The 48,092-nt window shown below is 41.4% G+C and carries 44 protein-coding genes and 2 tRNA genes (1 of these 46 only partly in view); 21 read left to right on the top strand and 25 right to left on the bottom strand.

All coding sequences use genetic code 11. From position 1 onward, the window contains the following. The 3 genes from HMO_RS0110510 to HMO_RS16870 form a co-directional block, all read left to right on the top strand. The coding region (locus tag HMO_RS0110510) for an HNH endonuclease (RefSeq protein WP_010302607.1) at positions 1 to 1,364 on the top strand (1,364 nt) is incomplete at its 5' end. Positions 1,365 to 1,376: 12 nt separating this feature from the next. Then, positions 1,377 to 1,859: an SMI1/KNR4 family protein gene (locus tag HMO_RS14735; RefSeq protein ID WP_010302603.1), complete on the top strand. Its 483-nt coding sequence runs from the start codon at positions 1,377 to 1,379 to the stop codon at positions 1,857 to 1,859. Between the two features lie 97 nt (positions 1,860 to 1,956). Continuing rightward, positions 1,957 to 2,289: a hypothetical protein gene (locus HMO_RS16870; protein ID WP_139016876.1), complete on the top strand. Its 333-nt coding sequence runs from the start codon at positions 1,957 to 1,959 to the stop codon at positions 2,287 to 2,289. A 144-nt stretch (positions 2,290 to 2,433) separates the two neighbouring features. Here the strand turns inward: HMO_RS16870 and HMO_RS0110495 are convergent, their stop codons facing one another. From HMO_RS0110495 to HMO_RS0110485, 3 genes are all read right to left on the bottom strand, one after another. Continuing rightward, on the bottom strand, positions 2,434 to 2,709 hold the full coding sequence (locus HMO_RS0110495; RefSeq protein WP_010302601.1) for a hypothetical protein: 276 nt from the start codon (positions 2,707 to 2,709) through the stop codon (positions 2,434 to 2,436). Positions 2,710 to 2,925: 216 nt separating this feature from the next. After that, entirely contained in the window at positions 2,926 to 4,119 is a 1,194-nt protein-coding gene (locus HMO_RS0110490) for a PAS domain-containing sensor histidine kinase (protein ID WP_083821296.1), read from the bottom strand. Between the two features lie 75 nt (positions 4,120 to 4,194). Next, complete coding sequence (locus tag HMO_RS0110485; RefSeq protein WP_010302596.1) at positions 4,195 to 4,866, bottom strand: tRNA-dependent cyclodipeptide synthase; 672 nt, start codon at positions 4,864 to 4,866, stop codon at positions 4,195 to 4,197. Positions 4,867 to 5,275: 409 nt separating this feature from the next. Here HMO_RS0110485 and HMO_RS0110480 point away from each other — a divergent pair, with 409 nt between their 5' ends. After that, a complete protein-coding gene (locus HMO_RS0110480) occupies positions 5,276 to 5,527 on the top strand; it encodes a hypothetical protein (protein WP_010302594.1) in 252 nt (83 codons plus the stop codon). Between the two features lie 146 nt (positions 5,528 to 5,673). Next, positions 5,674 to 5,928: an HGGxSTG domain-containing protein gene (locus HMO_RS0110475; RefSeq protein WP_010302591.1), complete on the top strand. Its 255-nt coding sequence runs from the start codon at positions 5,674 to 5,676 to the stop codon at positions 5,926 to 5,928. Here the strand turns inward: HMO_RS0110475 and HMO_RS15760 are convergent. The 7 genes from HMO_RS15760 to HMO_RS0110435 all read right to left on the bottom strand — a co-directional run bounded on the left by HMO_RS15760 (position 5,925) and on the right by HMO_RS0110435 (position 11,851). Then, a complete protein-coding gene (locus HMO_RS15760; RefSeq protein WP_010302589.1) occupies positions 5,925 to 6,416 on the bottom strand; it encodes a hypothetical protein in 492 nt (163 codons plus the stop codon). The two genes, HMO_RS0110475 and HMO_RS15760, sit on opposite strands and share 4 nt — an antisense overlap. After that, complete coding sequence (locus tag HMO_RS0110465) at positions 6,403 to 6,846, bottom strand: hypothetical protein (protein WP_010302587.1); 444 nt, start codon at positions 6,844 to 6,846, stop codon at positions 6,403 to 6,405. Before HMO_RS0110465 ends, HMO_RS15760 begins: the two co-directional genes overlap by 14 nt. Beyond that, positions 6,846 to 9,404, bottom strand: coding sequence for a DUF927 domain-containing protein (locus tag HMO_RS0110460; RefSeq protein WP_010302584.1), 2,559 nt, complete (start codon positions 9,402 to 9,404; stop codon positions 6,846 to 6,848). Before HMO_RS0110460 ends, HMO_RS0110465 begins: the two co-directional genes overlap by 1 nt. Positions 9,405 to 9,553: 149 nt before the next feature. Further along, complete coding sequence (locus tag HMO_RS14725) at positions 9,554 to 9,772, bottom strand: helix-turn-helix domain-containing protein (protein WP_010302578.1); 219 nt, start codon at positions 9,770 to 9,772, stop codon at positions 9,554 to 9,556. Between the two features lie 307 nt (positions 9,773 to 10,079). Next, the gene (locus HMO_RS0110445; protein ID WP_010302574.1) at positions 10,080 to 11,132 is read right to left on the bottom strand and encodes a hypothetical protein; all 1,053 of its coding nucleotides are present in this window, start codon (positions 11,130 to 11,132) and stop codon (positions 10,080 to 10,082) included. A 217-nt stretch (positions 11,133 to 11,349) separates the two neighbouring features. Then, a tRNA-Thr gene (locus HMO_RS0110440) sits at positions 11,350 to 11,425 on the bottom strand. A 72-nt stretch (positions 11,426 to 11,497) separates the two neighbouring features. Beyond that, positions 11,498 to 11,851 (bottom strand): hypothetical protein, encoded by a 354-nt coding sequence (locus tag HMO_RS0110435; RefSeq protein WP_010302571.1) that lies wholly within the window; start codon positions 11,849 to 11,851, stop codon positions 11,498 to 11,500. A 215-nt stretch (positions 11,852 to 12,066) separates the two neighbouring features. On the opposite strand from HMO_RS0110435, the gene trxB reads away from it, so the two are divergent. Continuing rightward, positions 12,067 to 13,005 carry a thioredoxin-disulfide reductase gene (gene trxB, locus HMO_RS0110430; RefSeq protein ID WP_033444712.1) on the top strand — a complete coding sequence of 313 codons (939 nt, stop codon included), beginning with the start codon at positions 12,067 to 12,069 and terminating at the stop codon, positions 13,003 to 13,005. 165 nt (positions 13,006 to 13,170) lie between these two features. Here the strand turns inward: trxB and HMO_RS0110425 are convergent, their stop codons facing one another. The 4 genes from HMO_RS0110425 to HMO_RS0110410 all read right to left on the bottom strand — a co-directional run bounded on the left by HMO_RS0110425 (position 13,171) and on the right by HMO_RS0110410 (position 18,989). After that, positions 13,171 to 14,913, bottom strand: a complete 1,743-nt coding sequence (locus HMO_RS0110425) for a hypothetical protein (RefSeq protein ID WP_010302565.1) — start codon at positions 14,911 to 14,913, stop codon at positions 13,171 to 13,173. Between the two features lie 17 nt (positions 14,914 to 14,930). After that, positions 14,931 to 15,212, bottom strand: a complete 282-nt coding sequence (locus tag HMO_RS0110420) for a hypothetical protein (RefSeq protein ID WP_010302561.1) — start codon at positions 15,210 to 15,212, stop codon at positions 14,931 to 14,933. 486 nt (positions 15,213 to 15,698) lie between these two features. After that, entirely contained in the window at positions 15,699 to 17,492 is a 1,794-nt protein-coding gene (gene lepA / locus HMO_RS0110415; protein ID WP_010302555.1) for a translation elongation factor 4, read from the bottom strand. Positions 17,493 to 17,783: 291 nt separating this feature from the next. Then, positions 17,784 to 18,989, bottom strand: a complete 1,206-nt coding sequence (locus tag HMO_RS0110410; RefSeq protein ID WP_010302553.1) for a hypothetical protein — start codon at positions 18,987 to 18,989, stop codon at positions 17,784 to 17,786. Between the two features lie 1,737 nt (positions 18,990 to 20,726). Here HMO_RS0110410 and HMO_RS14720 point away from each other — a divergent pair. Together HMO_RS14720 and HMO_RS0110390 are read left to right on the top strand one after the other, a co-directional pair. Next, on the top strand, positions 20,727 to 21,785 hold the full coding sequence (locus tag HMO_RS14720; protein ID WP_010302543.1) for a SagB/ThcOx family dehydrogenase: 1,059 nt from the start codon (positions 20,727 to 20,729) through the stop codon (positions 21,783 to 21,785). Between the two features lie 729 nt (positions 21,786 to 22,514). After that, positions 22,515 to 23,516 carry a S1 family serine peptidase gene (locus HMO_RS0110390; RefSeq protein ID WP_010302540.1) on the top strand — a complete coding sequence of 334 codons (1,002 nt, stop codon included), beginning with the start codon at positions 22,515 to 22,517 and terminating at the stop codon, positions 23,514 to 23,516. 191 nt (positions 23,517 to 23,707) lie between these two features. On the opposite strand, the gene HMO_RS17105 is transcribed toward HMO_RS0110390, so the two are convergent. Continuing rightward, positions 23,708 to 24,844: a hypothetical protein gene (locus tag HMO_RS17105; protein ID WP_029448885.1), complete on the bottom strand. Its 1,137-nt coding sequence runs from the start codon at positions 24,842 to 24,844 to the stop codon at positions 23,708 to 23,710. Between the two features lie 263 nt (positions 24,845 to 25,107). Here HMO_RS17105 and HMO_RS0110380 point away from each other — a divergent pair, with 263 nt between their 5' ends. Next, the gene (locus tag HMO_RS0110380) at positions 25,108 to 25,797 is read left to right on the top strand and encodes an outer membrane protein (protein WP_010302535.1); all 690 of its coding nucleotides are present in this window, start codon (positions 25,108 to 25,110) and stop codon (positions 25,795 to 25,797) included. 184 nt (positions 25,798 to 25,981) lie between these two features. Here the strand turns inward: HMO_RS0110380 and prfH are convergent, their stop codons facing one another. Both prfH and HMO_RS0110370 read right to left on the bottom strand, forming a co-directional pair. After that, entirely contained in the window at positions 25,982 to 26,611 is a 630-nt protein-coding gene (gene prfH, locus HMO_RS0110375) for a peptide chain release factor H (protein WP_010302533.1), read from the bottom strand. After that, entirely contained in the window at positions 26,608 to 27,738 is a 1,131-nt protein-coding gene (locus HMO_RS0110370; protein ID WP_010302531.1) for an RNA ligase RtcB family protein, read from the bottom strand. The genes prfH and HMO_RS0110370 overlap by 4 nt, the downstream gene beginning before the upstream one ends. A 495-nt stretch (positions 27,739 to 28,233) precedes the next feature. Between HMO_RS0110370 and HMO_RS0110365 the strand changes: the two genes are divergently transcribed. The 3 genes from HMO_RS0110365 to HMO_RS0110355 all read left to right on the top strand — a co-directional run bounded on the left by HMO_RS0110365 (position 28,234) and on the right by HMO_RS0110355 (position 30,360). Continuing rightward, positions 28,234 to 29,199 (top strand): aminoglycoside phosphotransferase family protein, encoded by a 966-nt coding sequence (locus HMO_RS0110365; protein WP_010302529.1) that lies wholly within the window; start codon positions 28,234 to 28,236, stop codon positions 29,197 to 29,199. A 64-nt stretch (positions 29,200 to 29,263) separates the two neighbouring features. Further along, the gene (locus tag HMO_RS0110360) at positions 29,264 to 29,797 is read left to right on the top strand and encodes an ATP-binding protein (protein ID WP_010302527.1); all 534 of its coding nucleotides are present in this window, start codon (positions 29,264 to 29,266) and stop codon (positions 29,795 to 29,797) included. Then, on the top strand, positions 29,794 to 30,360 hold the full coding sequence (locus HMO_RS0110355; RefSeq protein ID WP_010302525.1) for a nucleoside/nucleotide kinase family protein: 567 nt from the start codon (positions 29,794 to 29,796) through the stop codon (positions 30,358 to 30,360). Before HMO_RS0110360 ends, HMO_RS0110355 begins: the two co-directional genes overlap by 4 nt. 8 nt (positions 30,361 to 30,368) lie before the next feature. Here HMO_RS0110355 and HMO_RS0110350 read toward each other — a convergent pair whose 3' ends face one another. Beyond that, positions 30,369 to 31,466: a hypothetical protein gene (locus HMO_RS0110350; RefSeq protein WP_010302523.1), complete on the bottom strand. Its 1,098-nt coding sequence runs from the start codon at positions 31,464 to 31,466 to the stop codon at positions 30,369 to 30,371. 878 nt (positions 31,467 to 32,344) lie between these two features. On the opposite strand from HMO_RS0110350, the gene HMO_RS0110340 reads away from it, so the two are divergent. From HMO_RS0110340 to HMO_RS0110310, 7 genes are all read left to right on the top strand, one after another. Then, positions 32,345 to 34,006, top strand: coding sequence for a hypothetical protein (locus HMO_RS0110340; RefSeq protein WP_010302517.1), 1,662 nt, complete (start codon positions 32,345 to 32,347; stop codon positions 34,004 to 34,006). 404 nt (positions 34,007 to 34,410) lie between these two features. Then, positions 34,411 to 34,989 (top strand): xanthine phosphoribosyltransferase, encoded by a 579-nt coding sequence (gene gpt / locus HMO_RS0110335; RefSeq protein WP_010302515.1) that lies wholly within the window; start codon positions 34,411 to 34,413, stop codon positions 34,987 to 34,989. A 128-nt stretch (positions 34,990 to 35,117) separates the two neighbouring features. Continuing rightward, the gene (locus tag HMO_RS0110330) at positions 35,118 to 35,834 is read left to right on the top strand and encodes a cell division ATP-binding protein FtsE (protein WP_010302512.1); all 717 of its coding nucleotides are present in this window, start codon (positions 35,118 to 35,120) and stop codon (positions 35,832 to 35,834) included. Continuing rightward, positions 35,827 to 36,708 carry a cell division protein FtsX gene (locus tag HMO_RS0110325; protein WP_010302510.1) on the top strand — a complete coding sequence of 294 codons (882 nt, stop codon included), beginning with the start codon at positions 35,827 to 35,829 and terminating at the stop codon, positions 36,706 to 36,708. The genes HMO_RS0110330 and HMO_RS0110325 overlap by 8 nt, the downstream gene beginning before the upstream one ends. 20 nt (positions 36,709 to 36,728) lie before the next feature. Then, positions 36,729 to 37,319 (top strand): YdcF family protein, encoded by a 591-nt coding sequence (locus HMO_RS14715; protein WP_010302506.1) that lies wholly within the window; start codon positions 36,729 to 36,731, stop codon positions 37,317 to 37,319. A gap of 138 nt (positions 37,320 to 37,457) precedes the next feature. After that, on the top strand, positions 37,458 to 38,165 hold the full coding sequence (locus HMO_RS0110315; protein WP_010302501.1) for a lysophospholipid acyltransferase family protein: 708 nt from the start codon (positions 37,458 to 37,460) through the stop codon (positions 38,163 to 38,165). Between the two features lie 4 nt (positions 38,166 to 38,169). Then, positions 38,170 to 38,997, top strand: a complete 828-nt coding sequence (locus HMO_RS0110310; protein ID WP_010302496.1) for a DUF2125 domain-containing protein — start codon at positions 38,170 to 38,172, stop codon at positions 38,995 to 38,997. On the opposite strand, the gene HMO_RS16205 is transcribed toward HMO_RS0110310, so the two are convergent. After that, the gene (locus HMO_RS16205; RefSeq protein WP_083821295.1) at positions 38,904 to 39,638 is read right to left on the bottom strand and encodes a class I SAM-dependent methyltransferase; all 735 of its coding nucleotides are present in this window, start codon (positions 39,636 to 39,638) and stop codon (positions 38,904 to 38,906) included. The genes HMO_RS0110310 and HMO_RS16205 overlap by 94 nt on opposite strands. A gap of 112 nt (positions 39,639 to 39,750) precedes the next feature. Here HMO_RS16205 and HMO_RS0110300 point away from each other — a divergent pair, with 112 nt between their 5' ends. Further along, positions 39,751 to 41,271, top strand: coding sequence for a PstS family phosphate ABC transporter substrate-binding protein (locus HMO_RS0110300; protein WP_010302491.1), 1,521 nt, complete (start codon positions 39,751 to 39,753; stop codon positions 41,269 to 41,271). A gap of 489 nt (positions 41,272 to 41,760) precedes the next feature. Here the strand turns inward: HMO_RS0110300 and HMO_RS0110290 are convergent, their stop codons facing one another. The 5 genes from HMO_RS0110290 to HMO_RS0110270 form a co-directional block, all read right to left on the bottom strand. Next, entirely contained in the window at positions 41,761 to 42,531 is a 771-nt protein-coding gene (locus HMO_RS0110290; RefSeq protein ID WP_029448869.1) for a hypothetical protein, read from the bottom strand. Between the two features lie 198 nt (positions 42,532 to 42,729). Continuing rightward, a complete protein-coding gene (locus HMO_RS0110285; protein WP_139016875.1) occupies positions 42,730 to 43,296 on the bottom strand; it encodes a hypothetical protein in 567 nt (188 codons plus the stop codon). A 347-nt stretch (positions 43,297 to 43,643) separates the two neighbouring features. Continuing rightward, positions 43,644 to 44,201: an SPFH domain-containing protein gene (locus HMO_RS0110280; protein ID WP_010302477.1), complete on the bottom strand. Its 558-nt coding sequence runs from the start codon at positions 44,199 to 44,201 to the stop codon at positions 43,644 to 43,646. Continuing rightward, positions 44,189 to 44,893, bottom strand: coding sequence for an SPFH domain-containing protein (locus HMO_RS0110275; RefSeq protein WP_010302474.1), 705 nt, complete (start codon positions 44,891 to 44,893; stop codon positions 44,189 to 44,191). Before HMO_RS0110275 ends, HMO_RS0110280 begins: the two co-directional genes overlap by 13 nt. Positions 44,894 to 45,260: 367 nt before the next feature. Next, positions 45,261 to 45,337: transfer RNA gene (locus HMO_RS0110270), tRNA-Met, on the bottom strand. A 423-nt stretch (positions 45,338 to 45,760) separates the two neighbouring features. Between HMO_RS0110270 and HMO_RS0110265 the strand changes: the two genes are divergently transcribed. Further along, entirely contained in the window at positions 45,761 to 46,129 is a 369-nt protein-coding gene (locus tag HMO_RS0110265) for a hypothetical protein (protein WP_010302467.1), read from the top strand. A 361-nt stretch (positions 46,130 to 46,490) separates the two neighbouring features. Here the strand turns inward: HMO_RS0110265 and rpsA are convergent, their stop codons facing one another. After that, positions 46,491 to 48,092: the 3' portion of a 30S ribosomal protein S1 gene (gene rpsA / locus HMO_RS0110260; RefSeq protein WP_010302464.1), read on the bottom strand. Its footprint extends 126 nt past the window's final position; only the last 1,602 of its 1,728 coding nucleotides appear in the window; the start codon falls outside the window, past its right edge; it ends in the stop codon at positions 46,491 to 46,493.

The following is a 48,092-nucleotide window of genomic DNA, read 5'->3' as shown; positions in this document are numbered from 1 at the left end:
CCGCCCAAGAAGCCGCCATCAATGCCATGACCTTCAACACCACTCAAGTGTATGAAGGCCTCGCCACCCACCTTTCTGCTGCCACGGAAGATCCGTTCACGGAAGTTTTTGAGCAGAATGTTAAGGATAAAAGGGGCGAGCAAGGAAAACAAAATACTAATGATGAAGAGAGTGAGCAAACAAACCAAAATGCTGAGGACGAAGGGAGTCAGCAAGCAGAACAAAAACCCAGAAATTTTGGCGAATTCTTGGAGAAGCAAGTAGCTATAGCCCGAGAATGGCAGAAGGAACAACAGGCCATTAGAGATGCACAGCCCCATCGAGCAATCAGGGTTCTCCATGATATCAGGAATTATAGTCAAGGAGTTGATGACTTTAATGGGGTAGCAACCATCGGAATGGTTGCCGACTTGCATGAGGTAGTTGTAGACTTTCCTGCGCGCTCGAAGGATGCGTGCGATCTGGTGAAGCAGAAGTTTGCCGGCCAACCCTTAGATGAAGCAAAGGTGCAGGCTTTGACAGAGTACGCCATTAATACAGGAGCAGCGCTGAGCAGCTGTGTAGGTCCTATGGGCAAAGGCGGAGGGAAGGGAGGCAAAGCCAAAGGCCCAATGGCAAGCAATCAGAACCGCCAGACAAGATCCTCTCAAGGGAGCAAAGGCCCTCAAGCCTATAAGGCTGCTAACCGCAATGGACTATCGTCTCAAAGCCAACGCTCAGAGGCAGCTAACCGTCTGTATGAAGATATGAGAGCCGTTGCGAATGGCGGTAATACCCATACAGCTTTCTCAGACTTGGGGGCTAGAACTGTAGGCACAAAGTTTGGCGCGCCCGAACGCATGTCCGGCGAACAATGGATAAACAGAAGCACTCCTGCACCAAGTATGTCCTCAGGTTCGAGCGGAAGCAGTACCTCTACAAGAGTCGGGGCCGGTTCTATTTCTGCTAATTCTACTAGTGTGAATAGTACGGCTAAACAGGGGACTACTAAAGCATCTTCCACTCACCCTAGGGTTCGCCCTATTAATAATCGTAAACCAATTAATTCAGAGTATGCTGGTAAAGTGTATCCTCTTGAGAAATTACCTGAGAATCTCAGGCGTGAGTATCCTCATAGCGTTCCTTTTACAGGCACTGGACATCCAGATTTTTCACGGTATGCTATTAAAAAAGTCGAAATAAAAATTACGGGAGATCATGGTGCTGATTTTGCTCTAGCTGATAAAGCTGCAGGGATTAAGGTGCGTCCCGCAGGATACACATGGCACCATCATCATGATGGCAAAAGCATGTATCTGGTACCAAAGGATCTACATAAAGCTGTACGCCATACAGGGGGAGTAGCTGTAAATAAAAACACTTAAATGGAGAAATGAATGGAAATACTGAATACATTAGGTCCAATGGATCAGAGGTTATTGGAAGCATTGGAAGAAGTTTGGCGATGCAGCTTACCTAAACCTTATCGAGATTTTATTCTTAAGCATAATGGTGGCCTTCCGCAGCCTTGCCGTTTTTACTTTAAAGAATTAAAAGATAATGGTTCCTATGTAGACTTCCTATTTGGCATTAGAAGAGGATTTAATGAAAATCTTTTAATGAATATAGAGTTATACCGTGACAGAGTACCTAATAATATGATCCCTATTGGAGATGATCCAGGTGGTAATTTGATCTTGATATCATTGAAGGGTCCTGATAGAGGGAAAGTTTATTTCTGGGATCATGAGATGGAGGCGGATTCTGCGCAGGGTGAAGTGCCTGATTACTCTAATCTAACTTTAATTGCCGATAGCTTCGATGAGTTTATCAATAATCTCCGTAATGATGAAGAAGTGCCTGATAACGATGAATCATAATACTCCGTCTCTCTAATAATTAATAGCATAAAGCGGTATACTCTTCACCACTCTCTGAAGCCAATGCTCAGAGGCCGCTAACCGTCTATATAGTGACATGAGAGCTGTTGCGAATGGTGGTAGTACTCATAAGTCAGCTTTCTCAGATTTAGGAGCTAGAACTGCAGGCACAAAGTTTGGCGCGCCCGAGCGCATGTCTGGTGAACAGTGGATAAATAGAAGCACTCATGCACCGAGTATGTCAGCGAGCTCAAGTGGAAGCAGTACCTCTACAAGAGTCGGGGCCGGTTCTACATCAACTGATTCTTCGACAAGCACGAGTGCTGCTACAAGCTTTGGAAGTTGTAACCCTACAAGTGACAAGAGGGTGAATGGCCATAGAAGCAAGCTAGGGCGCACCCTAGACGGTAAAGTGTCAACACCGGTTTAAAAATGATACAGATTTGAAGAGATCACCGATTTAAAAATGATACAAGAGGGGTGGATTTGAAGGTAATTATTTATAGGCTATCCCATACTGTTACCTCCTCTTCTTTCAACCTTGAAGGTATAAGTCGAGCTTTCCTTTTGTCCTTCAGGCGCAACCTGGGGTGAATGTCTGCAGCAGACCGTGATGGAGAACATTCATAAGAGTTTGTCTGACCTTAGCCTTCCTAAAAAACACCGGCATCTTAACAATCAAGAAGCACAGTATGCTAGGTGCCGCGTCTTGTAGCCTTGTCGGTGCTTTATCTTTTTTCTTTTCACGGCCTATCACTTTTTCTATCGGCTGAGTTATCTCAACAGGTATAAGAGAAACCATCATTTCAATGTCAGAGGTTTGCGTATCTGTTATTTCAACGCCATGCATATTCCTCTCTAGATCCATGGATAAATGAATTTTACGTCAAGGTCTTTGAGGGCATGGTTTCCCGTATTTGCGCCCATTCTTCTGTGAGCTGCAAAAAAGAAGCTATCTCCAGACTTTTTTAAATTCTGATGATAATCCTACGCACAAATTCTGGGCTAAACCTATTAAGGGATGATTGTTAACTTGTTTACAGAAAATATGGAAAAATCACAAAACTTACGTGTTAATTTTGGGAAAAGTTAGAGTAAATTCGATATAGTCTCCCTCTTGAGATTGGCAAGTGATAGTTCCACCAAAGCTCTCCATTGTTAATTTACAAAAAGCCAATCCAACACCTGTTCCCTGTTCTTTTGTAGTTATGTATCCATCAAAAATATGATCAACGATATGTGGTGGGGCACCCCCTGCGGTATCACGAAAACGAATAATATTTGTTTCAGATTGCTCTTCTGAATATATTAATATTTTTCCTTTGTTATTTTTATGGATTTGGTAGAGAGAATTGCTTAGGAGGTTGAAGATGATTCTCATGAAAAGTAATGGGTTTCCCATCAAGTCAAAATAATAACGTCTATCCCATTCAATTAAGTCTTTTTCACCAGGTTGAAAGGGGTAAGAGTCTATGGCATTTTGAATCATTTTGTAGCTTTTACATTCGACAAGATCGTCTTCTTTCAAATTTTCAGAAGTGCTACGCTTTATGGCTTTCAAGTTATCGTCAATAAACGAATGCATCCAAGCTATCTGATCGTCTATTTCTTGCGGAAGATTTAAAATGTCTTCTATTGCAGCTATTTCCTTGCGGCTGAGTTCTCTTTCTGAGGTTAAGCCTGCCTTTTTGGCTAAATGATAATATTCCACTAAAATAGGAAGAGAGTTTTTCAGACTATAACTAATCGAATCTAGGCAGAATAAAGGAGTACGTAAATCATGAGTAATGCTCCCGGCTAACACCATTAATAATCGTTTCGCTGTTGCTTCAATTTCTCTTTTAGCTTCTAATGCAAGTTTTTCTCTTTCTTCGGCTTGTGTGCGTGCAGTAATATCAAGAGAAGTTCCTACAATGCCAATAACTTTGCCAGTGTCATCGTGAAAAGGGGCTTTGATACTGAGCATCGTGAGTTCAGTGCCGTTGTGGAGAGTTGCGTGTTCTAACACTTCTTCTGCAATACCGGTTTGCATAATTCTTTTATCGGTCGCTCTGATATTATTAGCATCCTTTTTCCAAGGGAGCTCGTAATCCGTTTTCCCTATAATATGTTCAGGAGAATCAAACCCTGCCATTTTAGCTTGGAATTCGTTGCATCCTAAATAAAATCCATTGCTATCCTTTAAGTATATACTTCCAGGGAGAAGTTTTAGGACCTCATTAAGATGAACTAGGATTTCTTTCATTGTTAGGCTTTTCATAGAACTTTTCGGTTGATAATAAGGTTAGGGATGGTTCTCAATTCTACATTATTCCTATAGATAATTAAGATTTCATTAAAAATACATCTGTTTGATAAGAATTTTCTGGTTAGGAGAAATTAAGCCATAGTTGTAACACACGTTCCGCCAGAACAGTGGTAAGTCTTTATAGACGAACACAGATGAATTAATTCCTAAAATATAGGGAGTATTAAACCATATAGGAATTTCTTGTAAGAGATAATTAACAGCTAAATATGCAGATTCATCAGTTACTTCTGCAATTTTTTGTGAAAGAATGGATTTTGAGGCGTTTAGACAATCACTCCTGAAGGAAGTATTATTTTTGAAGAGGTTTAAATATTCTTTATAAAGTTCAAGATATCTTTCATTTTGATACAAATGACTTATAAACACTATTTTCTTTTGAGCTTCTTCTTTTGTAAGTCCTATGTTGGTTAGACACCTAACAATCTTATTTTGTAAATGTTGATCTTGTTTCTTTGTCTTTTTGATAGCATCCCCCTCGGTATAGCCTATGGCCATTAAGTTATATTTTGAAGCACTGTCCATCGTAAAAATGTCAAAATCCTTAAAATTATTAGAAGCCCAACGAATTAAATTTTCTATATTTTGAGTTGAAAAATACCCATTAAAAGGGCTAATGCCAATTAGTGCATGTTCGTTTGAATCAACAAGATGATTGTATTCAAAGTCTTGAGGGTCAATTTTTTGTTGAGGAATCATTTTTAATCATTTCTATTTTTTTGTTTTTTATATCGCAGCTTGAAAAGCCATTATTATTGCTCGTTATTAGATTTTTTGAAATGGATCGAGGATGCTTTTAATTAATGCTATACCCATTCTTGACTCTGCTCGTCAATAACTGTAGTTGAAAAAATCAACTTTAGATTGAAAGTAAAAATACTAAAAAGTTTGATGATTAGGAGATTTCATGCCTCTTGAGGACCTGTTGCAAAAAATACAAGACTTTTCCATTCTCTATATAGGCTTGGTGTGTACGTTTCCACTGTTTTCGGACAATATCCAAAAAATCTATATAAATTAATAAGTTATGTGATTATTTTTATACCTAATAAATTTAACTAAACCCTTAGATTTCTAATGCTTAGAGGGAATAATCAGATAATCTCATGTGGGCCTAAATGTAGCAGCGCGCACTTATAAAGCCGCCAACGCGACCGTCCATGGTAAAGCAGATAAGGATCTGAAGAATGCGGCCTGCGCTGCCTTTGCCGCTGGAAGAGACGTCGATATTGCGATCCGCTCAGCCACCAATGCCGTCAATGCCGTAGAAAATAATTTCTTGACCAGCACGAGCCCCGGCGATCTTTTTGCTGAGGTGTTAAAGAAAAATCTTCAGGTCCTCTGCCTTCTATGTTTCTAAATCATTTATGACAATTTAGCACCGATGTAATATATACGCCTATTTGGTATGCTTTTGATTGTGAACTATTTATATTTCCTATTTCATCGATATCTCATAGACGCTTAAAATTCTTGAGATAACCCCATGCACCCAGAGGAGGGTATATGTTGTTGCAATGGCAAATAGCCTTGATGAAGGCTCAAGAGACTCCCCGATGCGGAGCAAAGACCCGAGCTGAGATATCCTGCCAATCTCCAGCGATGAAGAATGGCAGATGTCGAATGCATGGTGGTAAATCTCCTGGAGCGCCAACTGGCCATCGTCATGGAATGTATAAGCATGGGCGCTATACAAGAAATAATCTCGATACTCTTGCTGTAATTAAGCAACAACTCGAGAAAGTATATTCGGTGCTTTAGGAGGATGGTTGAGTAATATTACCCACAATGGCTTGACCACCATCATTGACTTGGACATGCTGAACGGTAATTTTTTGTTCCGATTGTCCCTGATTTCGATGCTTATGCAACCCCTCAACCAAAGTGGCATAAGTTCTCATAAACTTGTTGGCATAATTAAAGTAATCCTTCTGCTGCTCAAGACTTAAAGAAGCTGTGTTAGCGAGACAGTACATAGATGTATTGTGAGCAGCAATCAGTTGAGTAAGAAGCATGGCTTCAATCTCATCTTGGGGATTAAAAGCTTCCATCACATCCAGGGCGGCATCTACTGCTACATCCAGGTCTTTTTGATTATGCTGGAGGGGGCTTGTGGCATAGACAATCTGAGAGACCAGATTCTCTCGAAAGGTATCGAACCTTGTCCCTAACATTCTATTATTTTGGCCCTTTGGTTGAAGCAGAATGTTAGTATTATCCTCCTGTGCCATTACATTAATTTGTGTCATGAGTATTCTCCGTAGGTAAATAATTGATAAGCCGATAAAACTCTGTTAGCAATTGCGAATGGTATATCTTTAGAAAAATGAGCACTGTTTCTGCTGAAGCTAAATATTCTGCTTGGCTTCGGGTTTGATAGCTATCATACTCAAGGATAGAGGCTCTTTCTTCAAAGAAATAACGTAGATCGTTATTTTCAGGGGTTACGAGGTGTACTTGGTTTTCCATGGCTCCTTCCCTTGCTTTCAGCGGAACACTTTGAAAAATAGCAGGTGTTCTAGAGTGTTCTATGGAACACCAGGAACACATAGCATTGTTTATAGGTGTTCTTATGCCATCATCCTTGAAGTCCGCAGTATTCCTAAGTTCTTGGGTCTGAGAACACCTAGGAACACCTAAAACACCAGGTTTTAATATATCTGAAAAATATGATTTCATTATTTAACCTCACAGAATATTTGAGGGGCTAAATGTATCATTCTCTTCTTGCCTTTTGGAAGGCTGATGGGCTTTGTATACTTTCCTGTGCCATCCTTTAAGAGGAATCCCTGCTCGGCTAACGCGTGTTTAACAAATCTGGGGTTTAATCCTTTACAAACTTCTGCATCGAAGACCTTGGGAAAAATAAAGAACTCATATTCGTTCTCCCAAGTCAGGCGTTTATATCCTGCTTGATGAGTTATCCTCTGTTCATCGATGTAACCATCTTGCAATATAGCAAACCGGCTTGATTGATTAGCCTCAATAAAAGTTTTAACTTGGGTGATGGCTTCTTCTGTTTCATAGTTACCCAACCCCCCTCTACTCTCAATCCAAGCATTAAAGCACACTCTGATAGCCTCTAGGGCGGTGCCACCCTCGTAGGGAAGAACGCCTAAATCTATGGCTAGCTCGCCGGCAGCAGCAACAATAACGAAGCGTTCGGCAACACGCTTGATCTGGCCATCGGCGTCTGGAGAAATGTTACGGGCAAAAAAGTCTAACCTAACTTTTTCAATCGTTTGAGGTAGTGCTTGTTTTATGGTTGGCAAGACTTCCAGAAAGGGCCGAATTGCTGTGCCATAATATTGACCTGTTTTATCCTTTAGATGTTGAGCTAAACCTCTTCCGTCCTGGAATTCATGAATCGTGTCAAAAAGGCGATGGCCTGTTCCCGCATCGGCTGGAATATCAACCATACGGATCAGCATGCCCGCCTGGAACCTTTTGGCAGCTTCTTTGAGTTTATCGGCAATGGAGATTTCTCCTGTGCTTAAAAACAGCGTTTTCCATTCAAATTTCCGACGGAGGCCACCTTTGGCCTTTAATCGGCTTTTGCCCGACCCATTGGCGAGCATATAAGCAATCTCCCCAGCTTCTTTGCCATCGACTTGGCCTAACTCATCAAGGCATAGCAAGGTATTATTGTGGGCTTCTGCGATGGCTTCTAGAGCATTACCTGTAGCTTTCCATTGTTGAATATATTTAGGGCTACCCCACACTGAGGCTGCAACAGATAAGGCTGTGCTCTTGCCAATAGAACTGGATCCAATGAAATTGAATCCACCGCTTTCACTCCCTACAAGAGAGAGCAAGGGAGCTGCAAAAGCGCAGCATAAAGCAAAGATAAGACGGCTATTGCCTTGGCATGGGATAGCTATATGCTCTTGCCATTGTCCTAAAGTTCCCCCCATCCGATAACCGATAAAATTGCTGTTGTCGCTTTGCAGGTAAATGCCATCCGTTGCGGGGATTGCCCCATCCGGCAGGATAAAGTGATCTCCATGCCAACCTATATGTGAGGTACATAGGGCGCGCTTGTCTGTTTTGAAGCTTTGCAGATAATCTGTTAGCTTAGATCTTAATCGTCGAATGGTGGTAATCCTTAAACCGGCAGCAAGTAATAGACAGTAAAGATCAATGCAGTCTCCACTTAAAAATTTCATAGGCAAAGCGTGAGTATGAACGTGATTGTCTAAGTCAGAGAATCTGACTAATCGCCCCCAGTTTTCACTGTTTTCATCTCTAGTATAAGCGAGTATTTCTAGGGGAGAACAAACCCAGTCTTCTTCATAGTATAACCCGTCTTTCTTTAAGAGAAATCCTGAGGGCATCGGCAGTCTCTTTTCTTTGGGAGTTTGAAAAAGCTGATTCTTGACCTCTTCAAGACCACATAAAACATGTAAGTCATTAAAGTCCGTTGGCTTTGTTGCGACATACTCATCTGAGAATTTTGGTAAAATAACCTGACAACCATATTTTTGTGCTGCTTCTTCGGCTTTATCTCTTCCGACATTAACCTCTTTCCACTGGTCATTATCCGCAGCTATGGTAAGTGCTATAGTTGGATACTTGCTCCTAATGCTATCAATAACTGGGGTCAAGTTCCCCGCGTCAAAGGCTATGATGGTGGTTATCCCAGTTGCTTGATAAATACTGGCACCAGTCGCATATCCTTCGCAAACGTAGATGCTCGGACTGGACTGTATATCTCCAATTGAATGAAAGCAGCCTTGCTTCTTTCCACCAGATTGAAAGCGTTTAGTGCCATCGGCTATCACTGTTTGAAGGCTCCATAGCTTGCCATCGATATCTTTAAGAGGAATAACTAAGTTATTCTGATCAAAACGCACGTTAAATGGTTGCGCCTGCTTTTTTGACAGGTATAGAGATGTACCCGTATCACTTAGCCTTTGCCATTGTTCTAAAACTTTCTGTGCCGTCTCTTCGTAACTGGCAGTCTTTTCTGCATAGTATTTTTGACGAGCGACCAGAATCTGCTTGTTAAGTTTATCCTTATCTTTGTCAGAAAGCCTGGCATTATGTGGAGTCCAAGTTTCATTTAATCCAGATGACCAATCGCCAAAAACGCCCCCACCATTATCAAAACAGATATACCAACAATCTTTGTCTCCTTTGCCATGGTTAGCAAAGCGCCTCAGTACCCCATCCTCAATAATTTCGATCGGACAGACAAGATTATATGAACGCATAGCGTCGTAAAATTTATTGTCCATCACAAGCCTCCTTTTCGTATTGGTCAATACGATAGGGTAGATCAGATTGTGCGAACACTTTTGGGTATATCTTACCTATTTTGATTAAAGTTTCTTGTTCGTCCTCAAGTGATTCGTCAGTTTTTAAATCATAGAATAGTACTGAGCCTTTATTTGACATCATAACCTCCCTCTGGGTTTGGAAGGTTGGTTATCCTACTCTCAATAAAGTTTTCGAGATCTGACAAACGATATTTTACCAGCCGTCCTATTTTGACCATGGGTAATTGATAACGCTTTGTACATGCCCATACAGCTAGTGTTGACTCTGTCGTCCCAAGATATTTTGCGGCTTCTTTGCGCGTTAAAAGCTCAGACTTTTTATTCATCATTCCTCCTAATATTAAACGCAGTCAAAATTCCTAAAATTTGAGAAAATTTGGTGCTATAGGAGAAGTATGGAAAAGAACTCAGCTTAAAGTATAGATATTGATACAGTTCGATACCTACGGAACTGTTTCGTAGCTATTATTTTTTTTGAATTGTGGTATTATATTCCTCTTAACCATTTTTTGATTAAGTCAGAGAGAGTGCTTGGCTCTAATCCATATTGTTCCTTAATATCTCTTTCCTTGGTAAGTTGGTCTGCTCTTTCACGAGCATATTTAGCTTTAGATTTAACTTTGGCTTTGTTATTTATGTAATCTTTTTTATTTCGTCTCTAAGTTGGTTTGATCTTCTTGCTTCTGCTATTTGACGAGCATATATGCTGGAATTTTGTATTGTGTAGCCTTCAGGAATCTCTTGATAGTTAGTTATATCTGTTTGGTGCCTTTCACTTTGAGATATAATATCAAGCTTCCCCTTAAGAGCTTTTCGTACTTCAATTCCTAAGATTTCTTCCTCATAAATATTAGCGCTTGATTTAAGGAAATCAACTTTCTCACTTTCTATCATAACCGTTATATCGTCAGGATGAATAATCTCTCTGCTACCTCCTTTTAGGGCATAGGTCATTTCAAGCCTCCCCTCCTTGAAATGGTTAATAAATTTATTCAGCACTCTCTTTAGAACACAGTTATAATATGTGATTAAGGTATTTTCCTTCTGCCTTTTTCTTATTTTATATTCATCTTCATTCTCTTGTTTTTCCTTTTCTTTGATAGGTAAGAAGTTAAAATTCCTGTCGGCTGTATCTCTGTATTCTGGGATGCGAATATAAGCGTTTCTTAGATCTGTAAAGTCCTGGATACAAGATAAATAATACAGAGCATCATACAAGGAGTATTGTTGTGCTTCCTTAGATGAATCCCAAGAAATAGGATATCCTTCCCATGGGGCGCCCCAAAAATATACTATCCCCCCAAGTCTTTCTAACTCTGGTGTTCCATCTTTCCATCTAAGTATGCTGAAAAGTACTTCTTTAGGGATAAATACATGGGAAGAAATGATGTTCAGTGACTTGATATCTGTTATCAACTTCTCTCTTTCTTCATTGCCTAGTTCATCATTCCACCAATAATTAAACGAAGTATTCTTTTGGGTACGGAACACAAATCCTGAAAGAGAAACAGTATCCACATGCTCATAAAAAGCTTGTTGTAAAATACTTTTAAAAATAAACTGTTTAACCTGATCTGGATTAACGCATTTTTCATTTGCCCAAGCGCTAGCAATTTCTATAATTGACGCTTCACCCTTACTTTGAAAGTCGAATGATTCTGATTGAATAACTTGATCCTGCAACATGTACTCTCCATGTGAATTATTAATTAAGCTTAAAATTTCTGAGGAAGTGGTTACGGCGGAAGTTTTGTAAGAAGTGCGGTTGCAAAACGACTAAAGGAATAAAAAAACAAGTAAAAAGTAACTTTAAAACGCAGTATGGATTTCTCCGAAGGTAGCACCAAGGTAGCACCGAGATTCTTGAAGTTAAGTTAGGAAGTCTTGAAACCCGCGGAAACTATGGTGCCGGTTGTCGGACTTGAACCAACGACCTACTGATTACAAATCAGTTGCTCTACCAGCTGAGCTAAACCGGCTAATAAGGTAATTTTATTTCTAACAGAACTACTGTAGGTATTGCAACAGAAAATCTTTGCAGCAGTAAAAGTTTATTTTCCAGCTTCCTCATCCAAGCGGACACTATAATCCTGTTCCTTTTCTGTTTCTTCAAAGTTAGTTAAGGCCTCAGTTAATAATGTATAAAGCGGTACCTGAGCCATCACAGGCAGAGCCTTTGAACGGCTTGAGCGCAGCTGCTGTCGCAATTCTTTATAATCGACAGCTGTAGTAGTGGGGTGTGATAGAGCATCAAGCCAGCAATTAACCGCGCTAAAGTGGATAGCCTGGCGTTGATTTTGATCGGTTTGGCTGCCATCTGCTAGCGTAAGGTGTGGCGTGTTGACGAGGTCCTGACTTATGGCTAGGCTTATTAAGCTGCTCAATAGAAAGAAATAGCTCTGCATTCGTGCTGTTGTTAAAAGGCTTTTGAGATTAGACTAACACCAGCAGCATTAATTTTCAATTTGTGGGAGGTATTAACGCTGCTCTCTTCAGTCTGAGCGACGGGCGAGCCACCATGAAAGTAGATAAAATAGAAGTGATAAATCTTATAATTTTCTAGCCGATTGAAATGAGAGTAGTTAATATAGGCGCATATACTTTATTTTTAGAGGTCTTGATGACAAAAACAACGAAAGTCCTGATCATTGGATCAGGCCCAGCTGGATATACAGCAGCAATTTATGCGGCTCGCGCTAATTTGCAGCCTATCCAAGCGCTAGGCATTCAACCGGGCGGACAATTAACAATTACCACTGATGTTGAAAACTTTCCCGGTTTTGCTGATGTTATTCAGGGGCCATGGTTGATGGAGCAGATGCGACTGCAAGCTCAGCATGTCGGTACTGAGATGATTGAAGATATGATCGACTCTGTGGATTTTTCTAAGCGTCCTTTTGTGTGTAAAACTGATTCCGGCCAGGTCATTGAAGCCGAAACTGTGATCATTTCTACGGGCGCCCAGGCCCGCTGGCTTGGCCTCGAGAGCGAGCAAAAATTTCGGGGCTTTGGGGTGTCCGCCTGTGCAACCTGTGATGGCTTTTTCTATAAAGGTAAAAAAGTTATGGTCGTAGGCGGTGGTAACTCTGCCGTGGAAGAAGCTATGTATCTGACGAATTTTGCCAGCGAAGTGATCTTAGTCCACCGCCGTGATAGCTTGCGCGCTGAGAAAATTGCTCAAGACCGCTTATTTGCTAACCCAAAAATTAGGGTTATCTGGGACTCGGTGGTGGAAGAAATTGCGGGTGAAGAAAATCCATTATCTGTAACGGGGGTCAAGCTTCGTAATCTTAAAACAGATCAGGTTAATGAGCTCGCGGTTGATGGCGTATTCGTAGCCATCGGTCATACGCCGATGAGTGAAATCTTCAAAGGACAAGTTGAGTTGGATGAGGAAGGGTATATCAAGGTTACCCCAGGCAGTACTGCAACTAATATCCCTGGGGTTTTTGCCGCAGGGGATGTGGCTGATAAAGTTTTCCGGCAAGCAGTAACAGCTGCAGGTCTAGGATGCATGGCTGCTCTTGAAGCTGAGAGATTCCTAACCCATCAGGTTTAAGCGTGAATAGTTAAGCTGAGGCTTATTAAGGATCCAGGAGAGTAACCGGAGTGTCCGAGGAATTATCCAGGACATCCTTTACCCCTAGCAGGTTTCTCTTTTTTATCTTTGATGCACAGACGTCCTAACCTATTCCTCTATTTGATGAAGCCTACCTTTGTACTCTTATAAGGGGAGATCGGGCAGGGCTGGTTCAGTCATAGTAAAGGCAGACGCTGTTGTCACTTCAGATGCCTCAAGGCGTCGCCTTTTCGATGGGCTCGGCGAAAGCTCTTCTGCTGGCTTAGCAAGGCTGGCCTCAGTTTGAGGTAAACCACTGTTTCCTTCCATGAGAGCCATATTGTTATATAGGTGGCCGTGAGAAGAGTAAATGCATCCTTCAGCAAGAATTTCATCTTCCAAAACTTCCTCATAATTCCTCTTGAAGGAGCTAGCACCAGCGTGAGAACTATCTGGAATCTGGAAATCGCCAGCGGCTGTTTCCATCCTTTTAGAAGAAGCTCCGATAGCGTTCGCGATATCTTCTTCTCTTTGGGCTTTATGTGCGCTTGCCTTCGTTTCCTGCTCCTGTGCAGATGCTTTAGACTCCTCATACTGTAGGCTTGAGTCTTCACCTTCTGGAACAAGTTCAATCTCTTCCTGATCTGATGCGTTCTCATCTTGGCCGTTAGACAAGTCCAGCATTCCTGCTATTTCTTCAGAGACTTCCTCAAGCATGACGTCAACACTCGCTTGAATCCTTTCGGGGGCCTGCTCGCTAAGAGGAGCATGCTGTTGAATCTCATTCATGACGATTGCATAGGCTTCAAGGGCACTATCCATGGCGTCGACGATGTCATCAATATCTTCTATGGTGAACTTTTCTCCCACCAATTTGTACTCTTTGAGATGTTGGTCAAACTGAAACTGAAATAAATACTTAAAATAGCCAATAGCTTGCTCTAGATTCTCAAGAGTTGGTCGAATGTTTCGTTCTTTTAAATGGTGATGGGCAAATCCGACAACATCTTCTAATTTATAGAGTAAGGAGATCACTTCTTGTAAGGTTGGTTTAGAATCAAGCTGTTCTACAACGCTTCCGACAAAAGGAATCAAGCTTTCTAAGACCGTTATTAATCCTAAAGTCGGTATTTGGTCGCACGAGTCAGCTTTGGAATAGGCTGAATAGCTCTTTAAAATGCTTTCCGCAAATCTAAATAGATCTTGCCACTTAGATAACTGTGACGCAGCCAGGCTGTCTTCCAGATTTTCGCCCTCATAAACTGTCCTGTGTAAGTGACGCATAAAATTAACAAGCTGATCTTGCTTATCCATTTCAATAAGGCGAGCTGTTTTAAAGGTAGGGGAGGTGAAAGGGATCTCCTTAAGAGTAGGATGCACAATCTTATAAGAGAGTCGATTGATTTTCCGGTTTAAGAGCACCATATCCCGAAGTTCCGCGTTGCGAGCTATCGACGTTAGCTTCTTCCTTTCCTCCGTAGAGGTGTCAAGCGAAAACGTAAGATGTTTACCCTCTGTCTTGTGTGTATCCAGGGGTTCGCTGCTGCTTTGTGAATCCGCGTGAGGCTGCATTAACTGTTGTGCCTCTAAAGTTCTAATAGTTTGAGGTAAGTTTTTTAAGAAGGCTTGCAGTTGCGGTGTATGGGGGGAGGGATTGTCAAATCTGTTCTTAATATAAGGATGCCTGAAGGTGGTATTTTTTTGCCATAAAGCTTCAAAAGTACGTAAACTTTGTAGACACAAATCAATCAATATAGAACGTGAAGGATGGTTCTGGCGAAAACCATGGCACAATAATAGGCCTAACGGTTGATAGAAATTAGCATAACTCTCAAAGCAAATCCCAGGATTGAGCGGATCGACGGGTCTGTGATTGTCCGTCTGGAACTTTTTAGACCATTTGAGCATTTCATAAAATCTTGCTTCTAAATAGAGAGAGGGGCAGACGCTAATTTTTTTACGCGTGTTGGATGAATGGATTGAGACCGTCGGTAGGCATTCAATTTGTCACAGAAACTCTCAGCCGATCGGGCGCCATAAAATGTATATGTTTGCTCATCAACCATTGGCTGCTCTAAATAGGCGACTGTCATCCCGGGGGCCCTATTTTGAGCCGGGGTCTCGAGGGGTGGGGGAGGGGTAATATTATCATTCGCAGTTAAGGTAGATAATAACGCTGAAGTAAAAATATAGTTAATTTTTCTCATTATGAATTTTTTATATTAAATTTGATGTCCTGTTATTTAGATGTTAATTGAGGCTGAATATTTCAACAAAAATTTGCCCGTGACAGCATTAATTTCAATAAATAGCTAGTTTTTTCTACAATAAATAATGGTAAAAGCTGCTGTATAATTACTTCTGGAGGTATTCCCCCTTAAACTTTAAGGAGACTGAAAAGGCATTATAAAACGATTTTACGGTTAGGCCGTCTTTTTAAAGAGCAGTACGCGTGCTGCTTTTATTTGCTGTGGGCGAGTTTCTATAAAGAAGGCGAGGACAAAGGAGGTAAAGTAAGCATGATTATGGCGTCAAAATTCTCTAAGAGCGGCATTATGATCTTTAGCATCGTACTCAGAGGTGAAGGGGAATTGCTGTCAGTCTATCCAGATAAATTATAAATTGCTAGCTAATAGGGTAAAAGTACAGCTTAAGAGTTGTGCTCTTAAGCTGCCAGGAGTAAGCATTATAGCTTAATTGTCATTCATTTTTAAGGCAGCAATAAAGGCGCTTTGCGGGATTTCCACATTGCCGTACTGTCGCATTTTCTTCTTACCTTCTTTTTGTTTGTCTAACAACTTGCGTTTGCGCGAAATATCACCACCATAACACTTAGCTGTGACATCTTTGCGAAGAGCAGAAACAGTTTCCCGAGCAATCACTTTGCCACCGATGGCAGCTTGGATGGCTATCTTAAACAGCTGTCGCGGAATCAAATCTTTAAGCCGTTCACAAATCATGCGTCCGCGCGCTTCTGCTCGCCCGCGATGGACAAGCATCGACAAGGCATCTACAGGTTCACTGTTAACAAGGATGGCAACTTTAGCGATATCACTTTCCTCATACGAGTCTAAGGTGTAATCAAAGGAAGCATAGCCGCGGCTAATCGATTTGAGACGATCATAGAAGTCGAAAACGACCTCATTTAAAGGAAGCTTATAGACAGCCATGGCGCGGTTGCCAGCATAAGTGAGGTCAACTTGAATGCCTCTGCGCTCATTACATAAGGTTAACACAGCACCTAGATAATCATCAGGTACTAGAATTGTTGCTTTGATCCAGGGTTCTTCAATGCGATCTATTTTAACTATATCAGGATAATCGGCTGGATTATGGAGTTCAATCTGGGTGCCATTAGTCATATATATTTTATAGACAACACTAGGGGCTGTTGTGATTAAATCGAGGTCAAATTCGCGTTCTAAACGCTCCTGGATAATCTCGAGATGCAGTAATCCTAGAAAACCACAGCGGAATCCATAGCCGAGCGCCGCTGAACTTTCGGCTTCATAATGGAAACTCGCGTCATTTAGTTGTAACTTAGCTAGGCTGTCACGTAACCTTTCAAAATCTGCTGCATCCACAGGGAATAGACCACAGAAAACCACCGGTACAGAGGGTTTAAAGCCAGGTAAAGGTGCCGCTGCTTGCCGGCGCTCGTCAGTGATAGTATCGCCAACTTTACAATCAGCCACCGCTTTAATGCTGGCAGTAATAAACCCAACTTCACCCGGCAGCAATCGATCAATCAACACTTGTTTAGGCGTAAAATAGCCAACCCGGTCCACCTCATAAGTGGCCCCTGTCGACATCATGCGGATCTTCATTCCTTTATTAAGGATGCCATTTTTTACTCGTACCAGAATCATTACACCCAAGTAAGCGTCATACCAGCTGTCGATTAGCATGGCTTGAAGCGGGGCTGATTGGTCACCTGTCGGTGGTGGTAAGCGGTGAACAATGGCTTCTAAAACGTCTTCTATACCTAGCCGAGATTTTGCTGAGGCTAGAATAGCATCAGAGGCATCTAAACCGATAACATCTTCAATCTGCTGCTTTACCCGCTCAGGGTCAGCAGCAGGTAAATCTATTTTGTTCAGTACTGGAATAATTTCATGATTATTATCAATTGCTTGATACACATTAGCTAGGGTTTGCGCTTCCACCCCTTGGCTGGCGTCAACAATAAGAAGAGACCCCTCGCAGGCAGCCAGAGAGCGACTAACCTCGTAAGCAAAGTCGACGTGACCGGGTGTGTCCATTAAGTTTAATTGATAAGTTTCCCCATCCTTGGCTTTGTAATTAAGGCGCACTGTTTGAGCTTTGATAGTAATGCCGCGTTCCCGCTCAATATCCATTGAATCTAAAAGCTGATCTTTCATTTCGCGGGATTCGATGGCGCCACAATGTTCAATTAAACGATCTGCCATGGTTGATTTGCCATGATCAATGTGAGCAATAATAGCAAAGTTACGAATGTTTTTCATTAATCTTACTGTAAACAAATTGATTTCTTTCATTTTTAAATGAACCCTCAAGGAAACGCAATCATAGAATAAATTGCCTGCTGGTTTGACTTATAAAATTAGCAGGTAATGCTTTAGCTTCAATAGCAGAGAAAAAGCTTTATGCTGATTTGTTGAGCGCATTATAGAAAATCTCTAAGGCTTACCACTCTTTCATCTCCTAGAACTTAAGTGGGGAATTAAAGCTGAGCAAAAACAATAGCGCTCAGGCTATTGTGTTGAATGCTGCTCAAGCTAACTGTAAGCGGGAATTCAGTCATTTAGGGAGGTTGAATGGTCAAGCTTAACCTTCTCAGTTCGGATAAAGTGACAATTCTGCGGCTTCCAGATACGTCCTGGTAAAAATTTAAATTTTTCCGCTATGATCACTGCCCCTTTGGCAGCAGCAAAATCATCAGCAAGGGTAAATTCTTTGACTTTAATAAGGGCAGGGCCATCCAGAAGAGTAGTTTTATTGATAACATAGCTACTGCTAATAACTTCCAGATCGCCCTGGTTATATACGAGAGAGCCTATAAATCTTGTTGGCCCGTAAAAAGCTTCAGATTGATATGCTTTTCCATTAATGGATACTTTGCTATCACTGGATGGTTTTTCATGGGTTTCTTTCAGCTTGTGTAGCGCTTCAATAATGGCTAGCTGTTCTTGATTTTGAGTGTTGCAGCTTGCAATTTGGACCGTATCGGCAGTTAGGAAAAGCGGAGTATAAGCTTTCTTAATGTTCAGATAGATTTGAATCTGATCCATGTAGGGTTGGACCAGGCGCTGTCCGGCCAGCTCAGACTCACACCGTAATAAACTTTCGAGCGAGATAAAATAAGGCAAAGCTTGAGAGGGCGAGAACAGATTAATACTCCCTGCTTTCAAATAAAGAAATTTTAAAAAGTTATAGGCTTGTGCGGGCTGATCAGATGCAATAATTTGATCGACAGCAGCTTGGAAATATTTGTCAATTTCTGAATTTTTATTCTTGAAACCTATGATAGGGTTATAGATACGGCATAAGAACTTACGACCCTGTTCATCTGCTAGCAAGTCTGAAATGGTTTGCAGATGCGTAAGGTCAGGGGCTGTGTTGATAAGCATCCCGTTAATCCCTTTTTGCTGATGGGGTACCGTTTTAAGCTGTTCCGTAACATATTCCAAAGATACGGGATCGCCATATATAGGCGACAGTTGATAAGAGCCCAGCTGTAATTCTGGAGGGAGGGAATAGGCTTCAAAGGCGGTCGGGTTTGGCTTAAGGAGGGTTGGGGAAGGGTAAGGACGATGCTTTTCGGCAAAGTAAACGGTTGTCGGATCAATAAGGTTGTCATTTGCCATGCGGGCGAGATTGCGTTGCGACGGCGCAAACCTATGATTAACAGCTCTTTGGAACCATAAAGCAGATGTTTTATAATCATTGGCATTATAAAAAATTGATCCCAGATTGTGCATGACTTTAAGATGGTTGTGCATAGCAGCTTCATAAAAGTACGCCTTAGCCCATTCCTACGCCATCCATGATCCTTAGGCATACCCCCCCCAGCTTTACCATCACGGTAGGCAAGGCCTACATGATAAAACTCCTCTGTGCTTTTCCCTTCTTGACGTTCCTTGCAACAGGCCTCTCTCATCTGTCTGCGGGTCTGTTCGGCATCAGGGGAAGATAATATTTTATTGGCATCAGAGTGAAAGGATTCAAGAGCTTTAACAGCAATTAAAGGAGATACGCTGCTTAGCAAAAAGGGTAATAAGAATACTCTCATCTTAAACCTAATGGCATTTCTAAAATTAAACAATAAATATAAGGTTATGCTAGAAACTCCTCGTGCTCAAGCAGGAGGGTAATGTGTGCTATTGGCTTGAGTTTTATTGCTATACTGTGGCGTAGAACAAGCTAAAATGCAGATAAATTGAAATTTATTTTATATAAACTTAAGTAAAATTTAAATGAATATAGTAATTAAATATGGTGTATAAAATATTTATATAGATTTTTTATTGAATTATTTTTATGTTTATTGCAAAAAAATCTAAAAAGGTGTTTTTAGAGCTTGTAAATTTGTTAATAAAGTATTACAACCTCGGTTATATTGTTGTTCTTTCGATGCCAGCCTCTGTGGTTTTTGAAATCACAGAGGCTTTATCTTAGTTAACGGTGAGCCTTAATCTTCGTAGAGCAATTAAAAAATTAACATCTTCAGCATCTCTGGCGAACGCAGCGGCTTCAAAACATTGTGATGAGCATTTCTTCAGATCAGTAACTTACACTGCTGCAATCTATTTGGCCGCCATAAGCATACAGTATCCTTTCAAAGAGCATAGAGGGGTTGTTGGCAGGATTAATGCAAGTACGCTGTCACCATTATTAAAAAATAAAGATGCAGACTTTCAAAGGGTATTTATTTGATAAAAGGTGATTCTTACTCATCCAAGCTAATCGTGTAGGAATAAATAGAAAGGCAAGCTTACATTTATTAAAATTCCCGCAAAAGCTAAATGAACCAAGAGGAACCACAACCCTTTGCGCTTTTATCTTCCTCAATTGGGAGCTATTCTAAAGGAAGACTCAGTAAGTGTGGGTTCGGGAAAGGACTGGTTAGTAAATTAGCCCTGTTCAGGAATAATTTTTTTAGGGCTAATAGTTCTCCATTGTCATCCGTCTGTACTAAATGATTAGCCGATTTTAAATATGGCTGAGAGGTAAAATTTAGAAGAAATATACTCTCCTTACGGCTGGGACATAAGAGTTTCAAGCCTATCCGCTTTGTCGAATATATGTAGCTCCATTAATTTAAGTTCCTTATTTGACAGGAGGAGCGCTATCTCGCCTTTAATTTCTTCTTGAAAACGACGCTCTCCATAAAATTAAAGGGGCGGGTAATGTTATTCCGAGGCTAATATAGATGAGAATCAATGGTGTAGCAGAGGTTTTAGGGGCCTTATATTTAACAGAGGGATAAAATTTTAAGGGAGCAAGAAAATATTGTCCCTTCTTAACTTTGTTGAGAGGCACGGATATAGCCTTCAATTACTGCAAGTATTTTCTTTAAGAAGGGGAGCAGAGATAACAAAATTAATATCAATCTTTTCCATAATTATGGCTTTGTTTAAGATAAATTTCCTTTTCAAAGTGAGGGAATAGGGGTAGGGTAAAGGTCAGCTTATTAAGAATAATAAATAAAGCCGTAGGGTACTTAAAAGGATAGCCTTATGTATATCAACCCCAATCTCTTTTTCCTGATTAAAGATGGTCAATTTGTGGTATGGAATTATCTTCATCATACTCAATTTACTTTAGCTCCTGAATATATGGAGCGATTGCGGCTTTGGGCTGAAGGAAAAGCTGAGAGCTTATTACTCATTGATGCAGAGTTAGAACAGGCACAATTAATTGCTAAAACCCCTTTTTTGCAAAGGGAATGGGGATGGGATGAACTCTCAAAGATCTTTCATATTGGCACCAAAGACATTGCAGAACATTTAATTGGGATGAGTCGAGACGACTGGATTGAAAACTACTTAGCTTATTGTAACTCAATTAGTACGCATCCGCCCACTTTTCATATCCGCAAAGAAGGGGCACCTATAGTGTCATTGCCGGAGCCTGATCTTTCTCTATTGGAACAAGAAAGATTTTATTCGGTGATTAAAAGACGGAAAACCAACCGCTCCTTTAAGGGGGAAAAGATTTCTTTAGAAACTCTGAGCGCACTTTTATTTGTAAGCTTAGGGCCCCTTCACGAGAAATGGTCGGACTTAGAAGAAAATGATTTGCAGGTTATGGGGCGGCGTAAATCTTTTCCCTCAGCGGGTGGCCTGCATCCGGAGGAAGCTTATTTGATTGCTTTTCGCATCGAAGGCTTAACGCCAGGCATCTATCATTACGATTCATTTGACCATCATTTAACTTTAATTGAAGAAAAACTTGCAGAAGAGGAATTGATCCCGCTTCTATATGGTCAGTATTTTGCTGAAGGCTTAGCAGCCGGCATTTTCCTAACCTCACGTTTCGAAAAGGCGTGGTGGAAATATCCTCACTCACGCGGTTACCGCATGGCATTAATCGATATCGGTCACGCCTCTCAATCCATCGTATTGACAGCAACGGCCTTAGGGCTGGATACGTGGATGACAGGAGCATTTAGTGATTCTGGCGTAGAGAAATTCTTGTCTTTGACGAGTAGTACTGAACAACCGCTCTTCTTTGTTGGGATTGGCCAGGGGGATAATAGTACTCTCGACCCGCATATGCTCTCACAGCTATCTTGATAACCCTTTTGTAGAATTAATAAATTCCACTGCCCCTTAATGTTACAGTAAGTATTTTACTGTTTAAAAGAGTGACTGTCTTACAGGAGATTATTATAAACGTTCTGCAAGTTTTTAACACTGAGCTTAAATTATTAGCAAAGGGTTAATATCCACAGCAGGAGCCATGCGTTAAGTTTTATTCTGAAGTTATTAAAAGAGTTATCCACAGGTTCTGTTGAAAACCGATTCAGTTTCAGTTTGGCTTAACTTATGGAAAATTAATATTTTTTAATAGAGGGCTATCTTCTTAATAGAAACGCAAGGTTTACTTTTGCTATGATTTTGAGAAGAGAGCTTTCTCTTCTCTATTACCCCAATCGGAGGCGCGTCACATTTGCAATATTCTTTTAATTCATTGTTTCCGCTATTAAAATTTGCCCGTTGCGTGTTTTTTCCAATTTATTGTCTATACTGGCAAGCAGATGTTTTGCTTAAACAAGGCTAGGGAATCCGTTTCTAGAATTGATGAAGCTCTGTACAGTTAACCCCTAAAAAAATTGCTCTGTAGTAAAAAGATTTAATCTAAGTTAAAAGGAAGCATAATTATAAGAGGATCTGTACGAATTAATTCGGCTTGCTTACTCGTCTATTGACAGAAAAGAAGATTATCGATGATATAATACTCAAGGGTATTTCCATCTTTGTAACAACTAAAACATTAATAATAAGTATTTAAATGAGGATTACATGCTAAAAGCCCAAATCATTAAAATTATTTTTGCCATAAATTTAGTCTCTTTTGGAGCATACGCCGGATTAGTGGATGATAGTGAAAAACATTCTTTTCCTCGAGGGGGTACGACCGTTGAAGCAACAGCTTATGATCAAGCGATATGGCTGGGAGAAACAGCCAGCTACGCTCAAGCCGTAGGTGTGGTAGAAATTGAAAAAGAAAATGGAAAACCTTTTTGCTCTGTCGGGACAGCGATTGCGCCAAACTTGGTGCTGACGACAGCTCATACCATAAAGGATTTTTATTCAGGTGTTTTTATTTTTAATTTTAAGTCTTATAATATAAAGGAAATAGCCTTACGTCCGAGTCAGCTTACCTTAAAACATAAGCCGATAGACTGTTATGACATAGCAATTCTACATTTAGAGTCATCTCTCCCGCTGGAAAATTTTCCCCTTCTGTGCGCTCAATCTGATGCTCAACTTTTCCCCCCAGAAGAAAATCCTGAGAAATGTTTTATAGACGGGTGGTGTGTCTCTGGCGAGTTCACCTTAAGGTCAAATTATGATTCTCATCCAAAGGAATACAAGCGTCATGTAACTTACGCAAAACTACATATATCTCCTCCTAACGATCCTTATCGTTATTATTCTTCCAAATATAAGACAGCTAAGAATCTCCCCCAAATCCCCATTCCAGGAACTGATTTTCCTTTGCTTCCAGCCTATGAAGTAGACAAAGATGCTCATTTTCTTTTGGCACCGTTAGGTCCAGGCGACAGTGGCTCACCTTTCTTTATTGAGCAAAGTGCGGGGCAGTATAAGCTGGCAGCTATATGCTCTCAAGGAATATTGATGAACAGCTTGGACTTAGAAAATAGAATTTTCTGGCCAAATGAAGAATTTTGTACTGCCTTCACTACTATTAATTATCATCTGAATTGGCTGCGAAAAATATTAAAAAAGTACAATGCTCAAGCTTATCAACCCGAGTTATTCGCTTTGAAGCAGGCTTAAATTGTAAAGCATAATATTCTCTCGCATTGCTTTTGCTTTAAGATGAGCAATAAACGGGGACCTTTGAGGCGTGCTTTAAACTTCTTTCCTCTCCTCTATAATTAGAAATCCCCTGACCTTTGAAAAGGCCAAGGGATCTTGAGGAGCTTAAGGGTAGGGCTAACGCCCAAGCATCCAATTAATCATGCTCTCTAGCTACGATAGTCGTCTGGGTTTACATCATCCCAGTTAGTATCGTCAGCCTCCTCCTCGCCGACGTCGCCTGTGCCCACAATGGCAGGTCGTCGATTATTCATGGCATCTGCTATGGCGCCTCTAAGGCTCCCAGGTGCCTCATAACCTGGATTTACTCGTGCTCCTGGTGCACCTACTTCAGGGGCTCGTCGTGCTCCATGGGCTCCGGCTACTACCAGCGCACCTGCTGGTGGTGGGGGTGGAGGAAGGATGATGGCTCCTCCGGGTGCACCTGCTCCTGCTGGCGGTGGTGGCAGTGGTATTGCTCCTCCGAATGCGTCTGCTCCTGCTGGCGGTGGTGGCAGTGGTATTGCTCCTCCGAATGCGTCTGCTTCTAGCTCAGCACCGGGAGGTGGGGGCGGAAGAGGGCGGTCCATGTCAGGGTTAGGCTCTATCATTCCAGCAATAAAGGGGCGCGGGGCATGACCATAACCACCACCAGGTGCAGGTGCGTCAATAGCCAAGCGATGACCTGCATGCTGCCCTGGATTTTGCTGTTGACCACCAAATGGTACCATGGCGCCGCCTTGGTGTTGGCGTTGCTGAGCGCTTGCTGGTGCTCCAATTCCTAGAGGTGCTCCTGCAGCTGCTCCTCCTCTAGGTGCGGGTGCTCCAATTCCTAAGGGTGCTCCTGCAGCTGCTCCCCCTCTTGGTGCAGGTGCTCCAATTCCTAGGGGGGCTCCTGCGGCTGCTCCTCCTCTAGGTGCGGCTACTGCTGCTCCACCAGCTGCTGGTGCCATTGCGCCTGCTCCTGCGCCTCCTGGTACCATTGCGCCTGCTCCTGCACCTCCTGGTACCATCGCACCGGCGGCTGGTGCTGCTGGAAGAGGATTGCCAGTAGCTCTATCTAAACGTCCGGCAGCAGCGATCATCACTTTCTGAGCTTCAGTTAAGGCGCCGAGCTTATGACAGTTTCTAAAGATTTCTGCTGCTGAATTAATTCGTGCTGGTGAATTAGCATCTGAATTTCCATGCATGCCTTGCCATCTTCTAAATTCCTGAGAACATCTTGGTCCATTCCATTGTGCCGCCTCTGCGCTTGAGCTAGCTACAAGTAGTAGTGCAGCTGCTGACATTAGTAATCTGTTTGTCATTTAAAACTTCCATGATTTAAAGGTTACCCAATTTAAAGTGTAGAGTAGAAAGCTTAAAATTTAGTTAACTAAAGCCATCTCTTAAGATTTTTTTATAGACGGAGACAGGGATGCCAAAAAGACACATATTGAAACATATTTAAATAAAAATAACATAAAATTGTTGATTTAGGGTAACTGCTACATGAGGATTAAAGAGGATGGTTCCTTTGTCTGAAGTAAGTTTTCAGGAAGGAAATTCTTAATATTATAGGGAAATTGATATGAAGAAAATTATTTTAGCGACAGCTTTATTGGGATTCGTGTCAGGTGCACAAGCTGCACGCGGGCAGATATATGTTGGTCCATTTATTGGTTCAAATAATATGGATGCTAAGTTTGATGCTTATAATAAACCTGCTGATCAAAAGCACAACCTCAAAACTGGTAGCAGAGATTTTATGGGGGGATTGGTAGTAGGTTATGCTTACCCATGCAACAACCTGTTGATGGGATTTGAAATTCTCGGTAATTTGAATACTCTTAGCAAGAAAATTGTTAGTGAGAAACTGGTTGCTGTAAATGAGTCATTTAAGTTTGAACATAAAGCATCCTATGGTTTCGCAGCTCGTTTTGGGTATCGTACGACCGTTGACGCAGTTCTTTATGCGCGTTTGGGCGGAGAGTGGTCACATTATAAGCTTTCTTATAGCGGTACAGATACTGTTGCCAACGCAACTCTAAGAGTATCGAAAACTAAGACTCTATTTACATTTGTTCCAGGTGTTGGTATTGAAATGCCTGTCGGCGGCAAGTGGAAAGCCCGTCTAGAAGCCAAATATAGTCTTCCTCAGAAAGTCAAGATGACTATTGGTAATAGTGTACCAGGATCATTTGCTTATGAGAATAGCTCACCGCGTATGCGCGTCGGCCACACAGCTGTAGTAATGGGTGTCACCTATAATTTTGGCTAAAGCTAATTTAGCTCTATCCATGTGCTAGGTGCAGGCATGAAGCTTCAAGACTATCTTGAGTGCCCTTCATGCCTTTATAATTTTACCCTTTGAGGGTTTTAAGTGTAATTTTAAATGCGCTCTTCCAAGAAACGTCCTTGTTTTAATCGATGTCCCGCGCATAGGTTTAAGTATCGAAATGGTTTCATCTTAGGCGAATAAACTTCTCTCCCTTATAGAGGCGTTTTGAATTTCCCCGCTCTAAGGCATGATGTTGTTCCCATCTTTCTTTTTGTCTATTCAGATCCTTTTCCGCTTGTTTCGTTTTCAATAAATTAATTAGCCGAGCTAAGGCTAACTTCTTATTAAGGTGTTGCGAGCGTTCTTCTTGCGCCTTGACAACAATGCCGGTAGGAAGATGGGTAATCTGAATCGCGCTCTCAGTTTTGTTAACATGTTGGCCACCGGGGCCTGAAGCGCGCACTGCTTTAATGTCACAATCTTTTTCCACTAGTTTATAGTCGTTCTCTGGGGCAGTCACTGCCTCGACGCCAATAAACCAATTCTTGCGAGCATGGAAGGGGCGGAAGGGGCTCCGGCCTATCCATTGCACAGTGCCGGTCCAAGAATTAATAAATTGCCGAAGGTCTTCTCCTTCAAGAGAGATTAGTGCTGATAACAGCGAAGAGGCAGATTTACCTTGCACAGCTTCAACCAGTTGGACACGAAAGCCAGCCGTTGTCGCTTCCTGTAAAATAAGCTGAGTAATTTTAGAGGCTACCCAAGCACATTCCTCAGGCCCTTGGCCTGAGGTAACATGGAGCCAGATTTTCATTGCCTATCTCCTTTATAAGTTAATAGAGGTATGAATTTTGCAATAATTTGTATCAGTCCAGCCTCCACCAGATCTGTAATAACTTGATCGATATCTTTGTAAGCTTGCGGAGCTTCCTCATAAATAAGGCGGTCATCCTGGCAAACCACCCAACTTCCAAGCTTCGTCCGCCTTAAATCTTGCGCACTAAAGCGTTGGCTTAGACGCTGTTGAGCATCTGAACGTTTCCACTTTCGTCCTGCGCCATGGGCCAAGGAATAGGCGTTATAGCTCTGGTCTCCAATGGGTTCGATCAGGTAACTCCAGGAACCCCGGGAGCCGGAGATCATAACGCATCCATGGTCAGAAGGGGTGGCTCCTTTGCGGTGAATCCAGCACTTCTGATTAGCCACAGTAATCGGCATTACCTGATTGTGGCAAATATCCAGAATAGGTCTACCTTGATAACCAAGTCGCGACAACAAACGCTTAGCAATTAAGGCACGATTGGCAATAGCCCACCTTAAGGCATAATCATGGCAGGCCTTATAGGAAACTGCCGCTTGGCTTTCATCAGCCAGACCTTGACTGCCAAAGTCTTGTACATGCTGGCGTAGTATGCTTTCTCCTAAGCCCCGAGACCCAGAGTGAACGAGCAGAACTGCACAGCTTCTATCCAGACCCAGCGCCTCAAATTTGGTCGGCTGTTCAATCGATTCCACTTGTTGTAGCTCAGCAAAGTGATTGCCACCGCCAATGGTCCCCAGAGACGCATTATAATGCGATTGCGGTAAGGCATATCTTTCGCTCCATTCTTCAATTGTGTTCTCATCTTGTTCAGACAGCGTATTCAGCTTCTTTACCCAGCGCTCAATTTTCAGTTTATTGAGGGGGATATCAGTTTGCCATAATCCCATGCCACAGCCAATATCATTACCAACCAGGCTGGGATAAAAAACCCCTTCAGTAATAAAGGCTGCTCCAATAGGGTGCCCCTTGCCGGCATGTAAGTCTGGCATGCCGACGGCAATTTTCATTCCTGGGAGCGCGGCAGTTTTTTCAAGTTGCTGGACGGCTTCTCCTTCAATCCAGCTATTTTCGCCCGCAATAATACGGATGATAACTTCTTCGCGGACATTATTGCCCATAGATTGTACTCTCTTAATAAAAAGTATTTGAAAGGTAATATCTTAGATCACGAAGAGTAGATCTATGTTATCTTTTCCCATCCCACAGAGTATGCGGATAAGGGGATAATATATGATTTTTAAGTTTTTCTAAGTGATCAATAAAATCTTAAGGAAAATTATTAATTAAAATAATTCCTATTAATTATTATGTTGGAAAGTATAATGTTGCATGGTAATGCCCCCTTTAAATGAGGAGTTATAGACAGCTTATATATAAGTGACAATAGATTGTGTGTCAAGGATGAAATGAAAGCAAAGTAAATAAGCTAATCTTTAAGATTAAATCTACAGTTAAAAGTTTGACTATTGCTTTAACAACACTATAAACAGGGCAGGGAGCGGAGTTCTAAAGATAGCATTGAGTTTATCCTTCCTATAATTCTTTAAAGTGTTCTAATAAGCGCCCAGAAAATGTAACATGGCCTTAAATAACAGGAGGTATAACAATCAAGCATGAGTGGGGAACTTGACTGGGCGCGGACAACTTTACACGTTTGCGGCTATGAAATTGTTGGCAGCGACCAGTTGGTGCGGGGTACGCCGTGGGCCCAAATTTTTGTCTTTCCAACCGCACAAGGACAAGTCTTTTTAAAATGTATGGCTAAAGAATTTGCTTTTGAAGCAGCGTTGCTTGGGCTTTTAACCCAGCACCACTTTGCCAATCTGCCTGACATTATCGCTATCAGCTCAGACCATAACTGCTTCCTCATGAAAGATGCGGGGCAGCCGCTGCGTTATCTTATGCAGCAGAATTATAATGTAGCAATTAATTGTGAGGTATTAAAAGCCTATGCACGGCTGCAGCAGGCCTGCCTTTCCATTGCGCAGGATTTAATAATGACGACTGGGGCTCTGGATCATCGTCTTAGGCACCTACCTGGGCTTTTTCAACAGTTGCTTGCTGATGAAGGGTGCTTAATCCAGCAAGAACTTACAACGGCAGAGATTGCTCGTTTGCGAGACCTTAGTGGCACTTTTGCAAGATCATGTGAGCTATTAGGTGGTTTAGGGATTCCCGAAACTCTAGAGCATGGCGACTTTCATGATCATAATGTTCTGATTAAAGGAGAACACATTACTATTGCTGACTTTGGCGATGCTGCTGTGGCGCATCCATTCTTCTCCCTCGCTTCCTTCTTGGAGAGTAATCAACGGCATCACCCCTTGATCAGGCAGGGGCAGATTTATCAAACTCTCTGTCAGTCCTATTTAGATCAATGGCGCGATTATGCTCCATCTCCTGCTTTACACCAAGCTTTAGAGATTGCCTCCATTTTAAGACCGTTTTTATGGGTATCAAGCTTCTTGCGAATTATTTCAGCTCCTGAATTAGTCAGTTTTCCCGAATATGAGGGCTTTATTGCCAAGAAGTTAAGGCAGTTAATTGATAACCTAGAAAAGTATAACGCAGTAGCCTAATTCTTATCCATTTATTCTATACCTGGGACAAATGATATAATTCAGAATCAAGGATAAATTAGCGATGCCTATGATAACCTTTTTTACCGGAGCTTCTGGGGTTGGTAAATCCACAGCGCTTCATAAAATAGCGCAAGAAGCAAGCGAGGCTAAGATTTTATGTGAGCGCTTCGATGCGCAAGGGGTGCCTAGCTATGAAGAAATGGTGGCTCAGTATGGATCACCGGAAGCATGGCAAGAGCATGTAACTTATCAATGGATTGCCAAGATTAAAGATAGAATAGGGGAGCAAAAGCATATCTTTCTTGATATGCAGACAGATTTGAAATTTATCATCCATGGTTTTAAGCTAGCGCAGTTGACAAATTATCAAATCATTCTATTTCATTGTGATCGACGGGAAAGAGAGAGACGTCTGATTCATGAGCGTCAGCAGCCTGACCTCGCTAATCCAGTTATGGAGAATTGGTCGCAGCATCTATATCATCAGGCAAAAGAGTTGAATGCTCCAATTATTGATACAACTTACCTTAATGTTGAGAAAATGGTAGAGCAGATTAAAAGCATATGTGGCCTAAGCAAGGAGAGGATAAAATGAGTCAACCTGTAACAATTTATTTAATTGGTCGGCCAGGCTGCGGTAAATATACTTGCGCTAAAGAGCTTGCTAAATATGATTTTAAAGTTGTTGATAATCATTTAATTAATAATCCGATCTTTTCCTTAATGAATTTGGATGGAAAAACCCCTATCCCGAAAGATGTTTGGCAATTAATAGATGCTATCCGTGCTGCGGTGTTGACATTCATAAGCCAAGATAGGCAATCCAATTATGTGTTGACGAATGTCCTTTATGAAACAGAAGAAGACCATGAATTATATGAACAAGTCAGATCAGCAGCTGAAACACGGGGATCCTTATTTGTTCCCATAATACTTCATATAGGTTTAGAGGAGCATTACAAAAGGATTAGCACCCCAGAGCGCAGGCTACGATTCAAGCACACAGAGATTTCTGAAGAATGCTTAAACTCTTCTCTAATTAAGTTTAGCCATCCGAATTTAAAGCAAATCGATGTTACCTCTTTAGCATCAGGCGAAGTAGCAAAGCAACTCTATGCGTTGGCACAGCACCTTGTGACAAGGTCCTCGCTTATATGAAAGAGCAGTTAAGTATTTGGCTCAGCTGAATGAGATTTCGAGAACTCCTTTGAGGTGGCTGTGAGGTGCTCATAAGCATTTATGACCTCAACTTTAGTAAGTAATTTTTTATAGATATCATCTTTAATAAATTCTTCAACTGTGGCCGAAAAAAGCTCTTCCTTCGTATCGGCATCGGGTTTTCTGTTATCCCAGGCTGCATGTGTCCTTAAATAGTTTTTAAGAATAGCTCTTACTTCCTTCTGAGAGAGGTTAGACTTTCTTAAAAGTTCCTGCTTAACTAAGTAGAAGAATTCAGCAGCCGAAAAGAAAAGGCGTCGCTCAGGCTCCCTGATGTTTAAAAGTGCCTTGATAGGCACATTCTTTTTAAGGACATTTACAGCCTGTTTGAAAGATTGGGCGCCTCCTTCTAACAGCAGTAACATATCGCCATCGGCAGGGGATTGAATATAATCGGAGACAGTCACATCATCCCCGAATTTAGTGAATCGCTCGCCCATGCCATTTTCATTATAGACCACCACATAGCTCTTCACTTGAGGCGATGCTTTACATCCCCATTGTTCAAGGGCATAAATACTATGACCCACCACATTCGCTAACACTCTATAGGCTTGGTGTGGATTGTCTTCTATATATTCATTCAAAAGTGAATTTGTATCTAATCTTGCTCGATCATCGGTAAGATAACCTGTAAACCCATATTCAAGTATATGGTTTCCCTCCAGATGGGGAGTAAGAAATTCACGAGCAATAATGGTACCTTCTTCACTAAATTGATTAGAATCCCCAACAATCTGAACGAGTTTCTGGTCTTTAACGCCCATCTGCTGAGCAATTTCTCCTTTTAAAGCAAGAAAATCAAGGTAAGCTTGGTTGTCTTTTGCAATGCCATAGAATTTATATATTCCGAGCTTAGTGGTCATGCGTAGTTGCTTAACAAGACCATTCTGCGTCGCTAGCGGTGTTCCCTCACCATGGGCAAACTTATCTATATGAGTGTGAAGAACTTTAGCAATACCGGTGCTATCGAATTGTTCCATGCTCATACAGTTATCTTGAAAATCAACAGCTGCTAATAGAAAAGCTACAGTTTTAATAGTCATTATCATCCTTTAATGGCAAGCTTTTGAAATATTTCTTAGCGTTTCCAGTATATGTCAGGCCTTTAAGTTTGTAATCAATTGCGTGGACTTTCTTTCTAATCATAAATACCTCTAGGCTAATACCCATTTTATACTAACCCTATCCCACTGACTCTCAGTTTTTATATCTCACAATTTTAGGTATGGTATCTCATTTTATCTTCATCTTCTCGATTTTTTACCTTAAGCAAGTTATCGTTTTGAAGGGATCTGATGCTTGCTTCTAGTACCATTACAAGACAAAGTTAATATTTTAACAAACCTATTGATGCTTCAGTTTTTATTGTAATAGCCTCTTTGAAATCCGATGCTTTGTTCGATAAAAGCGCGGATTTGATAAGTGCTTTTCTAGTCGACAGAAAGTGCTCTTTTTTACCTAATTCCTTAAATTACGATCTTGTGGCAGCTGAAGCTTCAGTTAATTGCTAGCTAAGCCTTATAATGCCGAGCTTATGCATTACTACTTTTATTCTACGATCAGCTATTCTTTTTAAAGAGGGCTCTTTTCAAAGCTTGTTCTGATTTCTGTTAATTTAGGTATCAAGTGCAATTTACATAAGTAAGTTAAATAAAATAAATTGCATTATGTAGATTTATTATTTAATATATTTAGAGGGTATAAGGTATATAATTAAATCTGAATATTTTTACTTTTTGTATGTAAATAGTTTCTTTTGTGTTAGCTCCGTTTGAATTGTCCGATGTTTGATCCCCCGTAAGTTCCACTCCTCTCAGTTTTTGAGACTTAACTCTTCAAGCTAATCTTTGTGCCTCAAGCATTCTAGCGGCAGCTAGAAATTGAGGTACCCCTAAACTTATCTAAGTAAAAGGATAGAGTAATGAAAAAAATATTGTTTTGTGTTGCTATTTTAACTCTTACTATCAACGCTGTCCCAGCTGCTGAACCTATGGAGCGAGAGCATGAATCTGCTTCATATCTATTAAAGATGCAAGACTTTTTTAGTACAGCGAAGGAAAAAGCTGTCGGTTTATTTGAATGGCCAGAAAGGACAACGTGGTCCACGGTTGGCAAGAAATTTGCAATCAGCCTCACTGGCCTTGTCGGCTGTAACCAATTGATGTATGCCAGTACTGACGAAGACGCCTCGCCGTGGTTAAATTACTCAAGTTCTGTGGGGTATATGTTAAGTGCTGGTCTTTTTCAAGATGCTGTTTGTGATTTTATTTATTTGATTTACGATCACTTAAGGCAAGGACCTTTAAAGAAAAAGGTTTTTGGGCGCTCTCAAAATCCCTCTTCTATGCAGCTTGAGTTATATGAGAAGTTAAGAGAGCAAGATGATGAACAAAAGCGCCGGCTTGTCCGTTTAGGAAACCTTACATTTAATGTGCTAAGTGTTGCCAGCATGAACTATGGCTTTTATCAAAATTTATCAGTTATGTTACATCACCACATCTCCCTCGTCGGTTTATCCTTTCCTAGCTGGTATTCTGATTGTCTGTCTGGTCGGGCTGTATGCTTTCCAGCAATGACTTCTTTATTTTTCTGTGCAGGGATAGGAGTTTTAATTTATGACTTACGTGAAATCAGCTTCTTCCTGGATCCGGGGTTTGCTCGACGGGGGGAGAGTCCATGGATGACAATTATTCACGGATTTGCCAAAGCTTCTTGGTCAGTGCGCATGACAGCAGCCCACGAGATTGATCTTCGCATCCAGCATCATTTGCAGTTCACAGATCCCGAGCTTTATGAAAGCTTTATGAGAGCTCATGGTTTCTCTCGAGCTGACCGCTTTATACAATCAGTTTTACGTACTCAGGCCAATTATCAGGTTTATCAAAGTCTTCTCATACTTTTGAAAAACGGTACGGAATATTTCTTAACGTCAGCGCAAGTCGAAAAGTTGGATAACAGCACTATGCCATTACCTTCAGAAGGCCGCCATAAGGGATGTAAGCGCCTTAAGCATCAGCCTCATGCTGTATCCATTCCTGCAAAAAGAGGAGAGGTGCGTTTTAATCTTGAAGCGTCTGCTCACCCAGAAGCAGAGCCGTTGTTTGTGAAAGCTAAGGTTAAAAGTCGTGGCAAGCAAAGGGTGGTAGAAAGTTTAGAGGCACCTCTCACATCGGTCTTTGTTCAGGCTGAGGACAATCAGCAGGCTCTGATAAGGAAAGCAGCGTTAGAGCGAATTGATAATCTTCGAGCTCAATACCCCATTAAAGTGCAGATCCTAGAAAAGGAAATTAGAAAACTGAACAATTTCTTGAAGGGACACCTTGAAGGGATAGGCGGAAGCGTATTTAGAATTGTCTGGCAGGTTAACCAGAAAAGTTTTGCTTTGTCCTTTGAAAAGCCGCACGAAAAGGATAGGAATAATTATTCTGGAAACAAACTGAAGCGAGTCTTAAATACTTTAGAAGTAGGCTACTTAAGTGGCCTGGATGAGGATAAAATTTTGGCCTACATTCAGGACAATAAGCGGCATAACTTGCTACGCTTTCCCAAGCTGATGCATTACCTGATAAGTCAGCGGAATTAAGAAAAGTAAACTATTTCTGGGGCTGGGTTTAACTATTATCCAGCCCCCTTTAAACTCTCAATCCTTTTATAAGCTTACTTGGGACTATTTTAATTTATTGAAGGTACCTTTAGTTTTATCGAATAATAACTTTGATACAGAGCTGTATTTTATACCCTTTCTCAGTAAAAATCTTGAATGCAAATAAAATTTTAACAAATCTATTGATGCTTCAGTTTTTGTTGTGATAGTCTATTTGAAATCCGATGGTTTATTCGATAAAAGCTCGGATTTGACAAGTGCTTTTCTAGTCGACAGAAAGTGCTCTTTTTTACCTAATTCCATAAATTACGATCTAGAGTCGCTGCTTGAGCTTGGGCTTAAAGTAGAAGGAGAATCGTATTATTTTGAAAGGAGCCTACACTATGAAAAGATTAAAAAATATTTTGACTCGTGCGATTGTTTTTGCTGCTATTATTCTATGCTCTAATTATCTACATGCCACAGATATGGGGAATCCGGTGACCTTCCAGCCAGTAGCACAGATTCAATCTCCACCTAAGGCGATTGCCAAGAAGTATTTGAGCCATATTCAAATTCAGGAGGCTGCTGCCGTTTTGTCAGCCCGATTGCAGCGTCCTTATAAAGGAATTGTTGCCATTACTCGCGGCGGTATGGTGCCAGCCACATTGCTCGCTCAGCACTTAGATATTCGTGATATCCGTACCATTTCAATTGCAAGCTATAATAAGGAAGGACAGAGAGGACAGTTGAAAGTTATTCATCAGCCTGATCTGGCCAATCAAGGCGAAGGCTATCTTTTTGTGGATGATCTGGTTGATAGTGGTGAGACATTAAAATTGATTCGTACTCTCTACCCTAAAGCTGATTTTGTTGTTTTATATGCTAAGCCCGAGGGGAAAGCGGCGGCAGATGTCTTTGCGATTGAAGTGCCGCAGGATGAATGGCTGGTATTCCCATGGGAATTGGAGGGGGCTGCTTAAGCTTAAAATAAAATCAGGACTAGTATTGTTCTAAAAAAATGGGCAATATAGGAGCAGAAAATGATAAACAATATACCTTGCACATAAAAAGGTATAAAGGCGGATAGATAAGTAAAGGCGAGGATGCTTTGGTAACCCAGCGTAGGCAACCTATTGAAATTGTCAGGTTTGATCAAGTTGGCTTGGTGTACCCCGGGGGACATCGAGTGCTGCATGGTTTAAGTCAATCCTTTAATGTCGGCTCTTTTACTTTCTTGACAGGTGTTTCAGGGGCAGGAAAGACATCACTTTTGAAGCTTATGTACCGCGGCGTGAGGGCAACAGAAGGAACGGTCCGAGTTTTTGGTAAAGATGTCAACCGCATTTCCTCATCAGAGTTACCTCAATATCGTCAACGGATTGGTATTGTTTTTCAAGATTGTAAATTGTTTCCCCATTTGAATGTTCTGGATAATGTGGCCTTGGCTTTAAAGGTGAGTGGTACTGATGTTAAAACTGCTCGCACCCATGCTAAAGAATTGTTGCAATGGGTCGGCCTAGGCCAGCATTTATACGAAATGCCTTATACCCTCTCCGATGGTCAAAAGCAGCGTGTGGCCATCGCCCGCGCAGTGATTACCCGTCCCTTATTACTCCTAGCAGATGAACCAACAGGGAACTTGGATCATGAGGCGGGATATCGATTGTTGAGACTATTTGAAGAACTAAACAAGATTGGGACGACAGTTATTCTGGCAACCCATAATAAGGCTTTAATTGCCGAATTCCCGTACCCTGAAGTTGAGCTCCATCAAGGACGACTTGTTAGTGTAGCCAATGTTTCTGCAAAGGTGAGCCATGGTTAATAAAGCAGATATTGAAGAAGTTCCAATTGCAAAGGATCCGATAACCCGCCTTGTACCGTGGATTATTTCTTTGCTTGTATTACTGTTATGTCTGGTGCTAACGGCAGCTTCGTCGATAGGAACATCTGTCCAACGTTGGCAAGTAGGGATGAGCCATCGCGTCAATATTGAGATCCCACTTCAACATGAAGTTGATCGCGATCGCGTTACCGGAGCGGTGTCTCAGTACTTATCAGCCACCCCAGGGATTAGCCGTATTGAGATTGCGGACAAGACTAAGCTGTATTCGTTGTTTGGAGTCAGTCCTCAGCAAGCGGCTTTATACCCAGATTTTCCTTTACCTGTAATCATTGAAGCCAACTTGGATCCTGAAGCTATCACAGGAGTAGGGGATATCGTTGCCCAATTACAGCAAGTGTCGCCGGGCGTGCGTATTGAAACTTATTCGCAGTGGCACGATATGTTGTTGCTGTTGCGGCAAACCTTGCAAGTTATTGGTTATATTTTTATCATGCTTATTGCCTTTACCGTGATAATTATGATCACATTAATTACTCGTGCTGGTCTTGCATCCCACCAAGAAAATATTTCCATTTTGCGGCTAATCGGCGCCAGTAACGGCTATATTGCTAATAAGTTCCAGAATCATGCGTTCCGATTGAGTGCGCGCGGAGCCATTACTGGCTTTGCTTTAGCGCTGCCGATAAGTTGGATCCTTAATCTTGCGAGTGTTTACTTGGGGATCCCTGAAATGTTGCGTCCCCAAGTCGATCCAGTTTTAATGTTGGGAATGGTCATTATCCCTTTATTTGTTGTGCTGTTAAGTGTTTGTGTCTCAAGATTTGCGGTCCTGCGGACCCTAAACTGCGACTAATTATTATAGCTATGTAATTCATGCTGCTATCCTTACCTTCTTTATGGTTTTATGGGTTTCTGGTATTCATTTATTCGATTCCCAATATTCCATCGGATACTTTAACCCCCACCGATGCTATTGTTGTGTGGACCGGGGGGCCATGTCGCATAACGACCGGCGTCGAGCTTCTGGCGCAAGGCTTGAGTGATAAATTATTTGTCTCAGGGGTAGAAACCTCTAAGCCAACCCTATTAGGGCTGCAGTGTGGCTCCTACTTATCGCGGCAGGCATTAGCGCCTTTGCAGGATAAGATTTACTTAGGTCATTCTGCCTTGTCTACCATGGGAAATGCGATCGAAACTGCAGCGTGGGCGCGCAAGAATCGGATTCGCTCTGTTCGTCTCGTCACGACGCCTGTGCATATGCCGCGGTCATTGTCTGAATTTCAAGCGGAGATGCCCCATATTGACGTTATTCCCCATCCGGTTAATATCATAAACTTTGACCATCGGCGCTGGTATCAAAGTTGGTCAGTGTTTTTTAAAGTTTCCCGCGAATACTGTAAATTCTTACTTGTTAAAGTAGGAATTAGACCTTGGTGGAGAGAGAATATCTTAGAGAATCCCTGAGAGTTGCGATAATTTTGCTCAATAAAACCTGTAGGTGGGCTTACCAGAAACTTTTATCCCGACAAGACATTATATCCGTTTAAGTGTGTAAAAATAATTGCTTGGGGGATAAGAAAAAATGAATAAAAAGGATGTGTCATGAGAAAATTAAGATCATTTATCTTTAACCTCTATTTTGTTATCGTTTCGTCGGCTTGTGCCATATTCGGTTTGCCATTTCTTTTGGGACACAGGCGCTTAGCCTTCACGGTGCCGCAAGTTTGGGCTGGCTTGACCAGTTGGGGGGCACGAAATATTCTAGGGTTAACTTATAAAGTTGAAGGATTGGAACATTTACCTAAGGGCGCTTGCATCATTGCTTCAAAACACCAATCAGCGTGGGAAACCGTGGTGTTTTGTGAAATCTTTCCGGAATCTATCTTTGTGGCGAAACGTGAACTTTTGATGATTCCGTTTTTTAACTTCCATTTTATCAAACAGAAGACAATTATGCTGAATCGTAAACTCGGAGGACAAGCGCGAGCTGATCTAGTGCGTCAAGCTAAGGCCCGCGTAGCTGAGGGTGATCGCATCATTATTTATCCTGAAGGCACGCGGCGTCCTATGGGCGCAGAGCCGAAATACAAACAAGGCATTGGGGCGATGTACACTGAGCTGAATGTACCGGTAGTCCCTGTAGCTCTTAATTCTGGCCTTTTTTGGCCGCGGCGAAGCTTTGAGAAAAGACCCGGCACTATTGTTGTTAGTATCTTACCTCCCCTAATGCCTGGCTTGACACACGCGGAATTTATGCAGACACTTGAAGAACGAGTTGAGACGAAAATGCGTGAACTAGCAAGGGAATAAGAAGATGCGCTGCTTAGGGAAAATAGGCTTAATTGTTTTAAGTGTTATAATTTGTCTAAAGGTTTCTGAGCAGTTCTTATTTCAGCCGTACCTTAATGATTATGCTGAGTCGTATCTGCGTAATCATAGCGATAAAGTAACGGTCGATAGCGTAAAATTTGATAAAAGCGATCTGTCGCTTACAGGAATCAAGGTTACGGGTATGACGGATACTTTTTCTGTTGTCGGCAGTATGCAGCCGGTCTTATTAGGATGGCCAGGAGTCGATTTTATGGTGCGGCCGTCTGGTAGTAAAATCTGGGAAATTGCGCAAATTCAAGGAAAGGCAAAAGTTGGATGGGGACAAATCTTTGCTGATAATATTCTGATCCAAAATCTACGATACTTTAAGGCCCCCCAGTTTGTCGTTCCTGAGATTTTTATTTCTTTTGTTTATTACGCTGCTAATGGTTTAATTGATCTCAAAATAAATATTCCCCAATTTGGTCCGCACACCGGTGAAGGCCAGCTTTCAGTAATTGGACAGCTGGATGCCAAAAACGCTTGGTCTGGTAAATTATCTTTAAGAATTGTCAACCCTGCAGCGGTTCTCCATCATCTAGCAGAGGTCGAGTTAATTTCCTCGCATCAACTGTCGTCCATAAAAGCGTTTATGAAGGGAATCGCTGATAGTAAAGCCGAAATTACTCTACCTCTATCCTTAGAAAAAGGGGCTCTATATCTTGGCCCGATCCGCCTTTATCCTAAGCCTTCTCGTGAAGAAAGTTTAGCTCGGATTGGTGAAGGTGTAATAAGTAATCTTTTTCGAACGTTTGCTAAGGTGCCACAGTAAACTTGCTTTTTGACCTCTATAGCCACTACCCCGGAGAACTTAGGGGCGAAAGTCTTATTGAATGTTTCTAACAGATGTCCCGTTAGAAAGCTGTTCCAGAACTCGCTGGGAAAAACAAACAGAGCTCGCTTTTTCTGACAAATATCAAATTGATTGTCTTTTAACAGATGGGAAAGCTGTCCCATGCTGTAAGAGTGACCATGGCCAAAGGGGGTATGGCTTAATTGGGCCCATAAGCTACGACGATTAGGGGTAATAATAATCGCTCGACCTTCAGGGGATAACACTCGCCATATCTCTCTTAAAAATAACCGGGGATTAGCACAATGCTCAAGTGAATGCAGAAGAATGATTCGGTCAGTACTTTTATTATTGAGAGGTAAGGATTGGCTTTCTACCAAAGCGGTCACATTTTTATCCCGCGGAAGATAATAGGTGGCCCCTATATGAGGATCCATAAATAGAACTAAATGTTGGGCTTTGATTGATAGTTTATCTAGGACTGGAAGAGTAAAGCCATGGCAGACAAGGGTGTCACATTCAATTGCCGGCCAGATGTCCTGGATCAAGTCCCCTAACTTGCTCTGTGCAACCTTTCCTAAAGGAGAAGAGTAGAATTTCATCAGATCAGTTATATCCATAGTGGTCCGTCCGATCAGTTAAAGACATTTGTTAACAATTATGAATCTAATTGTTAACGAAGAGTAAATGTTTTTTAATATTAATTAAGGTAACAAATTTAAGCTTTCATGAATGAGACTTCTAAGGAGCCTAATCTCTGCTGTTTTTCTGCTTCCTGGATGCTATAGCTATTCCTATGGAAAGCTTCAAGCTCGTATTGTTACTCATCCTATTGCCACCACTATTTTAACGCGTTTTTCTGAATCTTATGGGAGAAAATCAAAAAAATATATCGCTCCGCTGGTTGTTGAAGCGGTGGGATCTCATTCTATCAATAATTTTTGCTCTCATAGAACTAATGCGGCAGACATTCTGGTGGCACATCGACGGCTATCACCTCAAGATTTAGCTAAATGTGGTAAAGAAGGGATATCAGATTTCCTAGAATTAAGAATGGGGTTTGGGGCAGTTATTGCTTTGGCCTCTTCAGGTTTAAATATTAAAAACATATCCCATGATGAGCTTTATTCCGCCGTGACTAAATATAAATATAAGCAAGGAAATATTTTACAAAATACCGCGCTGGTGTGGAATGAAGTATCCAATAACACTAATAATCTTTCTTCAGATCCCATAGAAATTTTTGCACCCGCTCCCAACACAGATCTTCGCGATGTCTTTGAAGATCGAGTTTTAGTCCATGGCTGTCAGACCAATAAGCAGATTTCATCCATCCGCGATAAAAAACCTAAGTTATACCGTGATCTGTGTTTATCTGTTCGAGGGGATGCGCAGCTTAAGGAGGTCAATTTTGCGGCGATAGAGACCTCTCCAAGTCAGTTGCTTAAGGATCATCATGGCGCTATCGTATTCGCGCCGGCTTCTGCGCTCTCACAACCCGATTTATTAAATAATCTTATCTCTGTCGATGGCTTTAAACCTACCACTGAGAATATAACCAGCGATGATTATCCCCTGTCGGCCCCCATCTATCTTTATGTTAAGATCTCCACATTACAGTCAAGTAAGGGGCTGCAGAATTTCTTAAAATATATTTATTCTAGCCAAAACACAGATATTACTAGACTGTCTGCTGCTGGTTTTATCCCTCTAAATCCCCAAGAAATGTCACAACAATTTCAGTTGGTCACCCAGGGAAGGGCAAATCTTCATTTGGAAGAACCAAGCTTTTTCCATAAACTGATGCCAAAAATGGAATTTGCTAACACGGCAACAGAACCAGAGATGCCCGCAACATTTCAAGACACACCATTAGCAAAGACTTCTAAGCCAGGAACTGTGCCACAACCATCCGACAATATCATCCCCCAACCTCTAGCTCCTTCCATCGATCATCAATTGCAAAATCCAGGTGATATACAGACGAGCTATTTCCAAGAGGAACCCGCATTTGAGGATTACAACTCAACCGAAATCAATCAATACACTGCTCCGGCGCAAGAGCCGTTACCAGTGGCTCCTGAACCTAAAAAAGCCAAACAAGTCCTGAAGGTAGAAGAGAGCGATACTCACGCTGACTTCGATTATTCTGTGCCAGCAGAGCTTGAACCTGAAGTTGATCATGATATGGAACTGGAAGAAGAGGCTGATGAAGACCAATCTCCAGATTGGCATAAGCTGTTTGGTTCATAAGTAATTAGCCGTTCTAGTCAAATTCTTGTTAAGTAGGAACTTCTGCTTTTCCATAAACTTAGGGTCATTAATGTTAGCGGACCTGGGTTCATATCTCTTCCTTAGGCCGCTTATCTTCACAACTTCCAACATCTGCTGTAGCTCTCAGCGGGGCTCTCTCTTTGCATCCGGTTTGGTTTCTAGTTGCTTTTTCCTAAAAGAGCTGCTTGATGATAAACAGCATGACATTAATATTAGCTCTGCTGAGATAAAAGAACGCGATGAGTAAGACCCTTAAGAATAATGTTAGTAAGTGGGAGAATATATTAAGGTGAGCTATTTATAAGGCTTTGCGCGTACGCAGTAAAGAAGCTCTGTTCAGTGGTAGGCGACTATTCAATTTTGGCTAATATAAGAGGGCAGGCAATTTGCCTGCCGTAAATACCTTATCCTAAATCCTTAGATTTTTAAAGTGGAGAGGAAATTAAGGATCCCCCTTTAACGTGCTTACTAATCATCGGAACCTTCCAATATATTCTTCAATTCAACAGCAACATAGTGTTCAAGATGAGTATTATCAATTATATTTAATGTGGTCAAGATCTGCTGATTTTTGCCGTTATAAGCGAGTAGTTCTTCTCTCGCTTCACTAATAATTCTGCGGGCCCATATCTTATATTGATTGTCAGTAACCTGGTTGATATCAAAGGCATCTTTAAAATAGTTCTTAGGAAAATTGAGAAGATCGGCATGGCTTTGTAAGATTATAGCTAAGTTATTGTAAATTACTGACTTGAGTAGGACAAAGCCGGTGTTGTGGCCACCTTTAAAATCTTGTAAATAGGGGGTAATGATTCTTTCAACAGTGGAATTATCTATTGTTGCTAGTAAATTGAAAATGTTAGGGTTGTCACCTTCATATCGCAGCAGATCTCGTCGACAAGTATTAATAATTTTTCGCGCCCAAATGGAGCATTGAGTTATGTTAAGTGTTTGGCTCGCAGAGAGAGATGGAAACTGCTCTTGAGGAAAATCCCGGAGACTAACATCATGCTGTAAGATAGTCTGAGCATTATTAATAACTATCTCATTGAGCACCCTTTTAGCCATTTCCAGTTCTGAAGTGAATTTCTTAAATTTTTCCTTAATAGCTGCTTCGTAATTATCACCTTGCTCCTGCATTTCTTGCTTGTTTACCATTCTAAAGCCTGTCGTCCGATATAGTGAGCTTTCAAAAGGTGTGCCTTTAAAATGCACCATAAGTGCTTTTGTAATAATCATTTTAACGACTGTGGGAGTAGAGCTGTCATCCTTCACATCTATAACGTTTTCAAGGATCGGATGATAGGCGGGGCGTTTCTTAATGACTTCAAATAAAAGGTTATAGGATGTATCTAAGAAAGTAATCTCTGGATTTTCTTGTATTACTTGAGGGCTAATAAAGGGTGTGTCGGCAGCGCCTGCAAATTGTTGTTGCCATTATTGCAGCATTTGCCAAGCTTTCTCTACAGACTCTTTATGGTGGGCTTTAAGGGCCAATAATGTAAAAAAGTAATTATAGAGACTGTCAGAAGAAAGTTTGCCTATGCTAAGAACTTTGTCATATAACTTAAAGCCTGCTTCAATATTATCTGCATTTAAATAAGTGGTGCCTCCAACTTCTAAAACTTCAATATTTGTGGGGTATTGGTTCAGATATAGGTCGATTATCTCGAATTTAGCGTTATTGGGCAGAGAGGAGTCAGTTAGAGCTGTCTTAAAGGCACTTATTTCTCCTTTTTCTAGAAATTTAACAATGTCTTTTAGGGAGGACTTTTCTTCAAAAAGGTCCTTAGTGTACTGCTGATACTCCGGGCTATCATGAGGTGAGGTAAAAATTCTTAAGGTGTCGCTATTATGTGTTTGGAAATAGGACTCTCTATGGTTCTCATTATTTTCATAAACTTCCTGGGGGTCATAACAGAGAGCAGGGGTGGTTGCAACCATGAGTGCACATAATAAAGCATTTATTCTGGTGAGAGGGCTATATTTTTTCATAATATTCATTCTTTCTTCTTTGATGAAGAAAACTTTATAGGGAGTATAATATATTTGCCCTAAAGATGTCATTAAATATTCTGGCTCTTTTCCCTCTGATCTTCTATTCCTCCTATTACATGAACAGTAACTGGTACCGCTTTATCCCCATATGTTAATTAATTGTATTAGCAGCTTTTAAAGGGGAGGCTTAAGGGGGGGTACTTTTCTGCGAGCTCTCAGTCGTAAGAAAAATCATACTGAATTTATAGTAATACTTTGCGACAACAAGAGCAGACAAATTGAGGGATAACTCGGTGCTGTCTTGCTCTTGTAAGGAATTACTCCTCGGTCTCTAGAAAGAGCCGTGCCGGCCTTTAAAGAGTGCTGTCGGTTGAGGATGTAGCTGCTTTCGCGCTTTCCTGGAGAGCAAGAAGGGAAGAAAAGAAGCCGCCTTTGTCAGGATTCATAAAGATAACTTTAGAATTCGATCCTAAAGCACCGGCTTTAATCTCTAAAGCTTTTTGTTTTGTATAAGTAGGATTCTTCTCCAATAAATCCGCTTCCAGCTGTCGAGCTCGATTTTCTGCATCAGCAATCAGAAGCAGGCGGGTTGCTTCACCATTTGCTTTAATTAGTTCTGCATCTACTTTAGCCTTTGCTGTTTCCAGTTGGATCTTTGTTTCTATGCTCTGCACATAGGCTCTGCCTTCAGCTTCCAAAGCTGCTTTCAGTTTATCAGCTTCAGCTTGCAAGCGCGTTTTCTCCTTATTAGCTTCCGCTTCCGTGGCTACCTTTTTCAGATTTGCTGCTGCTTGCATCTCTGTGGTCTTTATTTGATAGGCGGCTTGGCGCTGTTTATTCAGCGCTTTCATGATTACCGTTGGATAAGTAATGCTCGTGATTGCAATTTGAACAATGTCTACCCCCCCCATCCATCTCCTGAAGGTGATTGTGTTCTATCGGACGAGGGAGCTAAGGGGTAGTTAAGTGTTTGGTAACCCTCCCTCTTGGTCATACGCAAAGGTACTGTCTCGGCGTGGCGCTCTTTCTCTTTTCCTTTGCTAAAAGTGTTTTTATTGTCCTGATTTGTAAAGTTATCACCAGAAGTGTGGATGTAGTCATTCATTGTTTCTAAAACTTGACTAGCCAGTTCTTCGCGGCTTGAGTCAATTATTTGAGCAGCCTCTGCCTTACCAATAATGCTGATAATGCTCCGTGAAAATAATTGCTTAAGCGATTCTTCAATATTTTGGACATTATACAGGGCCTTTACTGGGTCGTTGATCCGATAATAAAAGGCACAGTCTACGGTTAATTGTTGATTGTCTTTGGAATAAACTATCTGAGGCGGGGTGTCAATTTGAATGATTCGTTTATCCACTAAGGTCACGCGGTGATAATAAGGAACGACACAGTTAATGCCTGATTGAAGGACGCCACTATATTTTCTGAAGCCTTCAAGAATGCCTACAAATCCCTCAGGCACTAGGACGCAGGGTAAGAATGACTCACTCAGGCGAGGACCGATAGCAGGTTGATGCAGGATTTGCCGTACAGTCTCCTGGCTATAAACTAGAGCACCAGAAGCAGCTACGACGACGGAAGCAAGGATAATTTTGTTCATATAAACCTCTCAGGTTATGGTCTTTGAAAGAGGAGGACTCTTTTAAACTTAACAATCATTCAAGGATTGCAAATAAATTTTTAACTAAATTTTAAGTATTATAAGTAAAATGTTAAATGTTTGCTCTATGTCCTTTTTAGAGAAAAAAGAAATGAACGTTTGAGGGGGGTAGCACCATAAGGGAACCTCCATGAAGCTTTCATATTGAGGGCTCTAACATATTGATGATAAGGAAGAGAATAAGGACAGCAGAGCGCTGATTTAGTCAGAAGTTCTAACAATTAAAAAAGCTTTGAAGGGAAGAGTATCAAAGACTTATGGATCTGATCCTTTAAGCACTTGAATGAAATATATTGTTTGGAAAGATTGGTTGCGGGGGCAGGATTTGAACCTACGACCTTCAGGTTATGAGCCTGACGAGCTACCGGGCTGCTCTACCCCGCGTCATGAAAAGCATATAAGATATATAGCAAATCTTTGCCTTACAGCGCAATACTTATTTTTAAAATTTGCACTTTTTATAAAAACTGAGCCAAATTAGGGCTGCGACCATGGAGATTTTCTTGAGATTAGAAGGTGATTATCAATAAAACTCCCATAAGAGTTCTTCTAAAATTTCTTTAGACTATTCCGTGCTTTGATTGATAAGAAAAACAAGATTTAATAGGAGTGATATTGTAATATAGAATCAGACATTATAGCTTTCTTTAAAAGATAATAAGGCCTTTTCTGTTGCTGTTAAGTCATCAATTCTTTAGGGGGCTCTATAAGGATCTCAGGCCCCTTGAGAATAAGCAAGGCTGAGCCATCTTAGCAGGGCAATCTCGCGTGCAATGGGGGGCAACTTTAATAAATGTAGGAATTTGTATGTTCGGTAAAGATAAAAGATCACAGCCTACCGTCCAAAAGCGCGGCCAATCGAGTTGGCGGGAAAAATTATCATTAACCTTTAACTTGCCTGCTGATAAAACATTTACACATCGACACCCGACTAATCTTCCCTCAAAAAAATGCAGGGGAATAATCCCGACAACGATCCTTTTTGCCAAGATTATAATGAGAGCAGCCCGGCGCGGCACTCTTGAAGTAGCTATCGCTGCCTGGGTACAATCATTTTTCAGTCGCTATGATTTTTCAAGTGAGAAGGGGCAGATTAAAATTGCCATCATTTGTGCTTGCTCCATGGTATTCAGTCTTTTCCTTTTAGCGCTTATCATGGCCAAGTCTGCTCCTTAGCAATTCTTTTCCCTTTGTGGTGAAGGCTCATCCTAGCGCCACCCATAGGCATAAACAGTTATAAGGGGATGTTCACCTAACCACTCGAGAAGAGTAACACTGTTGCTATTTAAAAAAGCGGCTAGCCCTTAGATAGAAGAATGTTAGCCTACAGATTCTAAAGAGGACGATTTCATCTTTAAAGTTGCTTGTTAAAATACTGTGCGAGGGAGGGGAATTTAAAGCCTATGGATGAGCTTAAAATAGATTGCGCACTATTCTTCTAGAGTTTAGGAAAAGTGTAAAAGATATCCTAATTATTGATAGAAAATAAAAAAGCTCCGCATTTGCGGAGCTTTTACTATTCTGACGTTTGCTAAAGTTAAGCTTCAGCGTCAGATTTCTTTGTTTTAGTTGCTTTTTTGGCCTTGTTCATGGCTTCACCAAGAATATCACCTAAAGAAGCACCGCTATCTGTTGAACCATACTCAGAGAGTGCTTTTTTCTCTTCGTCGATTTCACGTGCTTTAATAGACAAAGCAACTTTACGACCGGAGCGGTCAAGCGAAACAACCATGGCATCAACTTTTTCACCAACAGCAAAACGGTCTGGACGTTGTTCAGAGCGTTCACGGGATAGATCAGCTTTTTTGATTGACCCTGTTAAGCCTGATTCAAGGGAAACTTCTAGACCTTTGTCGCTAACTTCAGTAATGGTGCAGGTGACTACACTGCCTTTCTTTACGCTTTCAAGGGCGGTTGCAAAAGGATCACTGTTTAGCTGCTTAATACCTAAGCTAATGCGTTCTTTTTCAGGATCTACATCCAAGACTTTGACTTTAATGACGTCGCCCTTCTTGAACTGAGATGAATCATCACCGTTATCCCAGGAAACGTCAGTCATGTGAACCATGCCATCGATTTCATCATCAACGCCGACAAACATACCAAACTCGGTAATGTTTTTAATTTCACCTTCAAGAACGCTGCCAACAGGATATTGTTCAGCAAAGCGGATCCATGGGTTCTCAGAGCATTGCTTCAATCCAAGGGAAATACGACGCTTGGTCATATCAACTTCAAGAACTTGAACTTCGACTTCTTGTCCTTGATGCAGAAGTTTGGATGGATGGATGTTTTTCTTTGTCCAGCTCATCTCTGTTACATAAATTAAACCTTCAACAGCTGGCTCAAGTTCAACGAATGCACCATAATCAGCGATATTGGTGATCTTACCTTTGTGGCGAGAACCAGGAATGTAGCGCTCTTCCACACCTTTCCACGGATCAGCTTCAAGCTGTTTCATGCCTAAGGAAATGCGCTGAGTATCGCGATTGAAACGGATCACCTGAACTTGGATGGTTTCGCCAACCTTAAGAACATCACCCGGGTGATTAATACGACGCCAAGAAATGTCGGTAACGTGTAACAAGCCATCAACGCCGCCCAAATCAATAAAGGCACCATAGTCTGTGATGTTTTTGACAATACCTTCTAAGACTTGACCTTCAGACAGATTAGAGACAAGTTCAGCGCGTTGCTCAGAACGGTTATCTTCTAAGACCGCGCGACGGGAAACAACAATGTTGCTTCTCAGCTTGTCCATTTTTAAGATTTTAAATGGCTGAACAATGTTCATAAGCGGGCTGATATCGCGGATAGGACGGACATCGACTTGGCTTCCAGGTAAGAATGCAACCGCGCCTTCAAGATCAACAGCGAAACCACCTTTAACTTTACCAAAAATGACACCGTTAACCAATTCACCGGTAATTGACGCTTTCTCAAGTTCGCCCCACGCGGCTTCACGACGAGCTTTTTCAACGCTGAGAACAGCACATCCGTTTTTATCTTCCATGCGTTCAACGTAAACGTCAATGAAATCACCTGCTTTAACTTCAGAGGCACGGCCAGGGCCAGCAAATTCACGCAAAGGGATACGACCTTCTGATTTCAGGCCTACGTCAACGGTAACAAAGTCACT

The sequence above is a fragment of the Candidatus Odyssella thessalonicensis L13 genome, assembly GCF_000190415.1.
GTDB lineage: Bacteria > Pseudomonadota > Alphaproteobacteria > Paracaedibacterales > Paracaedibacteraceae > Paracaedibacter > Paracaedibacter thessalonicensis.
This window is presented reverse-complemented; position numbering and strand designations above follow the sequence as displayed.

Bases quoted from the DNA above. Each gene is read 5' to 3' on its own strand.
- HMO_RS14735 (WP_010302603.1), top strand. From the start codon at position 1,377: ATGGAAATACTGAATACATTAGGTCCAATGGATCAGAGGTTATTGGAA.
- HMO_RS16870 (WP_139016876.1), top strand. From the start codon at position 1,957: ATGAGAGCTGTTGCGAATGGTGGTAGTACTCATAAGTCAGCTTTCTCA.
- HMO_RS0110495 (WP_010302601.1), bottom strand. From the start codon at position 2,709: ATGCATGGCGTTGAAATAACAGATACGCAAACCTCTGACATTGAAATG.
- HMO_RS0110490 (WP_083821296.1), bottom strand. From the start codon at position 4,119: ATGAAAAGCCTAACAATGAAAGAAATCCTAGTTCATCTTAATGAGGTC.
- HMO_RS0110485 (WP_010302596.1), bottom strand. From the start codon at position 4,866: ATGATTCCTCAACAAAAAATTGACCCTCAAGACTTTGAATACAATCAT.
- HMO_RS0110475 (WP_010302591.1), top strand. From the start codon at position 5,674: ATGTTGTTGCAATGGCAAATAGCCTTGATGAAGGCTCAAGAGACTCCC.
- HMO_RS15760 (WP_010302589.1), bottom strand. From the start codon at position 6,416: ATGACACAAATTAATGTAATGGCACAGGAGGATAATACTAACATTCTG.
- HMO_RS0110465 (WP_010302587.1), bottom strand. From the start codon at position 6,846: ATGAAATCATATTTTTCAGATATATTAAAACCTGGTGTTTTAGGTGTT.
- HMO_RS0110460 (WP_010302584.1), bottom strand. From the start codon at position 9,404: ATGGACAATAAATTTTACGACGCTATGCGTTCATATAATCTTGTCTGT.
- HMO_RS14725 (WP_010302578.1), bottom strand. From the start codon at position 9,772: ATGAATAAAAAGTCTGAGCTTTTAACGCGCAAAGAAGCCGCAAAATAT.
- HMO_RS0110445 (WP_010302574.1), bottom strand. From the start codon at position 11,132: ATGTTGCAGGATCAAGTTATTCAATCAGAATCATTCGACTTTCAAAGT.
- HMO_RS0110435 (WP_010302571.1), bottom strand. From the start codon at position 11,851: ATGCAGAGCTATTTCTTTCTATTGAGCAGCTTAATAAGCCTAGCCATA.
- trxB (WP_033444712.1), top strand. From the start codon at position 12,067: ATGACAAAAACAACGAAAGTCCTGATCATTGGATCAGGCCCAGCTGGA.
- HMO_RS0110425 (WP_010302565.1), bottom strand. From the start codon at position 14,913: ATGCTCAAATGGTCTAAAAAGTTCCAGACGGACAATCACAGACCCGTC.
- HMO_RS0110420 (WP_010302561.1), bottom strand. From the start codon at position 15,212: ATGAGAAAAATTAACTATATTTTTACTTCAGCGTTATTATCTACCTTA.
- lepA (WP_010302555.1), bottom strand. From the start codon at position 17,492: ATGAAAAACATTCGTAACTTTGCTATTATTGCTCACATTGATCATGGC.
- HMO_RS0110410 (WP_010302553.1), bottom strand. From the start codon at position 18,989: ATGCACAACCATCTTAAAGTCATGCACAATCTGGGATCAATTTTTTAT.
- HMO_RS14720 (WP_010302543.1), top strand. From the start codon at position 20,727: ATGTATATCAACCCCAATCTCTTTTTCCTGATTAAAGATGGTCAATTT.
- HMO_RS0110390 (WP_010302540.1), top strand. From the start codon at position 22,515: ATGCTAAAAGCCCAAATCATTAAAATTATTTTTGCCATAAATTTAGTC.
- HMO_RS17105 (WP_029448885.1), bottom strand. From the start codon at position 24,844: ATGACAAACAGATTACTAATGTCAGCAGCTGCACTACTACTTGTAGCT.
- HMO_RS0110380 (WP_010302535.1), top strand. From the start codon at position 25,108: ATGAAGAAAATTATTTTAGCGACAGCTTTATTGGGATTCGTGTCAGGT.
- prfH (WP_010302533.1), bottom strand. From the start codon at position 26,611: ATGAAAATCTGGCTCCATGTTACCTCAGGCCAAGGGCCTGAGGAATGT.
- HMO_RS0110370 (WP_010302531.1), bottom strand. From the start codon at position 27,738: ATGGGCAATAATGTCCGCGAAGAAGTTATCATCCGTATTATTGCGGGC.
- HMO_RS0110365 (WP_010302529.1), top strand. From the start codon at position 28,234: ATGAGTGGGGAACTTGACTGGGCGCGGACAACTTTACACGTTTGCGGC.
- HMO_RS0110360 (WP_010302527.1), top strand. From the start codon at position 29,264: ATGCCTATGATAACCTTTTTTACCGGAGCTTCTGGGGTTGGTAAATCC.
- HMO_RS0110355 (WP_010302525.1), top strand. From the start codon at position 29,794: ATGAGTCAACCTGTAACAATTTATTTAATTGGTCGGCCAGGCTGCGGT.
- HMO_RS0110350 (WP_010302523.1), bottom strand. From the start codon at position 31,466: ATGACTATTAAAACTGTAGCTTTTCTATTAGCAGCTGTTGATTTTCAA.
- HMO_RS0110340 (WP_010302517.1), top strand. From the start codon at position 32,345: ATGAAAAAAATATTGTTTTGTGTTGCTATTTTAACTCTTACTATCAAC.
- gpt (WP_010302515.1), top strand. From the start codon at position 34,411: ATGAAAAGATTAAAAAATATTTTGACTCGTGCGATTGTTTTTGCTGCT.
- HMO_RS0110325 (WP_010302510.1), top strand. From the start codon at position 35,827: ATGGTTAATAAAGCAGATATTGAAGAAGTTCCAATTGCAAAGGATCCG.
- HMO_RS14715 (WP_010302506.1), top strand. From the start codon at position 36,729: ATGCTGCTATCCTTACCTTCTTTATGGTTTTATGGGTTTCTGGTATTC.
- HMO_RS0110315 (WP_010302501.1), top strand. From the start codon at position 37,458: ATGAGAAAATTAAGATCATTTATCTTTAACCTCTATTTTGTTATCGTT.
- HMO_RS0110310 (WP_010302496.1), top strand. From the start codon at position 38,170: ATGCGCTGCTTAGGGAAAATAGGCTTAATTGTTTTAAGTGTTATAATT.
- HMO_RS16205 (WP_083821295.1), bottom strand. From the start codon at position 39,638: ATGGATATAACTGATCTGATGAAATTCTACTCTTCTCCTTTAGGAAAG.
- HMO_RS0110300 (WP_010302491.1), top strand. From the start codon at position 39,751: ATGAGACTTCTAAGGAGCCTAATCTCTGCTGTTTTTCTGCTTCCTGGA.
- HMO_RS0110290 (WP_029448869.1), bottom strand. From the start codon at position 42,531: ATGATTATTACAAAAGCACTTATGGTGCATTTTAAAGGCACACCTTTT.
- HMO_RS0110285 (WP_139016875.1), bottom strand. From the start codon at position 43,296: ATGAATATTATGAAAAAATATAGCCCTCTCACCAGAATAAATGCTTTA.
- HMO_RS0110280 (WP_010302477.1), bottom strand. From the start codon at position 44,201: ATGGGGGGGGTAGACATTGTTCAAATTGCAATCACGAGCATTACTTAT.
- HMO_RS0110275 (WP_010302474.1), bottom strand. From the start codon at position 44,893: ATGAACAAAATTATCCTTGCTTCCGTCGTCGTAGCTGCTTCTGGTGCT.
- HMO_RS0110265 (WP_010302467.1), top strand. From the start codon at position 45,761: ATGTTCGGTAAAGATAAAAGATCACAGCCTACCGTCCAAAAGCGCGGC.